Source organism: Pseudomonas sp. KH_024_B2, assembly GCF_057839965.1.
In genome coordinates this window covers 5757734-5813559 of sequence record NZ_CM174502.1, presented here as the reverse complement: position 1 = coordinate 5813559, position 55826 = coordinate 5757734, and the positions used below count along the sequence as shown (strand labels likewise).

At 60.1% G+C, this 55826-nt stretch carries 51 protein-coding genes and 2 pseudogenes (2 of these 53 running past the window's edge); 24 read left to right on the top strand and 29 right to left on the bottom strand.

All coding sequences use genetic code 11. The features are described from left to right. The 3 genes and pseudogenes from AC3I0A_RS27080 to AC3I0A_RS27070 all read left to right on the top strand — a co-directional run. Positions 1 to 79, top strand: the end of a protein-coding gene (locus AC3I0A_RS27080; RefSeq protein WP_489375555.1) for a LysR family transcriptional regulator. The gene continues 824 nt to the left of window position 1, outside the view; 79 of the gene's 903 nt are visible here — the last part of the coding sequence; its start codon lies off the left edge, out of view; the stop codon is at positions 77 to 79. Between the two features lie 130 nt (positions 80 to 209). Continuing rightward, on the top strand, positions 210 to 839 hold the full coding sequence (locus AC3I0A_RS27075; RefSeq protein WP_489375554.1) for a glutathione S-transferase family protein: 630 nt from the start codon (positions 210 to 212) through the stop codon (positions 837 to 839). A gap of 67 nt (positions 840 to 906) precedes the next feature. After that, a pseudogene (locus AC3I0A_RS27070) lies at positions 907 to 1857 on the top strand (pyridoxamine 5'-phosphate oxidase family protein); the annotation flags it as partial. 41 nt (positions 1858 to 1898) lie between these two features. Here AC3I0A_RS27070 and AC3I0A_RS27065 read toward each other — a convergent pair. Next, positions 1899 to 2528 (bottom strand): LysE family translocator, encoded by a 630-nt coding sequence (locus AC3I0A_RS27065; protein ID WP_489375553.1) that lies wholly within the window; start codon positions 2526 to 2528, stop codon positions 1899 to 1901. 144 nt (positions 2529 to 2672) lie between these two features. On the opposite strand from AC3I0A_RS27065, the gene AC3I0A_RS27060 reads away from it, so the two are divergent. Then, positions 2673 to 3146, top strand: coding sequence for an Lrp/AsnC family transcriptional regulator (locus AC3I0A_RS27060; RefSeq protein ID WP_489375552.1), 474 nt, complete (start codon positions 2673 to 2675; stop codon positions 3144 to 3146). 154 nt (positions 3147 to 3300) lie between these two features. Here the strand turns inward: AC3I0A_RS27060 and lpdA are convergent, their stop codons facing one another. The 7 genes from lpdA to AC3I0A_RS27025 form a co-directional block, all read right to left on the bottom strand. Continuing rightward, complete coding sequence (lpdA, locus tag AC3I0A_RS27055) at positions 3301 to 4701, bottom strand: dihydrolipoyl dehydrogenase (protein ID WP_489375551.1); 1401 nt, start codon at positions 4699 to 4701, stop codon at positions 3301 to 3303. 143 nt (positions 4702 to 4844) lie between these two features. Further along, positions 4845 to 5777 (bottom strand): phosphatidate cytidylyltransferase, encoded by a 933-nt coding sequence (locus tag AC3I0A_RS27050; protein WP_489375550.1) that lies wholly within the window; start codon positions 5775 to 5777, stop codon positions 4845 to 4847. Between the two features lies 1 nt (position 5778). After that, a complete protein-coding gene (locus tag AC3I0A_RS27045) occupies positions 5779 to 6399 on the bottom strand; it encodes a lysophospholipid acyltransferase family protein (RefSeq protein ID WP_489375549.1) in 621 nt (206 codons plus the stop codon). A gap of 9 nt (positions 6400 to 6408) precedes the next feature. Continuing rightward, complete coding sequence (locus tag AC3I0A_RS27040; protein ID WP_489375548.1) at positions 6409 to 6864, bottom strand: hypothetical protein; 456 nt, start codon at positions 6862 to 6864, stop codon at positions 6409 to 6411. Further along, positions 6854 to 8185 (bottom strand): phosphatase PAP2/dual specificity phosphatase family protein, encoded by a 1332-nt coding sequence (locus tag AC3I0A_RS27035; RefSeq protein ID WP_489378613.1) that lies wholly within the window; start codon positions 8183 to 8185, stop codon positions 6854 to 6856. Before AC3I0A_RS27035 ends, AC3I0A_RS27040 begins: the two co-directional genes overlap by 11 nt. Next, positions 8182 to 9942 (bottom strand): bifunctional alpha/beta hydrolase/class I SAM-dependent methyltransferase, encoded by a 1761-nt coding sequence (locus tag AC3I0A_RS27030; protein ID WP_489375547.1) that lies wholly within the window; start codon positions 9940 to 9942, stop codon positions 8182 to 8184. Before AC3I0A_RS27030 ends, AC3I0A_RS27035 begins: the two co-directional genes overlap by 4 nt. Positions 9943 to 9952: 10 nt before the next feature. Then, entirely contained in the window at positions 9953 to 10576 is a 624-nt protein-coding gene (locus AC3I0A_RS27025; RefSeq protein WP_489375546.1) for a CDP-alcohol phosphatidyltransferase family protein, read from the bottom strand. Positions 10577 to 10845: 269 nt separating this feature from the next. On the opposite strand from AC3I0A_RS27025, the gene hflK (AC3I0A_RS27020) reads away from it, so the two are divergent. The 5 genes from hflK (AC3I0A_RS27020) to cfaB all read left to right on the top strand — a co-directional run bounded on the left by hflK (AC3I0A_RS27020) (position 10846) and on the right by cfaB (position 18223). After that, entirely contained in the window at positions 10846 to 12810 is a 1965-nt protein-coding gene (gene hflK, locus AC3I0A_RS27020) for a protease modulator HflK (RefSeq protein WP_489375545.1), read from the top strand. After that, positions 12807 to 13838 (top strand): protease modulator HflC, encoded by a 1032-nt coding sequence (hflC, locus tag AC3I0A_RS27015; protein ID WP_489375544.1) that lies wholly within the window; start codon positions 12807 to 12809, stop codon positions 13836 to 13838. Before hflK (AC3I0A_RS27020) ends, hflC begins: the two co-directional genes overlap by 4 nt. Continuing rightward, entirely contained in the window at positions 13835 to 14893 is a 1059-nt protein-coding gene (gene hflK / locus AC3I0A_RS27010) for a protease modulator HflK (RefSeq protein WP_489375543.1), read from the top strand. The genes hflC and hflK (AC3I0A_RS27010) overlap by 4 nt, the downstream gene beginning before the upstream one ends. Further along, positions 14890 to 16809: a cation-translocating P-type ATPase gene (locus AC3I0A_RS27005; protein WP_489375542.1), complete on the top strand. Its 1920-nt coding sequence runs from the start codon at positions 14890 to 14892 to the stop codon at positions 16807 to 16809. The genes hflK (AC3I0A_RS27010) and AC3I0A_RS27005 overlap by 4 nt, the downstream gene beginning before the upstream one ends. 226 nt (positions 16810 to 17035) lie before the next feature. Beyond that, on the top strand, positions 17036 to 18223 hold the full coding sequence (gene cfaB, locus AC3I0A_RS27000) for a C17 cyclopropane fatty acid synthase CfaB (protein WP_489375541.1): 1188 nt from the start codon (positions 17036 to 17038) through the stop codon (positions 18221 to 18223). Here the strand turns inward: cfaB and cls are convergent. Next, on the bottom strand, positions 18220 to 19659 hold the full coding sequence (gene cls, locus AC3I0A_RS26995) for a cardiolipin synthase (protein WP_489375540.1): 1440 nt from the start codon (positions 19657 to 19659) through the stop codon (positions 18220 to 18222). The genes cfaB and cls overlap by 4 nt on opposite strands. Before the next feature lie 132 nt (positions 19660 to 19791). Between cls and AC3I0A_RS26990 the strand changes: the two genes are divergently transcribed. Further along, the gene (locus AC3I0A_RS26990) at positions 19792 to 20313 is read left to right on the top strand and encodes a DUF3617 domain-containing protein (RefSeq protein WP_489375539.1); all 522 of its coding nucleotides are present in this window, start codon (positions 19792 to 19794) and stop codon (positions 20311 to 20313) included. Positions 20314 to 20477: 164 nt separating this feature from the next. Here AC3I0A_RS26990 and AC3I0A_RS26985 read toward each other — a convergent pair whose 3' ends face one another. From AC3I0A_RS26985 to folE2, 5 genes are read right to left on the bottom strand one after another with little or no spacing between them, the layout of a single operon-like run. Next, positions 20478 to 21038 (bottom strand): gamma carbonic anhydrase family protein, encoded by a 561-nt coding sequence (locus AC3I0A_RS26985; RefSeq protein ID WP_489375538.1) that lies wholly within the window; start codon positions 21036 to 21038, stop codon positions 20478 to 20480. Beyond that, the gene (locus AC3I0A_RS26980; RefSeq protein WP_489375537.1) at positions 21035 to 21919 is read right to left on the bottom strand and encodes a metal ABC transporter substrate-binding protein; all 885 of its coding nucleotides are present in this window, start codon (positions 21917 to 21919) and stop codon (positions 21035 to 21037) included. Before AC3I0A_RS26980 ends, AC3I0A_RS26985 begins: the two co-directional genes overlap by 4 nt. A gap of 11 nt (positions 21920 to 21930) precedes the next feature. Continuing rightward, on the bottom strand, positions 21931 to 22797 hold the full coding sequence (locus AC3I0A_RS26975; protein ID WP_489375536.1) for a metal ABC transporter permease: 867 nt from the start codon (positions 22795 to 22797) through the stop codon (positions 21931 to 21933). Beyond that, positions 22797 to 23465, bottom strand: a complete 669-nt coding sequence (locus tag AC3I0A_RS26970; protein WP_489375535.1) for a metal ABC transporter ATP-binding protein — start codon at positions 23463 to 23465, stop codon at positions 22797 to 22799. The genes AC3I0A_RS26975 and AC3I0A_RS26970 overlap by 1 nt, the downstream gene beginning before the upstream one ends. Beyond that, on the bottom strand, positions 23462 to 24358 hold the full coding sequence (gene folE2, locus AC3I0A_RS26965; protein ID WP_489375534.1) for a GTP cyclohydrolase FolE2: 897 nt from the start codon (positions 24356 to 24358) through the stop codon (positions 23462 to 23464). Before folE2 ends, AC3I0A_RS26970 begins: the two co-directional genes overlap by 4 nt. A gap of 100 nt (positions 24359 to 24458) precedes the next feature. Between folE2 and zigA the strand changes: the two genes are divergently transcribed. Further along, on the top strand, positions 24459 to 25667 hold the full coding sequence (zigA, locus tag AC3I0A_RS26960; protein WP_489375533.1) for a zinc metallochaperone GTPase ZigA: 1209 nt from the start codon (positions 24459 to 24461) through the stop codon (positions 25665 to 25667). Next, positions 25667 to 26317: a DUF1826 domain-containing protein gene (locus AC3I0A_RS26955; protein ID WP_489375532.1), complete on the top strand. Its 651-nt coding sequence runs from the start codon at positions 25667 to 25669 to the stop codon at positions 26315 to 26317. The genes zigA and AC3I0A_RS26955 overlap by 1 nt, the downstream gene beginning before the upstream one ends. Positions 26318 to 26323: 6 nt before the next feature. Here AC3I0A_RS26955 and AC3I0A_RS26950 read toward each other — a convergent pair whose 3' ends face one another. Next, entirely contained in the window at positions 26324 to 26680 is a 357-nt protein-coding gene (locus tag AC3I0A_RS26950) for an NADH:ubiquinone oxidoreductase (RefSeq protein WP_489375531.1), read from the bottom strand. A gap of 28 nt (positions 26681 to 26708) precedes the next feature. Here AC3I0A_RS26950 and AC3I0A_RS26945 point away from each other — a divergent pair, with 28 nt between their 5' ends. After that, positions 26709 to 27680: a CobW family GTP-binding protein gene (locus AC3I0A_RS26945; protein ID WP_489375530.1), complete on the top strand. Its 972-nt coding sequence runs from the start codon at positions 26709 to 26711 to the stop codon at positions 27678 to 27680. A gap of 7 nt (positions 27681 to 27687) precedes the next feature. On the opposite strand, the gene AC3I0A_RS26940 is transcribed toward AC3I0A_RS26945, so the two are convergent. Next, positions 27688 to 28080 carry a DUF3301 domain-containing protein gene (locus tag AC3I0A_RS26940; RefSeq protein WP_489375529.1) on the bottom strand — a complete coding sequence of 131 codons (393 nt, stop codon included), beginning with the start codon at positions 28078 to 28080 and terminating at the stop codon, positions 27688 to 27690. 116 nt (positions 28081 to 28196) lie between these two features. On the opposite strand from AC3I0A_RS26940, the gene pdxY reads away from it, so the two are divergent. Then, complete coding sequence (gene pdxY, locus AC3I0A_RS26935) at positions 28197 to 29069, top strand: pyridoxal kinase PdxY (RefSeq protein ID WP_489375528.1); 873 nt, start codon at positions 28197 to 28199, stop codon at positions 29067 to 29069. A gap of 203 nt (positions 29070 to 29272) precedes the next feature. Here pdxY and AC3I0A_RS26930 read toward each other — a convergent pair whose 3' ends face one another. After that, the gene (locus tag AC3I0A_RS26930) at positions 29273 to 29755 is read right to left on the bottom strand and encodes an acyl-CoA thioesterase (RefSeq protein ID WP_489375527.1); all 483 of its coding nucleotides are present in this window, start codon (positions 29753 to 29755) and stop codon (positions 29273 to 29275) included. A 200-nt stretch (positions 29756 to 29955) separates the two neighbouring features. On the opposite strand from AC3I0A_RS26930, the gene AC3I0A_RS26925 reads away from it, so the two are divergent. Continuing rightward, complete coding sequence (locus AC3I0A_RS26925) at positions 29956 to 31719, top strand: cation:proton antiporter (protein ID WP_489375526.1); 1764 nt, start codon at positions 29956 to 29958, stop codon at positions 31717 to 31719. Between the two features lie 39 nt (positions 31720 to 31758). On the opposite strand, the gene AC3I0A_RS26920 is transcribed toward AC3I0A_RS26925, so the two are convergent. From AC3I0A_RS26920 to uvrD, 3 genes are all read right to left on the bottom strand, one after another. Then, positions 31759 to 32166 carry an SMI1/KNR4 family protein gene (locus tag AC3I0A_RS26920; protein ID WP_489375525.1) on the bottom strand — a complete coding sequence of 136 codons (408 nt, stop codon included), beginning with the start codon at positions 32164 to 32166 and terminating at the stop codon, positions 31759 to 31761. Positions 32167 to 32303: 137 nt separating this feature from the next. Continuing rightward, positions 32304 to 33185, bottom strand: coding sequence for a Tim44 domain-containing protein (locus AC3I0A_RS26915; protein WP_489375524.1), 882 nt, complete (start codon positions 33183 to 33185; stop codon positions 32304 to 32306). Positions 33186 to 33344: 159 nt separating this feature from the next. Continuing rightward, the gene (uvrD, locus tag AC3I0A_RS26910; RefSeq protein WP_489375523.1) at positions 33345 to 35528 is read right to left on the bottom strand and encodes a DNA helicase II; all 2184 of its coding nucleotides are present in this window, start codon (positions 35526 to 35528) and stop codon (positions 33345 to 33347) included. 263 nt (positions 35529 to 35791) lie between these two features. Here uvrD and AC3I0A_RS26905 point away from each other — a divergent pair, with 263 nt between their 5' ends. The 3 genes from AC3I0A_RS26905 (at position 35792) to AC3I0A_RS26895 (ending at position 40087) form a co-directional block, all read left to right on the top strand. Beyond that, positions 35792 to 38662 (top strand): putative bifunctional diguanylate cyclase/phosphodiesterase, encoded by a 2871-nt coding sequence (locus AC3I0A_RS26905; protein ID WP_489375522.1) that lies wholly within the window; start codon positions 35792 to 35794, stop codon positions 38660 to 38662. 144 nt (positions 38663 to 38806) lie between these two features. Further along, positions 38807 to 39673, top strand: a complete 867-nt coding sequence (hexR, locus tag AC3I0A_RS26900; RefSeq protein WP_489375521.1) for a transcriptional regulator HexR — start codon at positions 38807 to 38809, stop codon at positions 39671 to 39673. Positions 39674 to 39874: 201 nt separating this feature from the next. Continuing rightward, complete coding sequence (locus AC3I0A_RS26895) at positions 39875 to 40087, top strand: PA3496 family putative envelope integrity protein (protein WP_489375520.1); 213 nt, start codon at positions 39875 to 39877, stop codon at positions 40085 to 40087. Here AC3I0A_RS26895 and AC3I0A_RS26890 read toward each other — a convergent pair. Continuing rightward, the gene (locus AC3I0A_RS26890) at positions 40029 to 40991 is read right to left on the bottom strand and encodes a LysR family transcriptional regulator (protein ID WP_489375519.1); all 963 of its coding nucleotides are present in this window, start codon (positions 40989 to 40991) and stop codon (positions 40029 to 40031) included. The genes AC3I0A_RS26895 and AC3I0A_RS26890 overlap by 59 nt on opposite strands. 191 nt (positions 40992 to 41182) lie before the next feature. On the opposite strand from AC3I0A_RS26890, the gene AC3I0A_RS26885 reads away from it, so the two are divergent. The 4 genes and pseudogenes from AC3I0A_RS26885 to AC3I0A_RS26870 all read left to right on the top strand — a co-directional run bounded on the left by AC3I0A_RS26885 (position 41183) and on the right by AC3I0A_RS26870 (position 45654). Further along, positions 41183 to 42598 (top strand): acetyl-CoA carboxylase biotin carboxylase subunit, encoded by a 1416-nt coding sequence (locus AC3I0A_RS26885; protein ID WP_489375518.1) that lies wholly within the window; start codon positions 41183 to 41185, stop codon positions 42596 to 42598. A gap of 11 nt (positions 42599 to 42609) precedes the next feature. Beyond that, positions 42610 to 44418, top strand: a complete 1809-nt coding sequence (gene oadA / locus AC3I0A_RS26880; RefSeq protein WP_489375517.1) for a sodium-extruding oxaloacetate decarboxylase subunit alpha — start codon at positions 42610 to 42612, stop codon at positions 44416 to 44418. Positions 44419 to 44637: 219 nt separating this feature from the next. After that, a pseudogene (locus tag AC3I0A_RS26875) lies at positions 44638 to 45379 on the top strand (hypothetical protein). Beyond that, a complete protein-coding gene (locus AC3I0A_RS26870; protein ID WP_489375516.1) occupies positions 45376 to 45654 on the top strand; it encodes a helix-turn-helix domain-containing protein in 279 nt (92 codons plus the stop codon). Before AC3I0A_RS26875 ends, AC3I0A_RS26870 begins: the two are co-directional and overlap by 4 nt. Positions 45655 to 45742: 88 nt before the next feature. Here AC3I0A_RS26870 and AC3I0A_RS26865 read toward each other — a convergent pair whose 3' ends face one another. Further along, positions 45743 to 46579, bottom strand: a complete 837-nt coding sequence (locus tag AC3I0A_RS26865; protein ID WP_489375515.1) for an amino acid ABC transporter permease — start codon at positions 46577 to 46579, stop codon at positions 45743 to 45745. Further along, positions 46576 to 47397, bottom strand: coding sequence for an ABC transporter substrate-binding protein (locus AC3I0A_RS26860; protein WP_489375514.1), 822 nt, complete (start codon positions 47395 to 47397; stop codon positions 46576 to 46578). Before AC3I0A_RS26860 ends, AC3I0A_RS26865 begins: the two co-directional genes overlap by 4 nt. A gap of 113 nt (positions 47398 to 47510) precedes the next feature. On the opposite strand from AC3I0A_RS26860, the gene AC3I0A_RS26855 reads away from it, so the two are divergent. Continuing rightward, complete coding sequence (locus AC3I0A_RS26855) at positions 47511 to 48410, top strand: homocysteine S-methyltransferase family protein (protein ID WP_489375513.1); 900 nt, start codon at positions 47511 to 47513, stop codon at positions 48408 to 48410. Positions 48411 to 48532: 122 nt separating this feature from the next. On the opposite strand, the gene AC3I0A_RS26850 is transcribed toward AC3I0A_RS26855, so the two are convergent. Together AC3I0A_RS26850 and AC3I0A_RS26845 are read right to left on the bottom strand one after the other, a co-directional pair. Beyond that, positions 48533 to 49204: a GNAT family N-acetyltransferase gene (locus tag AC3I0A_RS26850; RefSeq protein WP_489375512.1), complete on the bottom strand. Its 672-nt coding sequence runs from the start codon at positions 49202 to 49204 to the stop codon at positions 48533 to 48535. A gap of 17 nt (positions 49205 to 49221) precedes the next feature. Further along, positions 49222 to 49668 (bottom strand): GNAT family N-acetyltransferase, encoded by a 447-nt coding sequence (locus AC3I0A_RS26845; RefSeq protein WP_489375511.1) that lies wholly within the window; start codon positions 49666 to 49668, stop codon positions 49222 to 49224. A 199-nt stretch (positions 49669 to 49867) separates the two neighbouring features. Between AC3I0A_RS26845 and pdxR the strand changes: the two genes are divergently transcribed. Further along, positions 49868 to 51415, top strand: a complete 1548-nt coding sequence (gene pdxR, locus AC3I0A_RS26840; protein WP_489375510.1) for a MocR-like pyridoxine biosynthesis transcription factor PdxR — start codon at positions 49868 to 49870, stop codon at positions 51413 to 51415. A 226-nt stretch (positions 51416 to 51641) separates the two neighbouring features. Here pdxR and AC3I0A_RS26835 read toward each other — a convergent pair whose 3' ends face one another. The 4 genes from AC3I0A_RS26835 to AC3I0A_RS26820 all read right to left on the bottom strand — a co-directional run. Next, positions 51642 to 52739: a polyamine ABC transporter substrate-binding protein gene (locus AC3I0A_RS26835; RefSeq protein WP_489375509.1), complete on the bottom strand. Its 1098-nt coding sequence runs from the start codon at positions 52737 to 52739 to the stop codon at positions 51642 to 51644. Between the two features lie 12 nt (positions 52740 to 52751). Next, positions 52752 to 53783, bottom strand: a complete 1032-nt coding sequence (locus tag AC3I0A_RS26830; RefSeq protein WP_489375508.1) for a histone deacetylase family protein — start codon at positions 53781 to 53783, stop codon at positions 52752 to 52754. A 334-nt stretch (positions 53784 to 54117) separates the two neighbouring features. Beyond that, the gene (locus AC3I0A_RS26825; protein ID WP_489375507.1) at positions 54118 to 55110 is read right to left on the bottom strand and encodes an AraC family transcriptional regulator; all 993 of its coding nucleotides are present in this window, start codon (positions 55108 to 55110) and stop codon (positions 54118 to 54120) included. Positions 55111 to 55284: 174 nt separating this feature from the next. Then, positions 55285 to 55826: the 3' portion of an asparaginase gene (locus tag AC3I0A_RS26820; RefSeq protein ID WP_489375506.1), read on the bottom strand. 463 nt of this gene lie beyond the right edge of the window; 542 of the gene's 1005 nt are visible here — the last part of the coding sequence; its start codon lies off the right edge, out of view; it ends in the stop codon at positions 55285 to 55287.

The following is a 55826-nucleotide window of genomic DNA, read 5'->3' as shown; positions in this document are numbered from 1 at the left end:
CAAGGCGCCGGCGCGGGTGCGCAGTTTTGTGGATTATGCAGTGAAGGCGCTTCGCGAACATCCGGCGTTGCAGGCCTGATGCTTTATTGCGTCAGCTGAAATAATGGATTGTGTTTTCTGGTTATTCTGTTGTTTTTGTCGAAAGTGGAAGATGGCTCCCATCGGCGCGGATCTCTCCTGAACTGCGCGATTGCCCCGCGGAGTCCACCATGTCCCAGCACGCCATCAAACTCTATAGTTTCCCGCGCTCCGGTCACGCCCACCGTGTCGAGCTGATGCTTTCGCTGCTCGAACTGCCCACCGAACTGGTGTTCGTCGATCTGCCCAAGGGCGCTCACAAGCAGGCGGATTTCCTCGCCCTGAATGCTTTTGGCCAGGTTCCGGTCATCGATGACCAAGGCGTGGTGCTGGCCGACTCCAATGCGATTCTGGTGTACCTGGCGCAGAAATATGGCAAAGGCCGCTGGCTGCCGACGGACCCGGTCGGTGCTGCCAAGGTTCAGCGCTGGCTGTCGGTCGCAGCTGGACAGATTGCCTCAGGGCCAGCCACGGCTCGGCTGATCACCGTGTTTGGCGCGCCGTATAACGCTGAAGAAGTGATCGCTCGTTCCCACAGCCTGCTCAAGGTGATCGATCAGGAACTGGCCCACACTGCTTATCTGGCGGGCGCTGATCCGACTATCGCTGATGTCGCCGCCTACAGCTATATCGCCCATGCGCCGGAAGGTAATGTGTCGCTGGCCGACTATGCCAATGTGCGGGCCTGGTTGGCGCGCATTGAAGCCTTGCGCGGTTTTATAGCGATGCCGCGTACAGTGGCCGGCTTGCAAACTGCTTGAGATGAATGATCCGGCCCAGCCTGGCTGGGCCTTCCATAATGTGCCCTTGGCGCAGGGGAGAACTGCGATGAACCCTCAATCACCCTGGCATGCCGGCGAGAAGCAGCTGCAGGCGCACGTCGGTGTCGCTGAACGCATGGAAGCGTTCGGGCCCAAGGTCATCCGCAATCACTTGCCTGATCAGCATCGGCAGTTCTATCAGCAATTGCCCTTCATGCTGTACGGCGCAGTAGATGCGGACGGTAGTCCCTGGGCCAGTATTCTTGAAGGTCCACCGGGTTTCGCCCACTCTCCCGAGCCTGTGCTGTTGCAGCTCGATAGCTTGCCAAAGCAGGACGACCCGGCTCAATTACAGGCCGACGCGGCCATCGGGTTGCTGGGTATCGAGTTGCACACCCGGCGGCGCAACCGGCTCAATGGTCGGGTCAGCCATATGGCCGATGATGGTTTCACCGTCACTGTGGAACAGTCTTTCGGTAATTGCCCTCAGTACATACAACTGCGCCAGTTCGAATCGGTGCCTGTCGCGGATCCGTCGATGGCTGTGGTGCAGCGTTCGAGTCAACTGGATGACGCGGCGAGCGCAATGATTCGTGGGGCCGACACCTTCTTTGTTGCCAGCTACGTTGACGTTGAAAACCAACGCTCGGTGGATGTCTCCCATAGGGGCGGGCAGAGCGGTTTCGTTCAGGTCGAGGGTAATTGCCTGACCATTCCCGATTTCGCCGGCAACCGGCACTTCAATACCTTGGGCAACCTGTTGCTCAATCCGCGCGCCGGCTTGCTGTTCATCGATTTCACTTCGGGGGATTTGCTGCACATCAGTGGACGCACCGAAATTATCCTCGAAGGGCCGCAGGTCAACGCGTTTCAGGGCGCCGAGCGGCTCTGGAGGCTGTATGTGGAGCAGCTGGTACGCCGGCCTGCTGCGCTGGGTTTGCGCTGGCGGTTCGAGGGTTACTCGCCCAACAGCGAGAAGACGGGCACTTGGGAGCAGGCCACTGCACGTCTGCAAGACTAGGCGTTGGGTAGCAGTTGGCGGCCAACGTCATGCGTGGGTCAGGCCTGTTGAACAAAGGTCAGCCTCAAGGCGAAGCCGATCAACAGGCTACCGAACAACCATTGCTGTACCCGCTGCGCCGAGGGGCTGCGCTCAAGCCATCGTCCGAGCCCGGCCCCGATCAGCGCGTAACAGCTATCGAACAACAAACCGACGATCACCAGCACCATGCCCAGTGTGGCGAACTGCGCCATCACCGGACCTGCGTGCGGATCGATGAACTGTGGCAGCAACACCGAGCAGAACAGCAAGGCCTTGGGGTTGAGCAGGTTGGTCAGCAACCCGCGCTGGATCGCTTCACGCCACAGCAAGATCGCGGTGGGCGTATTGGCGGTATTCAGGCTCGGCAGCATGTTGGAGCGCAGGCACTGAATGCCCAGCCACAACAGGTAGGCGGCGCCGGCCAGGCGTACCACCTCGAAGGTCCAGGGTGCGGCCTTGAACAGGGTCGCCAGGCCCAGCGCCGCCAAGGCCACATGACAACCCCGAGCAATCGCCAGCCCCACAGCCGTGGCCAGCGCCGCGGCTTTGCCCTGACGCGCGCCGGTTTGCAGCAGCAGAATCATGTCCGGGCCCGGCAGCAGATACACCACCGCCAGGGCCAAAAAAAACATCCAGAGTTCTGCCACTTTGCCACCCCATTCGTTATCGATTCGGTGATCAAAGTCTATGCCCGAAGGGCAGGGCAGGTGCTTGCGTAGTCAGCCACCAAAGCGGATAGACTTGGCATAATCTGCTAATCCATGAATAAAAACAGTCGGGAACTGCCAAGCATGAAACTGGACGCCTACGACCGCCGAATTCTCGCGGCGCTGCAACGGGACGGTCGCCTGAGCAACGTGCAACTGGCCGATGAAATCGGTCTTTCGGCTTCGCCCTGCTTGCGTCGGGTTCGATTACTGGAAGAGGCCGGGGTGATTCGCGGCTATCAGGCCAACCTTGACCGCGACGAGGTGGGTCTGGGTTTGACGGTGTTTGTCGGGGTCAAGGTCGAGCGGCATAACGATGCCGAAGCCGAAGCCTTTCGTCAGGCTGTGACGGCGTTGCCCGAGGTGATTTCGGCGTTTCTGGTGTCGGGCGAATCGGATTTTCTACTGCAAGTGGTGGTGCCGGATTTACGCGGCTATGAACGCTTCCTCACCGGCAGCCTGCTCAAGCTGCCGGGTGTCAGCGATATTCGCAGCAACTTCGCGATCCACACCGTGAAAACGCCAGGGCCGTTGCCGTTGGGGCATTTGCCGGATTGATTCACCCACTGCCCCGACAGATCGTTCCCACGCTCTGCGTGGGAATGCCTCACTGGACGCTCTGCGTCCGCTTCGGCAGTGACGCGGAGCGTCACGGGCTGCGTTCCCACGCAGGAGCGTGGGAACGATCTCACAATTGATCATCAGCGCCACCCTATATCTGCGTCGCCATCCCCTCCACATTCATCGCCGCCTGGCGCAACGCCTCAGAGCGGGTCGGATGCGGATGGCAGGTCAGGGCGATGTCTTCGGCCGAGGCGGAAAACTCCATGGCCACGCAGTATTCGCCAATCATTTCACTGACGCTCGGGCCCACCAGATGCACGCCCAGCACCTCGTCGGTATTCTCGTCCGCCAGCACTTTGGCGAAGCCTTCGGTCTCGTGGTTGATCTTGGCCCGGCTGTTGGCGGTGAAGGGGAATTTGCCGACCTTGTAGGCACGGCCTTCAGCCTTGAGCTGCTCTTCGGTCTTGCCGACGCTGGCCAGCTCCGGTTTGGTGTAGATCACGTTGGGGATCAGCTCGTAATTGACCTCACCGGCCTTGCCAACGATCAGCTCGATGCAGACCATGGCTTCGTCTTCGGCCTTGTGGGCGAGCATTGGCCCGGACGTGACGTCACCGATCACCCAAACGCCTTGCGCTTCGGTGCGGTGGCCCTTGTTGCTCAGCATGCCGCGTTTGTCGGTGGTGAGGCCGACGTTTTCCAGGCCCAGCCCGTGGGTGTAGGGCCTACGCCCAATGGCCACCAGCACATAGTCCGCTTCCAGCAACTCGGCAGCGCCGCCCGCCGCCGGTTCGACGCTTAGCTGGACACCGGTGGCCGAGGTGGTGGCGCTGGTGACTTTCGAGCTCAATTTGAAACTGATGCCTTGCTTGCTCAGTGAGCGTTGCAAGGTTTTACCGGCCTCGTCGTCCACGCCCGGGCAGATGCGATCAAGGTATTCGACTACTGTCACCTGCGCGCCCAGACGCCGCCAGACCGAACCCAATTCGAGGCCGATCACGCCAGCGCCGATCACCACCAGATGCTTGGGCACTTCTGTCAGCGACAGCGCGCCGGTGGAGTCGAGAATGCGTTGGTTGTCGATTTCCACACCCGGCAATGGCGTGGGTTCGGAGCCGGTGGCGATGATGATGTTTCTGGTCAGGAGCTCGGTTTTGCCGCCCTGGCTGTCGGTCACGGTGACCTTGCCCGGGCCGTCGATATGGCCCCAGCCCTTGACCCAGTGGACTTTGTTTTTGCGAAAGAGAAATTCGATGCCCTTGGTCAGTCCGGCGACGCTTTCGTTTTTCTGTTTCATCATCTGCGCGAGGTTGAGGGTGGGTTTGACCTCGATCCCCAGGTTGGCGAACTCGTTCCCCATGGCCGCGTCGTAGAGTTCCGAGGCGTGCAGCAACGCCTTGGAGGGCATGCAGCCGACATTCAGGCAGGTCCCGCCGAGGGTGGCGCGGCCTTCGACACACACGGCTCTCAAGCCCGACTGGCCCGCGCGGATGGCGGCGTTATAACCACCGGGGCCACCACCCAGAACCACGACGTCGTAGATATTCATGGTGTTCTCCTGCAGAGGAAGGGAACGTTTAACGGTAGATCGAGTAAAATATTATGATAATAATATTGATCATCCAAGTGCCAGGAGTCAAGGTGTAGCGGTCGTGCGCCATACGACTGATTACACAGGAATACTACGCAGGCTCATGTCCACCAGTAGCGTACGAGATGGAAGAAGATCGGCGCAGCGAAGCACACCGAGTCCAGTCGATCGAGCATGCCGCCATGGCCTTCGATCATATGCCCCCAGTCTTTCACGCCGCGGTCGCGCTTGATCGCCGACATGACGATGCCGCCGGCAAAACCCAGCAGGTTGATCAACAACGCAATGAGGAATGACTGCCATGGGTTGAACGGGGTGATCCACCACAGCGCGGCACCGATCAGCGAGGCCAGCACAACGCCACCGACAAAACCTTCGACGGTTTTCGATGGTGAGAGATTCGGGGCGATCTTGTGTTTGCCCAAGAGCTTGCCGCAGACGTACTGCAACACGTCCGACAGCTGCACCACGATCACCAGATAGGCGATCAGCAGCAGGTTGCGGCCTTCGTAGTCGGCGATATCGAGGGTCAGCAGCGCCGGCACGAACGACACGCAGAACACCGCGATCATCAGACCCCATTGGACTTTCGAGGCGCGTTCGAGGAAGTGCGTAGTGTCACCTCCCAGCGAGGCAAGGATCGGCAGCAGCAGGAACACGTAGACCGGGATGAAGATCGAGAACAGCCCGTACCAGTCGAAGTAGATCAGCAGGTACTGCAGGGGCAGGGCAAGGTAGAACGCCGCCACCAACGCCGGGTAGTCGCTGCGACGGGTGGGCGTCAGGGTTAAAAACTCCCGCAGGGCATAGAAGGACACCGCGTAGAACAGCAGGATCACTGCGCTGGTACCGAGCCAGAAGGCGATACCGATGACCACCACCATCACCCACCAGGCGTTGATCCGCGCATTGAGGTTATCGATCACCGGGTTTGGCGTGCCGCGAGTCCGCAGCTTGAGGATGAAACCGATCAGCGAGGCCAGCAGCAGAATCGCGCCGATGGCGCTGAACAACATCAGGGGTTGCCTATCCATCTCAGGAGTGCTCCGGGGCCAGGGCCAGCAGTGCGTCGCGGCTGCGTTCAAGGAAGTGCACTTTGCTCTCGCTCTCTTCGAGCTTTAGCGGTATCCCAAAGCTGGTTGTGCATAACAAGGGTAGAGGCAGGACGCGACCTTTGGGCATGACGCGGTTGAGATTGGCGATCCATACCGGGATCAGCTCGACCTGTGGATAACTTTTTGCCAGGTGATAGATCCCGCTCTTGAAGGGCAGCAGACCCTCTTCAAGATTGCGCGTGCCCTCCGGGAAAATGATCAGCGAGTCGCCGTTCTCCAGAGCGTCAAGCATAGGCTGCAAGGGGTTATCCACAGGCTCTTTGCGTTCGCGGTCAATCAGTACGCCGTTGAACACCCGATTGATGATGTAGCGGCGCAACGGGCGTTTTTGCCAGTAATCCGCACCCGCCACTGGCCGCGTGACCTTGCGCAATGCCGGCGGCAACGAAGCCCAGAGCAGCACGAAATCGCCATGGCTGCTGTGGTTGGCGAAGTAGATGCGCTGTACCGCCTGCGGCGCGCAACCGAGCCACAGGCTGCGAGCCCCGGTGACCGTGCGGGCAGCAGAGGTGATGAGCATGGCGACCACGGGTTCGAACATGAGGATTCCTTATCCAGTGAAGGGCAGCCAAGGGCTGGCGAGGATGACTGCGAGCGGCGCCAGTACTTGCACGGCCAGCAGCTGCACTTGCCGACGCAGCAGCTTCAGCGCCCCGCGGCTGCGCTCGGCCCAGCTCCTGGCGGGTCGATCGGCTTTTTGCAGGCTCAGGCTCTGCAACACCCGGTCCATGGCTTCAGTGCATTGCGTCAGTTGCTCGGTTTCGTTGGCCATCCGCTGAAACAGGTCGGCGTCGAAGGCCACTCGCAGCGCCCAGTACTTTTGCAGCAGCCCGAGCAGCACCATCCACGCACTGAGGATCAGACAGAGCGGGCTGATGGTGGCCAGCAACAGTTGCACCAGACCGAACAACAGGCCCAGCAGGGTTATGCCTGTGGATAACTGATCCAGCGCACGACCCCGGCGCAACAGGCTGGCGACGACTTCCAGGGAAAGGTCAGTGGCCATTGACGATCCTCATGTGCTCCAGTGCCTGGCGATGGGCCAGGTGCAGTACGATCCGTGGCCGACTCCGTTGAATCTGCATCAGAGCCGCCTCGACGTTGGCGGCGCGACCGCTGTACAGCAGCCAGGCGGCGACGGCCGTGGCACTGCGTGAATAACCCAGTGCACAGCACACCAGCAACGGCCCGTGCTGACGCAGGCGCTCAATGCTGCGCGCGGCTTCCAGGCATTGCTCGGCGGTGGGGGCGACAAGGTCGAGCACGGGCAGCGCGTGATAGGCCAGGCCCGGTGCGGGCAACGACAATTCGGCACACAGATCGAGCACCGCGCGGAATTGGCTGTGTTTCAGGTCCGGTGAACCCGGGATTCGCCCTAGCCAGACGTTATCCACAACCTGATCCGGCTGTGGATGATTTTTTGTCCACAGCCGCGAGTTGATCCACGCGGCCGCCAGATACGGCGCCAGCATGCAACGGACGGCTGGGCTCAACCGGCCATCGGCGCCCTTCTGGAAGCCGGCGGCGTCGAACAGCGCGTAATTCAACGCCACCATCAACAAGGCCACGGTCGGCCAGAGCAACCACAGCCACCAGCCGCCAAATGCGAAGGCTGGAATGCCCAGCCCCACGGCGCCCAGGGTATAACGCAGCGCCAGTTGCCGGCGTTTACGATCAGTTGCCAGGCGTGCGGTCTGCAGTGGCCCGGGTCGATCCAGTGGCCACAACCAGACGCACAGCCATCCGGCCAGAGCGCCTGTGGGTAAGTCGATAAAGTGGTGTTGATAAGTGCTGAGCACGGAAATCCCGATCAGCGCGAACCAGCCATGCACCAACCAGCGCCAGGCACCCTGTACATGCCGCTGGTAGCAGACCCAGAGCACCACAAGCAGGGCGATGTGCAGAGAAGGCGCTTGATTGAAGGGTTTGTCGAAGCCCGCCAGCACGTCGAACATCCAACCGAACACTCCATCCATTTCCGGGCGCTGGAAAGTGAAGCGCAACGGCCAGAGCAGGAAGCAGCTGACGGCGATCGCCTGGGCCGTGAGCAGGCGCAAGGCATGGCGTTTGAGCTCTTCGCGGCTGGTCGGTAACAGCAGCGACAGGCCATACAGCATGTCGATCGACCAGTAGGGCACGATGGTCCAGGCGACGAACGGAATATGAGTCTCCCAGCCAAAGACCAGGCTACCGACGTCATCCCGCTGAGCGCTGACCCAGGTGGCAAAGCCGTAGGTGCCGAAAAACAACGGCGCCAGCAGCAGCAACCAGAGCACCGCCGGCTTCAGCAGGCCTGGCTCGCGCAGGGGCGTTACGGCGCTGGTCATCGTGGCAGCCGTTGCGCCAGCGACACGCTGAAGATGCCCCATTCATCGATCCGTTGGGTGATCTTGCGAAACCCCGCCGCTTCGACCAACTGATCCATTTCCGCCTGACTGCGGCGGCGCATGATCCAGGCCTGACCCTCGCGGTGGCTGGTCAGGGCGCGAGCGATAAGCTCCAGTTGCGGGTGCCACGGCTGGCCGGTGTAGACCAGATAGCCGCCGGGCTCCACGGCTGCGGCCAGCCCTGCCAGCGAACCGCTGACCAGTTGATTGTCAGCGAACAGCTCGTAAAGGCCAGAGACCACGGCCAGGCTCGGTTTTGGCTGCAGTGCTGCAAGATCGGCCTGGTCGAAGGCATCGCCTTTGACGAAGCGGGCAACCTCGCTCAAGCCTTTCTCGGCAATCAGCGCGCTGCCTTCGCGCACGTTGATGTCGCTGTAGTCGCGCAGCAGGATCGATTCGGGCAACGGACTGACACCCTCCAAGGCTTCGAGAATGTAACGTCCGTGGCCGGCGGCGATGTCGACGATGCGTACTTCGCGGTGCTGCTCACGGAGCTGTTCCATTGCCAGGCGCAACAGTTCCTCCAGGTGAATTTTACGCTGGCGAATGCCGCGCCAGCCGATGGAGTTCAGGTAGTTCTGATCGATCATCCGGCCCATGGCTGTTTGCCCGGTCGGGCGGTTGCGGTAGACATAATCCAGGGTGCTGCCGGAGTCGAAACCGCTGACGAAGCCAAGTTTGACCCCGGCCGACAGTCGACTGCCCAGGCCCATGCTGGCGCGAGTCATGCGCCAGTACAGGTCACGCAGCGAGTTGCGTGGCAAGGGTGCCGCCAGCGCTTCCGATTCGGCGCAGGTCAGGCCGAGGCGATCGGCGTCGAGCAGGGAAGGGCGATGTGCCGGGCGCTTGAAGTTCTGCAGGATAAAACGCCTGGCGCTGCTCAGCGCCGGAGCGCGGTCCCGTTCGCCGAGGGTGTCGTGAAAGAACCCCGGAAGAATATGTTTTTCCTTCTGCAAACTGCCGAGGCGGTCGAAGAATTGTTCCTGGGGTTTGCGCTGCACCACGAAGTCGGAGCCGGAGATCAGCAGCTGGGTGGGCACCTGGATCGCCTGAGCATCGGCAACCACACGGTCCGCCGCTTCATACAGCCCGAGCAACACGTTCACCGAAATCGCTTTGGTGATCAGCGGATCGCTGTCGTAGGAAGCCACCCGTTGGCGGTCGTGGCTGAGCAGGCGCGCCTTGACGTAACTGTTGACGAAGAAATTGCCGCGAAACTTGCGCATCAGGGCCAGGCCCGTTCTGGCGAAGGGCACGTAGAGTTTCACCTTGAACGCCGGAGATGCGAGCACCAGTGCCCGGATACGCGGTGCGTAGTCGTGGACCCAGGTGGCTGCGATTACCGCGCCGACGCTCTGGGCGATCACCGCCATGTTCTCCTGGTCAATCGGGTAGCTCGCGCTCAGGTGGTCGCAGAAGGTCTGCACGTCGCGCACGCTGGTGGCAAAACTTGGGCTGTCGCCACGGGCACCGGGGGATTGACCATGACCGCGAGCGTCCCAGGCGAAGAAATCGAATTCGGGCAGGTCCAGCTCATCCACCAGATGGGCGATCCGTCCGGAGTGCTCATGGCCGCGGTGAAACAGTACAACGGCCTTGCGCGGCTCATCGGCAGGCAAGGTGCTGGCAGGCCAGTGGCGGTAGAACAGCTGTACCCCGTCGTGGGTGCTGAAGGTATGATCCCGGGCTTCGCGCATACTGATTTCCTTATACTGATGGGGCGTTGTTAAGGGCTTCTTTCAAGCCCTGACGGACCCGATTGACCAGGGTGTACAGCAGCAATGCAGCGACCACCAGCAGCAGACCGTTGATCCAGCCTGCCGCGAGCCAGCCCAAGGCGATCCCGGTCGCCAGCACACCGAGCACCAACGCCCGATCGCTTTTACCCATCGGACCGTCGTAGCGTCGCGAAGCGCCGACCATTGGCCCGAGCACTCCCGTGTATTCACTGAACAGCGCCAGTAACGTCACCAGCAACACGATCAGCAGATTCACTTCAGGGATCAACGCAAACGGCAGGATCAGTGCGCTGTCGGCAATGATGTCGCATAGCTCATTGAGGTAGGCGCCCAAGGGCGATTGCTGGCCAAATTCGCGAGCCAGCATGCCGTCGATGGCGTTCAGCGCCATGCGCAGAATCATCCACACTGGAATCAGGGCGAACACCCAGAGATGTTCGGCGAAACTGGCCACCGCGACACCCACCAGAACGGAGATCAGTCCCGCCAACAGGGTGATTTGATTGGCAGTGGTGCCGTTATCGAACAGGCGCTGAACCAGGGGCCGCAGCAGGTTCTGAAAGGCCGGTTTCAACTGGTAGATGGAAGGCATGCAGACAATTCCTTTGTCGAGGGTGAAGGTCAGGGGCGTGGCGCTGAAGCTCGCGTTCTGTCGCCCTGAACGTCTGGCGCTGAGAGTAGCTGGTGGCGGGGGTACTTGTCCTGTGACCAGCCAGTCAAAAGCGGTAAATGGTGAGCGCAGAGTCTTCGGGATGTGCGTTGAACGAAAATTTCACTACTATCGTTACATCATAACGAAACATGCACTTGCGCCGGCCTGGGAGTTATCTACAGGCCAAGGTTTAGCAAAGACGGGGTGGTATGCAAGTCGATCTGGACGCAGATGGGGCAGAGATAGAAGGACTGCCGCGTTTTCAACAAGCGGTATTTCACGCCCGGCGGTTGAAGCGAGTCGGCATCGGCCTGGCGGGTTTGGCGGCGGTGGGGCTGGTGTTGGCGTTTTTTGTCGGGCTTTTCGCCCCGCAATCGCTGTGGCCTGCACTGTTGGTCAACCAGGCCGCAGCCTTGTTGGTCGTAGTGGCCGGGTTGCAATCGGCCTGGTGGGTGACGTTGTGGCGAGGGCGGGCACTGGGCTCTACGGTAGTGCTACCCGCAGAGCCAGTCGCGGATCTCCCCGTTGAAGCACTCGGCTGGTACGAACGGCTGTTGGAGCGTATCAGCGACGGCTGGCTACGGCTGCTGGCGCAGATTGGCGCAGCGACTCTCTGGCTGTGTGGTTGGTCGCTGTTGGTGCTGCTGAGCATCGAGCAGGTCTGGAACCTGTCGTTGCCCGGCGCGGCATTGGGGCTGTCGGCCAGTGTTGGGGCGGCGCTTTCGTTATTGCTGGCCTTCGGCTTGCTGGTGTTCGAACGCCAGTTGGCTCAGGAAAACCCCGCCGAATGGCCTGAAGCCGCGCAGCTTGGACAGTTGATCCGGGTTGCGATCATCTGCCTGGTGCTGAGCGCGTTCTGCCTGTTGTTTTCCAGTGAAACGTCGGTATGGCCTGCGCGCCTCGCGGTATTAATCGGCCTGCTGCCGGGGTTGGTAGCGGCCGAATTGCTGCTACGCGCCTTGTTATCGCTGTTCAGCCCGCGCCGTGAACAGCTTGAACCACGGCTGCTGGCGCAGAGCTTTGTCGCCGACATGTTGCGTTGGCCGCCGCAGCCCTTGCTGGCGTTGCAGCACGAATTGCACAACCGCTTCGGCATCGATCTCCGGCAGATCTGGGCTTTCACTTACATGCGCCGGGCCTTCCTGCCGGTGCTGTTGGTGGTGTTGGCAGTCGGCTGGCTGCTGACCGGGATTCACGAAATTGCGCTGCAAGGGCGGGGCATTTACGAGCGTTTCGGCAAGCCGGTCGAGGTCTTCGGGCCCGGACTGCATGCCGGATTGCCCTGGCCTGTGGGCCGCGTATTGAGCGTCGAGAACGGTGTGGTGCATGAGTTGGCAACCAGCGTCGGTGAGGCAACCATCGCAACACTGCCGGAGCCTGCAGAAGGCCCTGCGCCGTTGATTGCCAATCGGCTATGGGATGCCAGCCATGTGAACGACAAGTCCCAGGTCATTGCCAGCGGCAACGCTGACAAGCAGAGCTTTCAGATCGTCAACATGGACGTGCGTTTTGTCTATCGCATCGGCCTGACCGATCAGGCGGCGCTGGCGGCAACCTATAACAGCGCGGATGTCCCGACGCTGATTCGTAGCACCGCCAGCCGGATTCTGGTTCACGATTTCGCCTCGCGAACGCTCGATGGTTTGCTGGGGGAAGATCGCACCAACCTTGCCGACGACATCGGTCGTGCGGTGCAGGCGGACTTGCAGAAACTCGACAGCGGCGTGGAAATTCTTGCGACGGTCGTCGAAGCGATCCACCCGCCGGCCGGTGCAGCCAACGCTTACCACGGCGTGCAAGCTGCGCAGATCGGCGCCCAGGCATTGATCTCCCGTGAGCGCGGGGCGGCCAGCGAGCAGACCCACCAGGCGCAATTGCAGGCGAGTGTCGCTCGCGATCAAGCGCTGGCCACTGCCCATGAAGTCAAAGCCGCCGCCCAGGCCGCGGACCTGCGTTTTGCCGCCGAACAAAAGGCTTTTGCTTCGGCCGGCCAGGCCTTTGTGCTGGAGCAATATTTCAGCCAGCTGACGCTGGGCCTGGCCAACGCCAAGCTGCTTCTTCTCGATCACCGTCTGGGCGGCAACAGCGCGCCGACCATCGATCTACGCACTTTCACGCTACCGGCTGACCCTGCGGCGCCGCGTAAAACCGTTCAGCCAGGAGCCGTCCAATGAGCCAGTCTCATTCCCACGATCAACATGATCATCAAGGCCACGGCGGACATCAGCACAGCCACCACCATCATCACCACGGTGACCCTCGGGAAGCCGGGCCGTTTCCATGGCGGCGCATGGCCTGGGCGACACTGCTGGTGTTGTTTGCCATTGCAGCGGCGAGCCTGGTGCAAGTGCGTTCCGGCGAAGCCACGGTGATCACCCGCTTCGGCAACCCGTCGCGGGTGCTGCTGGAGCCCGGTCTCGGCCGGCGCTGGCCGGCACCGTTCGAAGCGGCGATCCCGGTGGATCTGCGGCTGCGCACCACCTCCAGTGGTTTGCAGGATGTCGGTACGCGCGATGGTTTGCGGATCATTATTCAGGCCTATGTGGCGTGGCAGGTGCAGGGCGATCCGGACAACGTGCAGCGCTTCATGCGCGCAGTGCAGAATCAGCCGGACGAAGCGGCGCGGCAGATTCGCACCTTTGTCGGCTCGGCGCTGGAAACCACGGCCAGTAGTTTTGACCTGGCCAATCTGGTGAACACCGATGCCAATCAGGTCCATATCGCCGACTTTGAAGCGCAACTGCGCAAGCAGATCGACCAGCAGTTGTTGACCACCTACGGCGTGCGTGTGCTGCAAGTCGGCATCGAGCGCTTGACCTTGCCGTCGGTGACACTGACCGCCACCGTCGACCGTATGCGTGCCGAGCGTGAAACCATCGCCACCGAACGCACCGCCATCGGTAAACGCGAGGCGGCGCAGATTCGTTCCGCCGCCGAGCGTGATGCGCGAATTGTGCAAGCCGATGCCACGGTGAAAGCTGCTGATATCGAAGCCCAATCCCGAGTCGAAGCCGCGCAGATTTACGGCCGCGCCTACGCGGGTTCGCCGCAGCTGTATAACTTGCTGCGTTCGCTGGACACCTTGGGCACGGTGGTCACTCCGGGCACCAAGTTGATCTTGCGTACCGATGCGGCGCCATTTCGGGTGTTGATTGATGGGCCGCCGTCAGGCCTTGGCGCCAAGGCCGAGTCGCAGCCATGAGTAACGTTCCACGTGGAACAAATGAAGTCAGCAGCCCTTGGATCCAGGCTGGCCGTTTGACCTTTCTCGCGTTGTACGCGGTGACGGTATTGGCAGCAGTGGTTTGGGCTTTTTCCAATGTGCGGCAGATCGATCCGCAGAATCGTGCGGTGGTGTTGCACTTCGGCGCCTTGGATCGCATTCAAAATGCCGGCTTATTGTTGGCCTGGCCGCGGCCGTTCGAGCAGGTGGTTTTATTGCCGGCAGCAGACCGGGTAATCGAACGCCGGGTGGAAAACCTGTTGCGTTCCGATGCCGCGCTACAGGGCGATCGAGTGGCGAGTTTCGCCACGCCGCTGAGTGATGCCTTGGCCGGTTCCGGTTACCTGCTGACTGGCGATGCCGGCGTAGTGCAACTGGATGTGCGGGTTTTCTACAAAGTCACCGAGCCCTATGCGTTCGTACTGCAAGGCGAGCATGTACTGCCTGCGCTGGATCGTCTGGTGACCCGCAGTGCGTTAGCGCTGACCGCCGCGCGAGACCTGGACACCATTTTGGTGGCGCGCCCGGAATTGATCGGCGCGGATAACCAGGCCGCCGAGCGTCGCGAACGGCTGCGCGGGGATCTGGTGCAGGGCATCAATCAACGCTTGGCCGAACTGACTGCGACCGGGCAGGGGCTGGGGATCGAAGTGGCGCGAGTCGACGTGCAGTCCAGTCTGCCAGGGCCAGCAGTGAATGCTTTCAATGCGGTACTGACCGCCAGCCAACAGGCCGACAAAGCCGTGGCGAATGCTCGAACCGACGCCGAAAAACTCACCCAGACCGCTACCCAGCAATCCGACCGAGCCCTGCAAGTCGCCTATGCACAAGCCAGCGAACGCCTGGCCAAAGCCTCGGCCGACACCGCGACTGTACAGAGCCTGGCCTTGGCGCAGCGCAAGGGCGCTGACCCGGAAATGCTGCTGCGCATCTACCGCGAGCGTCTGCCGAAGATCCTCGGTCAGGCCGGGTCGGTGACCACGGTCGATCCCAAAGACGATTCCCGCCTGATTATTCAGGGAGCCGAACAATGACTGCCCACTCTGCTGCCGCACAACCCGCGGCGAGCATGCTGACCTCCACCGAACAACGCAGCGCTGCGCGTCAACTGACCCTGGCCATGCTCGCACTGGGCTTGCTGGTACTGGGTTTGGTCTGGCGTTGGTTGGCGCCAGAGCAAAATGGCGTCAGCCAGTTGTTGCTGGGTTTTGCCTCATTGCTGGTGGCCGTGCCGGTGATGCGTTCGGCCTGGTACAGCCTGCGTTACCCAAGCCTGCACGGCATCACCGATCAGTTGATCGCACTGGCAATGATGGGCGCTTGGGCCACCGGCGATCTGCTGACTGCGGCCTTGCTGCCGATCATCATGATCTTTGGCCACGTGTTGGAGGAGCGCAGCGTGATCGGCTCCCAGGAAGCCATTCATGCCTTGGGCAAGTTGACGCGCAGCCATGCACGGCGAGTGCAGGCCGACGGCACGATTGTCGAAGTGGACAACAGCACGCTCAAAACCGGAGACCAGGTGGAGGTGCGGGCCGGAGATCGGGTACCGGCCGATGGCCTGGTGCTTTCCGGGCAAGCCAGCCTCGACACCGCACCGATCACCGGCGAGTCGCTACCGCTGGAGGCGAGTGTCGGCATGCTGGTGTTCGGTGGGGCGATCAACCTCGATGGCTTGTTGCGGATTGAAGTCACCCGCACCGGCACTGAATCGACCTTGGGAAAGGTCATCGCGCTGATGCAAAGCGCCGAGCGCTCGAAGCCGCCGATCACTCGTTTGCTCGAACGTTATGCCGGCAGCTACATGGTGCTGGTCTTGCTGCTGGCGGCCGTCACCTGGTTTATCAGCAACGATGCGCAGGCGATGTTGGCGGTATTGGTGGCGGCCTGTCCTTGTGCCTTGGTGTTGTCGGCACCGGCGACGGCGATTGCCGGGATCGCTGTCGCGGCGCGCCACGGGATTTTGATTCGCAGCTCGGCGTTCCTTGAGGAGCTGGCGGACCTGACCTCACTGGTGGTGGACAAGACCGGCACCCTGACCTTTGGCACTCTGCGTTTGCAATCGATCGACAGCCCGATCGAGGATCGCAGCCCATTGCTGAAATTGGCCGCCAGCCTCGGCTCCGCCAGCAGCCATCCGGTTAGTCGTGCATTGGCCGGGCTGGTGACGCAGGAGCATTTTCTGGTGTTGTCGGATATCCGCGAGCGCCAGGGGTTGGGTGTCGTGGCGCAAACGGAGCAGGGCGAGGCGGCGCTCGGTCGTCCGGAGTTGTTCGGCCAATTGGGCATTGCGACCTCCGTCGTGCCCGAGCATGACGGGCCCATCGCCGGGCTGGCGTTGAACGGAGAGTTTCTCGGTTGGCTATTGTTGGCGGACAGCGTCAAACCCGAGGCTCGCCACGCACTGAGCGAACTGCGTGAGCTGGGTCTGGGACGGCAATTGCTGCTCACCGGTGATCGGCAAAGCGTGGCTCACAGCCTGGCCCATGAAGTCGGGATCAGCGATGTCGAAGCTCAGGCCTTGCCCGAAGACAAGCTCAACCGGGTTCTACAAGAAATCGACAGTGGCTTTCGGCCGATGGTGGTGGGCGACGGGATCAACGATTCGCTGGCACTCAAGGCCGGCGTGGTCGGCGTCGCCATGGGCGCGGGAGGGGCGGATATCGCTCTGGCTTCGGCGGACATCGTGCTGATTGGCAGCGATTTGCGGCGCTTGGGCACCTGCGTGCGCTTGAGTCGCCAGTGTCGGCAAACGTTGCAGGTCAACGTGATCATCGGCTTGGGCTGGACCCTGGCGATCGTCGCCTTTGCCGCATTCGGTTGGCTCGGGGCGGCGGGGGCAATGATTGCCGCGGTGCTGCATAACCTCAGCACCTTGCTGGTACTGGGCAACGCCGGCCGTTTACTGCGCTTTCAGGAGCCATTGCTCAAGCTCAAAGACGATCTCTGATCTGACGCGCGGATCCGTCATGATCGACCGCTGGAACTGTGCGGCGAGTTGATAGTCATCTGTGAAGAGGCTGCATCAATACAAACTGTAACCTGGCTGAAACACTTGGTTTAGGGCGGTTTGATCAGTCTCACGGATATGGAGAAAGGCTATGAGGTCGATAGCCTGCTAATTTTCATGGATGGTCTACCCTCAAGTCAGACGTCTGAAATCAGGGGGCTTCTCCATGCTCGCGCACCTTCCTCCGGCCTTACAGAATCTGCAGCTACCGTTACGCCTCAGACTCTGGGATGGCCATGAGTTTAATCTGGGCCCAGCGCCCAGCGTCACTATTGTGGTCAAGGACCCACAATTGGTTTCTCAATTCACCCATCCCAGCCTGGTTTTGCTGGGGGCCGCGTTCGTGGAAGGAAAGCTGGAACTCGAAGGCTCGATCAACGACGTCATTAAAGTCTGCGATGAGTGGAGCCAGGCTCTGCTGGATGAGAGCGATGACAACCAGCCTCTGCGCGTCATGCACGATAAAGCCACCGATGCAGCGGCTATTTCCTACCATTACGACTTGTCCAATGCCTTCTATCAGCTTTGGCTCGATAGCGACATGGCGTATTCCTGCGCCTATTTCGAGACCGGCAGCGAGAGCCTCGAGCAAGCCCAGCAGGCCAAGTTTCGCCATCTGTGCCGCAAGCTGCGTCTGCAACCTGGCGAATATCTGCTGGATGTCGGTTGCGGCTGGGGCGGGCTGGCACGTTACGCCGCGCGTGAGTTCGGGGCGAAAGTGTTCGGCATCACCCTGAGCAAGGAGCAGTTAGCGCTGGCGCGGGAGCGGGTAGCGGCCGAGGGCCTGGAGGATCAGGTCGAACTGCAGTTGCTCGATTACCGCGACCTGCCGCAGGACGGTCGTTTCGACAAGGTGGTGAGTGTCGGCATGTTCGAGCATGTCGGCCATGAGAACCTGGCGCAGTACTGTAAGACCCTGTTCGGCGCGGTGCGCGAGGGCGGTCTGGTGATGAACCACGGTATTACTGCCAGGCACATTGACGGTCGACCCGTCGGGCGCGGTGCTGGTGAGTTTATCGAACGCTACGTGTTTCCCAATGGCGAGCTGCCGCACCTGTCGATGATCTCGGCCGAGATCAGCGAGGCGGGCCTGGAAATAGTCGACGTCGAAAGCCTGCGCCTGCATTACGCGCGCACCCTGGACCACTGGAGCGAGCGCCTGGAGGACAATCTGGAAGCCGCCGCCAAGCTGGTGCCGGAGCACGTGCTACGCATCTGGCGACTCTATCTGGCGGGCTGCGCTTATGCGTTTGCCAGGGGCTGGATCAATCTGCACCAGATCCTCGCGGTCAAGGCTCATGCCGACGGTAGCCATGATCTGCCGTGGACGCGCGACGATATCTACAACCCTTAAAGGATCGGCGATATAAGCCGGGCGACCCGCATGCCAAGTTGTTGCAGGCGGCGGGTCTCCCGGCTTTCTCCTTTGGCGATCTCGTGAGCCTGGTCGAAGTCATCGTTGAGCATGGATTGCACCTCGGCGGCGAATGGGTTGTCGACGATCAGTAGCATCACTTCGAAGTTGAGCCGGAACGAACGGTTGTCCAGATTCGCGCTGCCGATGGCGCTGATTTCGCTGTCGATCAGCACCACTTTCTGATGCAGGAAGCCGGGCTCATAACGGAACATCCGCACCCCGGCCCGCACCGCTTCGAACGCAAAGAGACTGGACGCGGCGTAAACGATGCGGTGATCCGCCCGCGACGGCAGCAGGATCCGCACATCCACACCGCGCAACACCGCCAGGCGCAGCGCGGCGAAAACCGCTTCGTCGGGAATGAAATACGGGCTGGTGATCCATACCCGTTCAGTTGCGGCATGGATGGCTTCAACGAAAAACAGCGAGCAGGTTTCGTAGGGGTCTGCCGGACCGCTGGCCAGCAATTGGCAGAGCACGCCCTCGTCCGGGTAGGTGTCGGGCAGGATCAGTGGCGGCAGCTGTCGTGAAGCCCAGAACCAGTCTTCAGCGAACGACTCCTGCATGCAGGCCACCACCGGGCCGCTGACTTCGACATGGGTGTCGCGCCAAGGCGCCAGTGGCGGTTTCTTGCCCATGTACTCGTCGCCGACGTTGAGCCCGCCGACGAACCCCAGCAGACCGTCAACCACCACAATTTTGCGGTGATTACGAAAATTGACCTGGAAGCGATTGAGCCAGCCGCTGCGGGTGGCGAAGGCTTTGACCTGCACGCCGGCCTCGCGCAGCGGCTGCACGAAGCCATGGGGCAAGGAGTGGCTGCCGATGCGGTCGTAGAGCACGTAAATGGCTACGCCTTCGGCGGCTTTCTCCATTAGCAGGGCCTGCAAGCGACGACCGAGATGGTCGTCATGGATGATGAAAAACTGGATCAATACGGCTTGGCGGGCGCTACGGATGGCGTCGAAAATCGCCGCAAAAGTGGCTTCGCCATCGATCAGCAAACGCACCCGATTATTCGCCAGGCACGGCATGCGTCCCAGTTTTGGCATGGCTCGCAGCGAGGCGTAGGCGCTGGAGGCGCGGGCGGCCAGCGCTTCCTCGACCCAGGGGCGCCAGTTCAGGTCGGCGATGGCTTTGCGCATTTCCTCGTTGGCCTGGCGTCTTGCCTCGATGTAAGCGTCGAAGGTACTGCGGCCAAAGACCAGGTAAGGGATAAGGGTCAGATAAGGAATGAACGACAGTGACATGGCCCAGGCGATTGCACCTTGGGCAGTCCTGACGGTGAACACGGCATGGATGGCGGCGATCATGCCCAGCAAGTGAATAGTGGCGATCAGATAACCGAAAACATGCGGGCCAAAGTAATCCATGGGGGCAGCCTTGCTCCTGAAGACTTAATGCTTAACAGACCATGTTCCACGGCGAATGTCGCTATTTAATTCGCCATGCAACCCAAGTCGATTTTTGACGTCTAACGGCCACTATTCTCTAGGAGTTACTCGATGAACGTTCGTCTGCTGGGTTTGGCCATGGCTGTCGGCTTGTCGCTTCCTGTGGCCGCTCAGGCGCAGATGTTGCAGCCAGGGTTGTGGGAATTAACTTCAAGCAATATGAAAGTCGATGACCAGAATCTGCCGGATCTGCAGTTGATCCTCGGTCAGTTGCAGAACCAGATTACCCCTGAGCAACGCGCGCAGCTGGAGAAGCAGGGCATCACCATGGGCGGCAAAGGTATTCGAGCTTGTCTGACTCAGGCCCAAGTGCAGTCCGACAACATTCCGCTGACGGATCCGCAATCGGGCTGCAAGCAGGAAATCACCGAGCGCACCGGCAATCAGTGGAAATTTCGCTTCAGCTGCCCGAAAGCGCAGGGCACCGGTGTCGCCACTTTCCTCAGTGATCGAGAGTTCACGACCAAGGTCAACGGCACCTTCAATGCCACCGGCATCCAGCAGAAGGGCAGCCTGGATACCCGCGCAGTGTGGATGGGGCAGGATTGCGGAACCGTTAAACCAAGAGCCTGAAAGCTTAGCGGGCAAGCCACGCTCCCACAGGAGTACTCGATTCCATGTGGGAGCGGGCTTGCCCGCGAAGACGCCAGAGCAGGCACCGCAAAAATCACTGGAATACCATCGGCCACGGAGGCCCGCGATTCGGTGTAAAAACTGCCTTTGTCCGGCGCGCCGTTTCAAAACTCGTTCTGCAGGGCCTTGTAGCCGCGCACCAGATCGACGTTGGTCCGCGCCACGTCTTCGGAAAACTCCGAAGCACTGACACTGACGGGCGGGAACTGAGAGAGGTCGGTCTTGGGTCCGATGCGAGTGGTGGACGGCACGTAGAAGTCTTCGGGCAAGTCCCGACCATCGACCACTGAGTTATGCCGCACTACGCAGCCGTCGCCCACCGCACAGTTGAACAACACGCTGTTGAAGCCGATGAACACCCGGTTGCCGACTGTGCACGGGCCGTGAACGATGGAGCGGTGGGCGATTGAACTGAACTCACCGATAGTCACCGCCGCGCCGGATTTGGAGTGGATGACCACCCCGTCCTGGATGTTCGAATTGGCACCGATGGTGATCGGCTCCATCTCGCCTGAGTCGTCCACTTCGTCGGCACGAATCACCGCGTAGGGGCCGACGAAGACGTTCTCGCCAATCACCACCTTGCCGCAGATGATCGCGGTTTTATCCACATAAGCGGACTCGGCGATCACTGGCAGATCGCCTGACGGGTTCTTGCGGATCATGGTTTGCTCAAGGCGTTGTACAGGGTATTGAGGTTGTACTGGTATAGCCCGATGAAGGTGCTCGCCGGGCCTTCGGCGGCGAGGGCGTCGGAGTACAAGGTGCCGCCGATATGCGCGCCGCTTTCTTCGGCGATTTGCTTGAGCAGGCGCGCGTCTTTGATATTTTCCATGAACACCGCCTTGACCTTGGCCTGGCGGATCTGGGTGATCAGCGCCGCGACTTCGGCGGCCGAAGGCTCGCGCTCGGTGGACAGACCTTGAGGCGCCATGAAGTCAATGCCGTAGGCCTGACCGAGATAACCGAAAGCATCATGGGAAGTGACGATCTTGCGATTGCCTGGCGGCAGCGAACCGAGCCTGGTTTTGGCTTCGGCCAGCAGGCGGTAAATCTGCTTCAGACAGGTCTGGCTGTTGCGTTCGTAGTCGGCTTTATTCGCTGGATCAGTCGCGATCAGCGCCTTGGTGATGTTGCTCACATAGAGTTCGATGTTCGCCAGATTGTGCCAGGCGTGCGGGTCGGGAATGGTCTCGCTGTCTTCATCCAGGGTCCGCGGGATGACGCCACGGCTGGCGGTGATTACAGGGGTTTTGGTCTCGGTACTGGTGACCAGACGATCCAGCCATGGCTCGAAGCCCAGGCCGTTCTTGATGATCAGCCGGGCCTTGAGCAGCGCTTTGGCGTCGTCCGGGGTTGGCTCGTAGGTGTGAGCGTCGGCGTCCGGACCGACCATGTTGGTGATCTGGATATGCTCGCCGCCAACCTGATGGGTCAGGTCGGCGAGAATGCTGAAGCTGGTGACCACCTGAAGTTTCTCTACCGCCGAGGCTGTCGATAGCGACAGCGGCAGCAGCAGACTGAACAGCATGAGTAGAGCGCGCATCGGGAAACACCTCATTGGGATGTGAGCAAAGGCGGGCGGCGCAGCAAGCCGTGAACCGGCCCGAACACCACGGACAGCAAGTACAAACCCCCAGCCACCAGCACGATGGTCGGGCCGCTGGGTAGCGAGTAGTAGAACGACAGCAACAGACCGAGCCACACCGAGAGGCAGCCGAGCACGGCGGCGATGACCATCAACACTGGCAAGCGTCGACTCCAGAAACGCGAAGCCGCCGCGGGCAACATCATCAAACCGACCACCATCAGCGCGCCGATGGCCTGAAAACCGATCACCAGATTCAGCACTACCAGGGTCAGAAACAGTCCGTGAGCCAACGGGCCGAGACGGCTCACGGTTTGCAGGAACAGCGGGTCGAGTGTGTCCAGCAGCAGTGGCCGATAGATCAGCACCATAGCAATCAGGCTGAAACCCGAAACCCAAAGCATGCCGGTCAGAGTCGGTCCATCGACGGCGAGTGCCGAGCCGAATAGCAGGTGCAGGAGGTCCAGACGTTTGCCGGCGATGCCGAGAATCAATACACCGCAGGCCAGCGAAATTGGGTAGATCGCCGCGAGGCTGGCGTCTTCCCTCAAGCCGGTACGGCGGGTGATCCACGCGGCGAGACCGGCCATGCTCAGGCCGGCGCCGAGGCCGCCAATGGTCAGCGCCGGCAGACTCAAACCGGCGAACCAGAAGCCCAGGGCCGCGCCCGGTAAGATCCCGTGGGCCACCGCATCGCCGATCAGGCTCATGCGCCGCAGAATCAAAAACACCCCGAGCGGGGCGGTGCTGCAGGCCAATACCAGACCGCCAAGCAAGGCTCGACGCATGAATACGAACTCGTGGAACGGTTGCCAAAGTGCAACGGCGGCGACCATCACGCCACCTGCGTCAGAGGTTGTTGCTGGATCAGTTCGACACTTGGCGCGAGCACGCAGCCGCTGCTTTTGATCAGCAGCGCTTGAGGAATGTGTTGGCGCACGGCGGCCAGGTCATGGCAGACGACGAGCAGCGTCCGGCCTTCGGCATGCCAGGCGTGGATATGTTTCCAGAGCAGTGCCTGGCCGAGTTCGTCGAGTGCAGCGTGGGGTTCGTCGAGCAACAACACCGGCGCTTCGGCCAGGCTCAAACGGGCGAGCAGGGCGCGTTGTAATTCTCCGCCGGACAAGGCCATCAGTGGGCGATGTTCCAGTCCAGTCAAACACCAGTCTTCCAACACGACCTTCAGGCGATGGCTGCGGACTTGCGGAGTTTGCTTGTTGCCCCAGAAACCAGCGGCGACCAGCTCTTGCAGACTGATAGGGAACTGTCGGTCCAGATGCTGCTGTTGCGGTAAGAAAGACAGGCTGCCGCGTCGTGGAACATCCAGTTCGACGTTGCCGGCCAGCGGTCTCTGCAACCCTGCGATGACTTTCAACAGGCTGCTTTTGCCCGAACCGTTGGCGCCAATGACTGCGGTCAGGCTGCCGCTTGCCAGTTCGAAGTTAACGGCGGGAGTGAGAGGCTGACCGGGCGCCCCCCAGCGTAACGCCTGACAACGGATCATGCGGCCTCCCAGTTCCAGCGACTTTCGGCCACAGCATCGTGGGCGTGCAGGCTTTCGGCGTGGACGACTCGCAGGTGGAAGGCGTTGATCCCCGGGGATCTTTTCAAGGCCAGATTCAAGCGTCGGGCAGCGTCTTCACAGAACATCAAATTCTGACCATTGGCCAGGGCGAAGGCTTGTTCGTCTGCGCGTTTCACCGCGGTTTGAACGGCGGTGCCGAGGGCTGCTTCGGCGTCGTTGATCACGGCGATCAGCGGCAGGTCTTCCAGATAGTCGTCCAGACGTAGCTGCAATTGCGCGCTGCTGCGCTGGCTATGAGGCGTCGCAACGATGCCTTTTGAAGATCCGAGCCAAGCCAGGATGTCGGCATGCTGCAATGCTTTGTTGGCAAAGTCATCGACAAATTGCTGCTGAATCAGCTGCCTCGAAAGCGCAGCTGAGCATGGACAGGTTGAGGAATAAGTAACCTCGATTTTTAGTTCCACGTGGAACATTGCATTTTTCAGACGCGCTTCGATGCTCACTGGATAAGTTTTCCAACCTGCTAACGGGCTGACCAATGCGGGCCGTTTGAGCAGCAAATCGGTGTGGATTCGCAAGTAGGCGCTGCTCGACAAACCGTCATGGCTATCGAGGAAGCGCTGCAAAACCTGACGTAAAAGCAACGGAGTGAGGTTCTTCTGCTCAAGCATTTCCAGCGCCAGATACAGACGCGACATATGAATGCCACGCGCCTCGCCATCATCGAGGCTGACGCCGGCATCCGCTTTTGCGCTGATTCGCTGACCATCGAACAACACCGGTAGAGCAATGCCGCACATGCCCACCCATTCGAGTGGCAAGGCTTGGCGTGAGGCCTGCGCGGCAATATCCGGCAGAGTCAGCGCGTTCATAAGCAGGTCCATCGTCGGAGATAAAAACATATGTTATGTTATAACGGTATAATTGACGATGCCTTTTTCAATCTCCCTCAGCCACTGATGAGACACCCTGATGCCTAACCGCCTTCCCGTTACCGTGCTGTCCGGTTTTCTCGGCGCCGGTAAAAGCACGCTGCTCAATTACGTTCTGCGCAACCGCGACAACCTGCGGGTGGCGGTGATCGTCAACGATATGAGCGAGATCAACATTGATGGCAGTGAGGTTCAGCGCGATGTCACGTTGAATCGTGCCGAAGAAAAACTCGTTGAAATGAGCAACGGCTGCATTTGCTGCACTTTGCGTGAAGACTTGCTGGATGAGGTCAGCAAGCTCGCCAAGGACGGTCGTTTCGATTATCTGCTGATCGAATCCACGGGCATTTCCGAGCCCTTGCCGGTGGCGGAAACCTTCACCTTTCGCGATGAAGAGGGCCAGAGCCTGGCGGACATTGCCCGGCTCGACACTCTGGTCACGGTGGTCGATGGCATGAACTTCCTGATCGACTATCAGGCCGCCGAAAGCCTTGCGTCCCGCGGCGAAACCCTGGGTGAGGACGACGAGCGCTCGATCACCGACCTGCTGATCGAGCAGATCGAATTCGCCGACGTGATTCTGATCAGCAAAATCGATTTGATCAGCAGCAGCGACCGTCAGGAGCTGATCGCCATTCTCGAACGGCTCAACTCCCAGGCAGAAATCATCCCCATGGTCATGGGCGAAGTGCCGCTGAAGAAGATCCTCAATACCGGGCGCTTCGACTTTGAACGCGCCGCTCAGGCGCCGGGCTGGTTGCAGGAATTGCGCGGTGAGCATGTCCCGGAAACCGAGGAGTATGGCATTGCCTCGACGGCTTACCGGGCGCGGCGGCCCTTCCATCCGCAGCGCTTTTTCAGCTTCATCGACCGCCCGTGGGTGAATGGCAAGCTGCTGCGTTCCAAGGGCTTTTTCTGGCTGGCCAGCAAGCATCAGGACGCCGGTAGCTGGTCCCAGGCTGGCGGTTTGATGCGTCACGGCTTTGCCGGGCGCTGGTGGCGTTTCGTGCCAAAACCGCAGTGGCCGCAGGATCAGGAAAGCGTCTCGGCGATCATGGAAAACTGGATGAAAGCCACTGGGGACTGCCGTCAGGAACTGGTGTTTATCGGTCAGAACATTGACTTCACCCAGCTCACCGCCGAGCTCGATAACTGCCTGCTGACCGATGACGAAATGGCCCTGGGTGTGGAAGGCTGGCAGTTGATGATCGACCCGTTCGGGCCATGGCATGAAGAGGTGGCGGCCTGATGCTCGCGCCCAGTCTGACGCTGCGTCCGATCATTCGTCAGGTCCGGGGTGAGACACCAGAAGCGCTCACCCGGATTCTGGAAGACGGCGTGAATATGGCCGTCTGGCAACGGCAGCTACCGGCCCATATCGCCGACTTCGGCACTCTGTTGCTGTCTCTCGGCGAGCCGCTGGCTGAATCACTGTCACTGGAGCTAGAGAGTGAGGATGCACAGCCAAATCTGCACGGCCTGGCCTCAGGTTTCAGCGATCTGGAAGGCTACGAAGGCTTCATCGCTGACGTCTCCTGGCTGGTCAGCGCCTTCGCCTGTCTGTTGGGTGCCAAGCGCATCGGTTTGCGCCTGCGGGTGCTGGACAAGGCTATGTGCCCACGTTTCCACGTCGATCATGTACCGGTGAGATTGATCACTACGTATGCCGGCATTGGCAGTCAATGGCTACGGGAAGGGGTGATGGATCGTCGGCAACTGGGCAAAGCCGACGCCGAGCCCCGGGACGACTCGCAGATTCAGCAAGTAACCTGCGGTGAAGTCGCCTTGCTCAAGGGCGAGAAATGGCACGGCAACGAAGGCTTCGGCCTGATCCATCGCTCGCCGCAACCGGCGCCGGGTGAACGCCGCCTGATCCTCACCCTCGACTGGTTGAGCTAGGCGTACTCAAGGTTTCAGCCATTTGCCCTGGCTTTGGCTTTCGCAGAACGGCTGCAAATACGCCGCATCAGTGGCCACGCCGTAATAGTGAATATCCTGCCGGTAAGGCATATTGGCCACTTGGGCGTTGCTGCAAACGCCGAAGGCGCCGGCGGGGCATTGCTCGGTGAACGTTACGTCGACTTTCTGACCGGGCAGGTTCGGCTGGCAGAAGCCGTCGTGGAACAGTTTTTCCGGGATATTGCGGTTTTGCTGGCAGACTTTGACGTCCAGCCGTTCCGCCTGACTGTGGACCACGCAGGCTTGGGCCAGCGCCTCGCCCGAGCCGAGCGCCAACAGCAGTGGTAGCCAAATCGCCCGCATCATCTACCTCCTTAGAAAATCACCGAATATGCTGCAGAACATTCCCACCCACGTCATTGCCGGGCCGCTTGGTGCCGGCAAGACCAGCCTGATCAAGCACCTGCTGGCGCAGCGGCCGGCCCATGAGCGCTGGGCAGTGCTGATCAATGAGTTCGGTCAGATCGGCCTGGATGCCGCGTTGCTGACTCAGGACGCCGATGGTATCGCACTGGGTGAAGTCGCCGGCGGCTGTTTGTGTTGCGTGAATGGGGCGCCGTTTCAGGTCGGGCTTGGACGTTTGTTGCGCAAGGCGCGACCGGACCGGCTGTTTATCGAACCCTCAGGGTTGGGGCATCCGGCGCAGTTGCTCAAGCAATTGGGTGATGCGCCGTGGCACGGTGTATTGGCCGTTCAGCCGTGCGTGCTGGTGCTCGATGCCCAGGCGCTGGCCGCCGGGAAACCGTTGCCACCAGCGCAGCAGGAGGCGCTGACCAGTGCCGGTCTGTTGCTGCTGAACAAGGACGAGCAGCTCAGCGACACGGATCGCCAGCGGATCATCAAGCAACTACCGGATTGCCCGGTGTACTGGACGCAGCAAGCCGCTTTGCCACTGACCGAATTACCCGGAGCACAGTCTCAGGCGAATGCGGGTGTGGATAACTTCCGCGTGCCTAAAGGTTTGGCGCAGATGCCGGCGATCTGGACTGATCCGACGCAGCCGATTTGCCTGAGCCAGCAACAGGAGGGCGGCTGGAGCATTGGCTGGCGTTGGCATCCGAGTCAGCGATTTGATGCGCCCCGGGTTCTGCAATGGCTTGAAAGCCTTGACTGGCGGCGGGCGAAGTTGGTTATCCACAGCGCCGACGGCTGGGTTTCTGCCAATGCAGTGGATAACTCGGGTCTGCACTGGCAGCCTAGCGAGTGGCGACGTGATTCACGTATCGAACTGATTTTCAGCAAGCCGCAGAACGCGGCCGCGCTGCAAAACGTCTTGGCTGGGTGCCGTGTAGTTCAGGTTTGACGCGCGCTCAATTGCGCCACTTGTTATGTTCCTGGCGCCACTGGTTCAGTTCGATCACATCGGCACTTGGCGTCGGAGTCTTGACCTCGAACGGGTAGGGCGCCAGCTCGATTTGTGCGCTGTGGGCGCCGAACTGGGTGATGGTGCCCGAGTGGCGCGTCTCGCCGGTCACGGTGAATTCGAAGTTATAGATGCGGGCCAGGCGCCGTCGGCCATTGGCGTCCTTGACGAAACCAATCCGCTTCAACGCCACGTTGCCGTCCAGCAGCTCGATGTCGAGCTTGGCGCAATGCTGCTTGACCCTTTCCAGTGCCCGCTCGCGCAAGCCGTGGTTGTGCCATAGCCAAGCGGCGCCGGTCGCCAGCAGCATCAGCACGAAGATATTTCCCAGGGTCAGCATCAACGAACACTCCAACAAAGTAGTGTCAGCTTAACTGTGTCTTCGGTCTGTCGTACAGGCTGCGTTTCGTCGCATACTGCGCGGCTCGAATTTCAATCGGTTTACGGAAATCCCGCATGAAACGTACACCCCATTTGCTCGCCATCCAGTCTCATGTGGTCTTCGGCCATGCCGGCAACAGCGCTGCGGTTTTTCCGATGCAGCGGGTCGGGGTGAATGTCTGGCCGCTCAATACCGTGCAGTTCTCCAACCATACCCAGTATGGGCAGTGGGCGGGTGAGGTGTTGGCACCGCATCAGATTCCGGAGCTGATCGAGGGGATTGCCGCCATCGGCGAGTTGGGTAACTGCGATGCAGTGCTGTCTGGCTACCTCGGTAGCGCGGCGCAGGGAAGAGCGATCCTTACGGGTGTGGCGCGGATCAAGGCGATCAATCCCAAGGCTTTGTACCTCTGCGACCCGGTGATGGGGCATCCGGAAAAGGGTTGCAGCGTGCCGGCTGAAGTCAGTGATTTCCTGCTGGAAGAGGCGGCGGCGATGGCTGACTTCATGTGCCCGAATCAGCTCGAACTGGACAGTTTTTCGGGGCGCAAGCCGCAGTCGCTGTTCGATTGCCTGGCCATGGCTCGGGCGCTGCTTGCCCGCGGCCCGAAGGCGGTGCTGGTCAAGCACCTGGATTATCCCGGCAAGCTGCCGGATGGCTTCGAGATGTTGCTGGTGACCGCTGAGGGCAGTTGGCATCTGCGTCGGCCGCTGCTGGCTTTCCCGCGTCAGCCGGTGGGCGTCGGCGACCTGACGGCCGGCCTGTTTCTGGCCCGCGTGCTACTGGGAGATAGTCTGCTGGCGGCCTTCGAGTTCACCGCCGCGGCGGTGCATGAAGTGCTGCTGGAAACCCAGGCCTGCGCCAGCTATGAGCTGGAATTGGTGCGCGCTCAGGACCGGATCGCCCACCCGCGAGTGCGGTTTGAGGCGACGGCGATCAGCCTTTAAGCCGAGTCAAGCAAGTCCCAGCCCGGCGATAAAACCTTGTGGCGAGGGAGCTTGCTCCCGCTGGGCCGCGAAGCGGGCCCAAAACCTGTAACCGAGATTTATCAGGCAAACCGCATCAGCCGGATTACGACGGCTTCGCCGCCGAGCGGGAGCAAGCTCCCTCGCCACAGGTCAGGCGCTCGGCTTCTTTTCCCTGACTGACCTCAGGCATCCGCCTTGATTTCCTGATACCGCTTTTCCAGTTCCTGGCGAATCTGCCGGCGTTGCTTGGCCTGGATAAACCGGCGTTTGTCTTCGCTGTTCTGCGGTTGCAGCTGCGGCACGACGGTGGGTTTGCGCTGGTCGTCGACCGCGACCATGGTGAAAAAGCAGCTATTGGTGTGGCGCACCGAGCGCTCACGGATATTCTCCGTCACCACCTTGATCCCCACCTCCATCGAGGTGTTGCCGGTGTAGTTGACCGACGCGAGAAAGGTCACCAGTTCGCCGACATGGATCGGCTCGCGGAAGATCACCTGATCCACCGACAGGGTGACCACGTAGCGTCCGGCATAGCGGCTGGCGCAGGCGTAGGCGACTTCGTCGAGATACTTGAGCAGGGTACCGCCGTGGACATTGCCAGAGAAATTGGCCATGTCGGGGGTCATCAATACCGTCATCGACAGCTGGGCGTTTCCGGGTTCCATAGCACACTCACGGTTCTAGGCAGGGATTGCGGGAGCACCTCTGCGGGCGCTTGGTCATTTTTTCAAAACCATCGTTAACGGGACGCTGCGCTCGTGGCGACCGTCACGCCCGAATCGATCTGTTTCCATATATTGCACTGCCTTTCTGCCGGAAGTCTCGGTGTTACCCTTCAAAAGCACGCCTCAAGGAGCCCCACGCCATGCACGCCATCAGTTTTATTCAGGATCTGGCAGTGATCATGTTGATCGCAGGTGTGGTGACCATTCTCTTTCACCGGCTCAAACAGCCGGTGGTGCTCGGTTACATCGTCGCCGGTTTCATCATCGGCCCGCACACCCCGCCATTCAGCCTGATCCACGACGAAGACACGATCAAGACGCTCGCCGAACTTGGGGTGATCCTGCTGATGTTCTGTCTGGGCCTGGAATTCAGCTTGCGCAAGTTGTTCAGGGTCGGCGCCACGGCCTTTATCGCCGCGTTCCTCGAAATCGTGCTGATGATCTGGATCGGCTACGAAATCGGTCGCTGGTTCGACTGGAACACCATGGACTCGCTGTTCCTCGGCGCAATTCTGGCGATCTCCTCGACCACCATCATCGTCAAGGCCCTTAATGACCTGAAGATGAAGAACCAGCGCTTTGCGCAGCTGATCTTCGGCGTGTTGATCGTTGAGGACATTCTCGGGATTGGCATCATCGCGCTGTTATCGAGTATCGCGGTCAGTGGCACCGTCAGTTCTGGTGAGGTGTTTTCCACGGTCGGCAAGCTCTCGCTGTTCATGATCGTCGCCCTGGTGGTCGGCATTCTGCTGGTGCCGCGATTACTGGCTTATGTGGCCAGGTTCGAAAGCAACGAAATGCTGCTGATCACTGTGCTGGGCTTGTGCTTCGGTTTCTGTCTGCTGGTGGTCAAGCTGGAATACAGCATGGTGCTGGGCGCATTCCTGATTGGCGCAATCATGGCCGAGTCCCGGCAATTACTGAAAATAGAACGTCTGATCGAGCCGGTTCGCGACATGTTCAGCGCCATCTTCTTTGTCGCCATTGGTCTGATGATCGACCCGCAGATCCTGCTGCAATACGCCTGGCCGATCGCGGTGATCACCGTCGCCGTGGTGTTGGGCAAGATGATGTCCTGCGGGCTGGGCGCCTTTATCGCCGGCAATGATGGACGTACCTCACTTCGGGTCGGCATGGGCCTTTCGCAGATCGGCGAATTCTCTTTCATCATCGCTTCCTTGGGCATGACCTTGCAGGTCACCAGCAACTTCCTTTATCCGGTGGCGGTAGCCGTATCGGTGATTACCACCTTGCTGACCCCTTACCTGATCCGGGCAGCCGACCCGTTGTCGCTGAAGCTGGCGGCAGTGATGCCGCAGCGTCTGGCTCGCGTGCTGGGGATGTACGGTGAATGGCTGCGCAGCATCCAGCCGCAGGGTGAAGGTGCGCTGCTGGCGAAAATGATTCGGCGGATCCTGTTACAGGTGGGGGTCAATCTGGCGCTGGTAATGGCGATCTTTTTGTCCGGCGGTTTTTTTGCCGAGCGCCTTGGTGGTTATCTTCAAGGCTGGATCAGCGACCCCGGTTGGCAGAAGGCCCTGATCTGGGGTGGCGCGCTGCTGTTGTCGTTGCCGTTTTTGATCGCCGCGTATCGCAAGCTCAAGGCACTGTCGATGATGCTGGCGGAGATGGGCGTGAAAGCGGAAATGGCCGGGCGCCATACCCAGCGAGTGCGACGGGTGATCGCAGAGGTGATACCGATCTTGTCGTTGCTGGTGATCTTCCTGCTGCTGGCGGCATTGTCGTCAAGCATTTTGCCGACCATCGAACTGTTGATCCTGATTGCTGTCGTTGCGGCAGTTGTCGCGGCGCTGCTGTGGCGCTGGTTTATCCGCGTGCATACGCGGATGCAGATTGCCCTGCTGGAAACCCTGGATAACCACAACAACTCTGTCGAACATTGAGGCCCGCTCCAGGCTGGCGCTGGAAGCGGGCTCGCGGTATCAGCTTTCCAGCCAGACGTCCCGCGCCCAGTGCCACACCGATTCCCAGGTTTCTTCCGTCACCAGTTCTTCTTCGGCCGACCACAACACTACGGTGCCGTCTTCCTCGACGCAGTAGTAATCGTCACCGCTCTGGCAGATCGGAATCAACTCCCGGGGAACACCGGCATCCCAGGCGTTGGCCGCAACTTCAGGCAGATAGGTATGGGACTGTGGATCGGTAACGGTTACCGGCTCCAGGCTGCCATACACGACATCGCTGACGGTCAGCAGGAATTCCTTGAAGACAAAGGGAATGTCGATGAACAGCTGTTCTTCGATCTCCACCAGTAGATCTTCATCTGGCAGTTCCAGCGGGACCGGCACAGGTTCATTTTTTTCACGCAGTTCTTCAATGACTTCTTCCACGACCTCAATCCTCTTGCTCAATGGCGCGGTTTGTATGGGGCGGTTTATACAGTAGCTCGCTATAAGTGCAACTGTGAAATAGAAAACCCCGGACAAGTCCGGGGTTTTTGTTACAGCGTACTTGGCGCGAGGGTGGATCAGCCGTTCTGGCGGATACCTGCAACCAGCCATGGCTGATTGTCGCCCTGCGGACGTTCCATGTTCCAGCTTTCGTTGAAGACTTCGCCCTGGTCGAAACGCGAGGATTTCGACACGCCGCTGAAGGTCAGGGTAGCGACGGTCTTGTCGGAACGATCGTCCACACCGTCCAGCTGTACATTGAGGTTATCAATGTAGGTGGACTGGAAACCTTCACCCAGGTCGGCACGTTCCTTTTTCAGGAACTCCAGCAGCTGCGGCGTCACGAACTCGGCGATCTTGTCCATTTCGTTGGCGTCCCAGTGCTGTTGCAGGGACTGGAAGTGGTTGCGCGCCGCTTCAACGAAACGCTCTTCGTTGAACCAGGCCGGAGCATTGATTACCGGACGGACGGCGGCAGGTGCTGCCGATCCACCGAAGATCGAACCCGAAGCCGGTTTTTGCTCGAACACTTCACGCTGCATCGGTGCGTGGCCAGCTGGAGCCATGTGCTCCTGTTGCTTGCGACGACGAGCGGCAATGAAGCGGAAGGCCAGGAAGGCGATGACCGCCATGATCAGGATGTCGAAGATCTGCATGCCCTGGAAGCCGTCGCCCATGAACATGGAGGCCAGCAGACCGCCGGCAGCGATACCGGCCAGAGGGCCGAGCCAGCGCGAAGCACCGCCAGCCTTGGCGGCAGCGCCTGCGACACCGGCAGCCCCTGCGGTTGCGGCTGCAGAGCCAGCGCCCGAGGCCGGGGCCGGGGCCATCTGGCTAGTCTGGTGGGTCGGCGCAGCGCCTGCGCTTTTGCCGCCACCAAAGCGCTTGGCGGCGTTGGCGTCGAGGCTCATCGTCAGGCCGATGCACAACGCCATGGCGATGCTAAGAAAACGTTTCATAAAGGGAATTCCCATTTGTGGATGGCACGCGCGCCATGTTGCACAGATGAAGTGTTGCTGGCTAGCGGCAGAGTGTTTCGAGCTTTTGCTTGGGCAGCAAAACCCCTTCAGGTTTGTCTGTAATAATGGTGGATGAGTTTTGTGGGAATAGCCGTCCTATCAGACGGCTTCCAGCTTGGCATAGCCCAGCATCAGCCACTTGCTGCCTTCGCTGAAGTTCACCTGCACCCGAGCCTGAGCTCCAGCGCCTTCGAAGTTGAGGATCACCCCGTCGCCGAATACCGAATGCCGCACCTGCTGACCAAGGCTGAACGCGGTTTCCGGGATCTCGGTGCCGCTGAACATACTGCTCGAGCTTTGCTTCTGGCCGCCGCCGAACGGTCGGCTGACGCTGTTGGACAGCCGCACTTCCTGGATCAGGCCTTTCGGTACTTCGCGTACGAAACGTGAAACCTTGTTGTAGGTCTCACTGCCGTACAGGCGACGGGTTTCAGCGTAGGTCATCACCAGATTCTGCATCGCCCGGGTGATGCCCACGTAGGCCAGACGGCGTTCCTCTTCCAGGCGGCCGGGTTCCTCCAGGCTCATCTTGTGCGGGAACAGGCCTTCTTCCATGCCCACCAGGAACACATAGGGGAATTCCAGGCCTTTGGCGCTGTGCAGCGTCATCAGCTGGATGCTGTCTTCGCGCTCGTCGGCCTGAGTGTCGCCGGCTTCCAGCGACGCATGGCCAAGGAAAGCCGCCAGTGGCGACAGGTCGGCATCTTCTTCGGCGTTTTCGAAGTTGCGCGCGGCGCTGACCAGTTCCTCAAGGTTTTCTACCCGAGCCTGGCCTTTTTCGCCTTTTTCCGCCTCGTGATAGGCGATCAACCCGGACTGCTCGATGACTGTCTGGGTCATCAGGTGCAGTGGCATGTCCACGGTTTTCGCCGCGAGGTTCTCGATCAGTTCGACGAACACCCCAAGGGCGCCAGCCGCACGACCGGTCAGGCCTTTGTTGGCCACTAACAAGCGCATCGCTTCCCACATCGACACATCGCTGTGGCGGGCGTGCTCGCGGATCGCTTCGACGGTTTTTTCGCCGATGCCACGGGCCGGGATGTTGATCACCCGCTCCAGTGCCGCATCGTTGCCGCGACCTTCGAGCAAGCGCAGATAGGCCATGGCGTTCTTGATTTCGGCGCGCTCGAAGAAGCGCTGGCCGCCATAGATCCGGTAAGGGATGCGTTCGCGCAGCAAGGCTTCTTCAAGTACCCGGGATTGGGCGTTGGAGCGATACAAAATGGCGATATCGCTACGAGCCAGACCGGTTTTCAAGGCGCTTTCGATGGTTTCCACCACGTAGCGCGCTTCATCGTGCTCGTTGAAGGCCGCGTACAGATTGATCGCTTCGCCTTCACCGCCGTCGGTCCACAGCTCTTTGCCCAGACGCCCGGTGTTGTTGGCGATCAAGGCGTTGGCGGCCTTGAGGATCCCGGCGGTGGAGCGGTAGTTCTGTTCCAGACGAATGGTTTCGGCGTCCGGGAAGTCTTCGGAATATTGGTAAATGTTCTCGATTTTCGCGCCGCGCCAGCCATAGATCGACTGGTCGTCATCGCCGACCACCATCAGGCTGTCGCCGCCCTTGGCCAGCAGACGCAACCAGGCGTACTGCACGGCGTTGGTGTCCTGGAATTCGTCCACCAGCACATGGCGGAAGCGCTTTTGATAGTGCGCCAGCAAACCCGGGTGGTCGCGCCACAGATCGAGGGCGCGCAGCAGCAACTCGGAGAAGTCGATCACGCCGGCGCGCAGGCAGGCGGCCTCGTAGGCCTCATAGATGCTGCGCATGGTGGCCAGGAACAGATCGCCGCTGGCCTGAATATGTTGCGGGCGCAGACCTTCGTCTTTCTGCCCATTGATGAACCACTGTGCCTGCCGGGCCGGCCAGCGTTGCTCGTCCAGGCCCAGTTCACGGATCACCCGCTTGACCAGTCGTTGCTGGTCATCGCTGTCGAGGATCTGGAAGGTCTGGCTGAGCCCGGCTTCCTGCCAGTGCGCCCGCAACAGGCGGTGCGCCAGGCCGTGGAAGGTACCGACCCACATACCGGCCGGGCTGATGTTCATCAACTGCTCGATGCGATGACGCATCTCGGCAGCGGCCTTGTTGGTGAAGGTCACCGACAGGATCGAGTGTGACGAGGCCTGCTCGACCTGGATCAACCAGGCGATACGGTGCACCAGCACACGGGTTTTACCGGAACCAGCACCGGCCAGGACCAACTGACGACCCACGGAGGCAGCTACGGCCTGGCGTTGGGCATCGTTGAGGGAGTTCAGCAGAAGGGAGAGATCATCGCGCATTGGAGCATTCTAGGGTGCCGGGGCACACCGGGCAAACCGAGCTTTGGTTTAACCGATAAAAAGAAGCGCCGGGGACGACCGGTCAGTCATTCTCTGCAGGCATTGGCGGGGTTAGCTCGAGTGGTCTGGAGAGGGGGGCCGGCATCCTTCGTTTTGCTGTTTTTATGATCTGGAGCAGTTTGGTCCGGGCAGTTGCTTGTGTATGCTCCTGCGACGTTTCAGGCTCAATCCAGCTTCCCATAATAAGAACAAGAATATTGCCTATGACTCTCAGCACTAACCTGTCGGGCCCCTCTGTGGAGCCTCAGGTTATACGCAAGCACTACGCCATGGAAATGGCGGTCGAACGCACGCGTCTGCTTTATCAAGGCTCGCTGCTGCCCACGTTGTTCATGTTACTCAATGGTCTGGTCTGCGCCTGGTTGCTCTGGAGCCCGCAGCGCTATTGGCTGGTCAGCATCTGGCTGGTCTGGCTGCTGACACTGGTCGCGTTGCGAGTGATTCAGGTCGCGGCGTTCGATTCCGCCATACCGGATCGCCAGGCACAGCCGATCTGGCAACGAATGTTCTTGCTCGGTTCGGCCGTGAGCGGCTTGACCCTGGCGGGCGCCGGCATTGCCCTGGTGCCGACCGACAGTTTCCTGCAGCAGGCCTGGGTCTTCGGCCTGATCGGTGCGGCGACGCTATCGGCCAGCGTCGCCTATGCGGTCAGTCTGCCGGCCTTCCTGTCCTTTACCTTGCCCTGCCTGTTGCCGGCGATCGGCTATTTGTTCTGGGGCGCTGATGAACAGCAGCAAGGCTGGGGCTGGCTGGGGCTGATTCTGCTCGGCTCCTTGAGCGTCGTCGCCTGGCAGGTCAATCGGTTGATTCAGCGCGGTTTGCTCAGACGCTTCCAGAATCAGGCGTTGATCGAGCATTTGCAGCAGGCGCAAAGCCGCAGCGAACAGCTCAATCGGGAACTGGCTCGGGAAATCGAGCAGCGCCGAAGTGCCGAAGAACAATTGCGTGAGGCTCAGGTTGGCCTCGAAGGTCGCGTGGCGCAACGCAGTCTGGAGCTGGATGTGGCGAACCAGGCCTTGAGCAAAAGCGAAGCGCGTCTGGGCCTGGCACTGAAAGCCAGTGAACTGGGGCTGTGGGACTGGAATCTGCAAACCGACGAGGTCCATCACACGCAGCTCAAGGAGTTGTTTGGCCTGGAGCCAGGTGACGTGACCGCAATGCTCAGCCACCTCAAGCCGCGTTTGCATCCGCAGGATCTGCCGCTGCTCAAGCGCGCGCTGGTCGAGCACTTGAAGGGCCGCACCGAGGACTACCTGATCGAGTACCGCGTGCGCCATGGCGACGGCCATTGGGTGTGGATCGAGGACCGTGGGCGAGCAGTGGAGCGTGCGCAAAACGGTCGGGTGATCCGTATGGTCGGCACCCGACGTGACATCAGCACCAACAAAGCGCTGGAAGAACAGAGTCGGCTGGCAGCCACAGTGTTCGAAGCCGCCAGCGAAGGCATCGTGATCTTCGATCCGAATTACGCGTTGATCGCGGTCAACCAGGCGTTCAGTCGAGTGACCGGTTACCAGATCGAAGACTTGCTCGGGCGCAACGTCGTCGAACTACCCTGCAGCCGTGATGCGCGCCGGCATTACTCGGTGATCCATCAAGCGCTGGAGCAATACGGCAGCTGGCAGGGTGAGCTGGTCGAGGCGCGCAAGAATGGCGAGCTTTATCCGCAATGGCTACAGCTCAGCGTCGTGCGCGATATTCGGGGAAATGTGAGTCACATTGTTGGCTTCTTCGCCGATCTCTCCGCCCGGCGCGAATCCGAAGAACGCATGCGCTATTTGACCCATTACGACGAGCTCACCGGGCTGGCCAATCGCTCGTTATTCCGCGAGCGGCTGAACGAGGCCCATCAGCGCGTGCGTCAGGGCGGCCGTAGTCTGGCGCTGCTGCACATCAATCTGGATCGCTTCAAGTTGCTCAATGACAGCCTCGGTCATGAAGTTGCCGACCAGTTGTTGCAGAAAATGGCGCGTCGACTGGTCAATGCGCTGCCGGAGGCGGACACCATTGCGCGTTTATCTGCTGATGAGTTTGCGGTGCTGTTCGACGCCTATGGCAACCTGTCCAGTCTGGCGCGAGTGGCGACCCGGTTGGCGACCAAGCTGCGATTGCCGCTGACGGTGGAAGGGCATGAGTTGGTGGTCAGTGCCTCGATGGGCATCAGCATGTTGCCGGACAACGCGCGGGAAATTTCGGCGCTGGTCAGTCAGTCGAATATGGCCATGCAACACGCCAAGCACCTGGGCGGCAACAACTTCCAGTTCTACACCGAGAGCCTGCAGGCCAGCACTCTGGAACGTCTGCAGCTCGAGAACCAATTGCGCAAGGCTATCGAAGAACGGCAGCTGAAAGTGTTCTACCAACCAAAGCTGTGTCTGGCCACGGGGCGCTTGAATGCCGCCGAAGCGTTGGTGCGTTGGGATCACCCGAGCATGGGCCGGGTCCCGCCGAGCGACTTTATCGGGCTCGCCGAGGAAACCGGTCTGATCGGTGCAATCGGCGAGTTCGTGCTGCGTCAGGCCTGCTGGCAAGCCTGCGAATGGCAACGCCAGGGGCTGGAACCGATCCGGGTCTCGGTTAATCTGTCGGTGCATCAATTGCGCCAAGGCAAACTGGTTAGCCTGGTTCGCCAGGTGCTCGAGGAAACCGGTCTGGCGCCGCACTACCTTGAGCTGGAACTGACCGAAAGCCAGCTGCTGGACAGCGTCGAGCACATCATCGCGACCTTCCAGCAACTGCGTGATCTGGGAGTGAAACTGGCAATCGACGATTTCGGCACCGGCTATTCGTCGTTGAGCTACCTCAAGCGCATTCCGGTGGACTACGTGAAAATCGATCAGGCGTTTATTCGCGGTCTGGCCGAGGGTAGTGCAGACGCGGCGATCACCCGGGCAATCATCGCCATGGCCCATGGGCTGTCCCTCAAAGTGGTGGCTGAAGGGGTCGAGCGTGCGGAGCAGCTGGAGTTTCTCAAAGTCGAACAGTGCGATGAGGTGCAGGGTTATCTCATCAGTCGGCCCGTGGAAGCTGACGGTTTGGCTGAGTTGTTACGAGCAGACGCCGGCTCTTCGTAGTGGCTACATAGAGCGCACCCGGCCAAAATAGGGGGCAACAAGGCGATTCAGTTACGTATTGAGCAGGCAAAAAGCCAATTCTTGTAGTATAACTACAAGCGCGCTACATCCTTGGCGCCTGCCAATAACAATGAGTCCAGTCCTTTGAATCTGTTGCAGCACATCGCCCAGTCACGCCATCTGTTACGCAAGTCGGAGCTCAAGGTCGCCGATCATGTGCTGCTTGACCCTGCGGCTGTGATGCACAGTTCCATGGCTGATCTTGCCCACAGCGTTGGCATCAGCGAGCCGACCATCGTGCGCTTCTGTCGCGCCATCGGTTGCTCGGGTTTCCAGGATTTGAAGCTGAAACTGGCGCAAAGTCTGGCGGCGGGCGCGAGCTTCGGGCAGTTCGCAATCCATGAAGACGACTCGGTTGCCGACTACAGCCTGAAAATTTTCGACACCACCCTGCACACGCTGATGGAGGTGCGCGAGAGGCTCGATCCGGTAGCCTTGCAGCGTGCGGTCACCGCCATGTCTCAGGCCCAGCGCGTCGAGTTCTACGGTTTTGGTGCGTCTGGCGCGGTGGCGGCGGATGCTCAGCACAAGTTCTTCCGCTTGCTGCTGACCGCGGCGGCCTATTCCGACCCGCACATGCAGGCGATGTCGGCAGTAACGCTGAAACCTTCCGACGTGGCGATCTGTATTTCCCAGTCCGGGCGCTCCAAAGATTTGCTGATCACCGCCAATCTGGTCCGCGAAAGCGGCGCGACGCTGATCACCTTGTGCCCGAGCCAGACGCCGCTGGCCGAGCTCTCGACCGTCAATCTGGCGATCGACGTGCATGAAGACACCGAAATCTACACGCCGCTGACCTCGCGTATCGCTCACCTTGTGGTGATCGATGTGTTGGCGATGGGCGTGGCCATGGCCCGCGGCCCGAGCCTGGTCAACCACCTCAAAAGCGTCAAGCGCAGCCTGCGCAGCTTGCGGCTGTCGCCCAAGTCGGTGAAAGCGCTGGATGATTGATTTCGCTTCGCTCATTCGCGGGCAAGCCCGCTCCCACAGGAAGTATGCGATCACCTTGTGGGAGCGGGCTTGCCCGCGAAGGCGTCCTCACTGTCGCCATCGTCATTCGGCAATTTTCACATTCCTGTAACCCCCACGCAGCCAAATCGTCATCCCCGGCGTTCATCGTGTAACTCCCGTACTCGTCTTGGGAGACTCGAAATGGCCCAGTCCTACGAAGAACGCAACAGCGCTGTCAAAACCCGCCGTCAGCAGGAAGATCAGCGCCGCATGGAATTCCGTCGCGCGATCGAGCACCGTTGTGAGCAGCGTCAGTTGCTCGCCGAGATTGGCGACTTTCCTGATTCGCCGGAGCTCAATTACTGGCAGGCGGCGCCGGCAATTTCCCGTCGAAACGCTCAACCAGCGCGCTGATCTGCAGTCGTTCGCTGCGGATAAACCCCAGGAACGCATGCGCCACCGGCGACAGGCGCTTGGCTTTGGCTTGCACCACGCACCAGCTGCGGTACAGCGGCAGTTCCTCCACTGGCAACTCCTTGAGGGCGCCGGTGGCCAACTCAAGGTTCAGGGCGTGGCGCGTCAGCAGCGCTACGCCCAGACCTGCCACCACGCACTCGCGCTGGGCTTCCGCCGAAGCAACCTCCAGGGTTTGCGTGAAGTGCACGCGCTTCTCCTTGAAATACTCCTCGCACGCCAATCGTGTGCCCGAGCCTTGCTCGCGCAACAGCAGCGTATAGGGCTCGAGATCCTGCAAACGCAGCGGCCCCATATGACACAGCGGGTGATCTGGTGGTGCCACGGCGATGATCGGGTTGTTGAGGAACGGCAGAAACTCCAGGCCCATGTCCTGCGGCACCATGGACATGATCACCAGGTCATCGCGGTTGTCCGACAGGCGCCGAATGGCCTGCGCCCGGTTGATCACCGTCAGCTGCAGATTGACCTCCGGGTGCTGGCGCTTGAACGCGGCGAACAGGTGCGGTACGAAGTACTTGGCGCTGGATTCCACCGCCAGTTTCAGTTGCCCCTGCAGCGAACCCTGCATGTCCGAGAGCTGCATATCGAGGTTTTCCAGGCGTCCGAAAATATCCCGGCTGGCCCGCTGCAAGGCTTCGGCGGCTTCGGTCATGTAGAGTTTTTTGCCGACATAATCGAACAATGGCTGCCCAATCAGCTCTTCCAGCTGACGAATTTGCAGGCTGACGGCTGGCTGCGTGAGAGACATTTCCTCAGCCGCGCGGCTGTAGGACCGTAAATCGCAGACTTCATTGAAAATCTGAAGTTGGCGTAATGTCATACGCATCAAAGACTTACGCATTATGTGAGCACTCCCGGCGCAAGCTGTTCAGTCAACTATAAGTCTTTACTTATGAGCGACCCAATTATTATTGATTTTTGTTAATCCCTTGAGGGGGCTAGTGTGGTGCTGCGACTGGCTTGAAACATTTGGTCACTCGTCGACCTGGTCTAGTGGGTCGTTGGTGCAATCGGCTCAAGGGAACCTCAAAAGTGATAAAAAAGATCCTGATCGCCAACCGTGGTGAGATTGCCGTACGAATCGTGCGTGCCTGCGCCGAGATGGGCATTCGCTCGGTCGCGATCTATTCTGACGCCGATCGCCATGCCCTGCATGTGAAACGCGCGGATGAGGCCCACAGCGTTGGCGCCGAACCATTGGCCGGCTACCTGAACCCACGCAAGCTGGTGAACCTGGCGGTGGAAACCGGTTGCGACGCACTGCACCCCGGCTATGGCTTCCTTTCGGAAAACGCCGAGCTGGCGGAAATCTGCGCTGAGCGCGGTATCAAATTCATTGGCCCATCGGCAGAAGTGATTCGCCGCATGGGCGACAAGACCGAAGCGCGCCGCAGCATGATCAAGGCCGGCGTGCCGGTGACCCCGGGCACTGAAGGCAACGTCGCGGACATCGCTGAAGCGCTGGTCGAAGGCGACCGCATCGGTTACCCGGTGATGCTCAAAGCCACTTCCGGTGGTGGCGGCCGTGGTATTCGCCGCTGCAACAGCCGTGAAGAACTGGAACAAGCTTTCCCACGGGTGATTTCCGAAGCGACCAAGGCTTTTGGCTCGGCGGAAGTCTTCCTGGAAAAATGCATCGTCAATCCCAAGCATATCGAAGCGCAGATCCTCGGCGACAGCTTTGGCAACGTGGTGCATCTGTTCGAACGCGATTGCTCGATCCAGCGCCGCAACCAGAAACTGATCGAGATCGCCCCGAGCCCGCAACTGACCCCTGAACAGCGTGCCTACATCGGCGACCTGTCAGTGCGCGCAGCCAAGGCCGTGGGCTACGAGAACGCCGGTACTGTGGAGTTCCTGCTCGCCGAAGGCGAGGTGTACTTCATGGAGATGAACACCCGCGTTCAGGTGGAACACACCATCACCGAAGAAATCACCGGTATCGACATCGTTCGCGAGCAGATCCGCATCGCTTCCGGTCTGCCGCTTTCGGTGAAACAGGAAGATATCCAGCATCGCGGTTTCGCGCTGCAATTCCGGATCAACGCCGAAGACCCGAAAAACAACTTCCTGCCGAGCTTCGGCAAGATCACCCGTTACTACGCACCCGGCGGCCCCGGCGTGCGTACCGACACGGCGATCTATACCGGTTACACCATTCCGCCGTACTACGATTCCATGTGCCTGAAACTGGTGGTCTGGGCCCTGACCTGGGAAGAAGCGATGGACCGTGGCTTGCGCGCCCTCGACGACATGCGTTTGCAAGGGGTCAAGACCACCGCCGCCTACTACCAGGAAATCCTGCGTAACCCGGAATTTCGTAGCGGCCAGTTCAACACCAGCTTCGTTGAAAGCCACCCTGAACTGACCAACTACTCGATCAAGCGCAAACCCGAAGAGCTGGCCCTGGCCATCGCCGCCGCCATCGCCGCCCACGCAGGCCTGTGAGGAATAGAACAATGAGCAAGCAAATCCACGTTACCGACACAATCCTGCGCGACGCCCACCAATCGCTGCTCGCGACCCGCATGCGCACCGAAGACATGCTGCCGATCTGCGACAAGCTCGACAAAGTCGGCTACTGGTCGCTGGAAATGTGGGGCGGCGCGACCTTCGACGCCTGCGTACGTTTTCTGAAAGAAGACCCGTGGGAGCGCCTGCGCAAACTGCGTGCGGCCTTGCCTAACACCCGCCTGCAAATGCTCCTGCGCGGCCAGAACCTGCTGGGCTACCGCCACTACAGCGATGACGTGGTGCGGGCTTTTGTTGCCAAGGCTGCGGTCAACGGCATCGACGTGTTCCGCATCTTCGATGCCATGAACGACGTGCGTAACCTGCGTGTGGCCATCGAAGCGGTGAAAGCTGCCGGCAAACACGCCCAGGGCACCATCGCCTACACCACCAGCCCGGTGCATACCATCGAGGCATTTGTGGCTCAGGCCAAGCAAATGGAAGCCATGGGTTGCGACTCTGTTGCGATCAAGGACATGGCCGGTCTGCTGACCCCATACGCCACTGGCGAGCTGGTCAAGGCACTGAAAAGCGAGCAATCGCTGCCCGTGTTCATCCACTCCCATGACACGGCTGGTCTGGCTGCGATGTGCCAGCTCAAGGCCATCGAGAACGGCGCCGACCATATCGACACCGCTATCTCCAGCTTCGCCTGGGGTACTAGCCACCCAGGCACCGAGTCGATGGTCGCCGCGCTCAAGGGCAGCGAATTCGACACTGGGCTGAACCTGGAGCTGTTGCAGGAAATCGGTCTGTACTTCTACGCCGTGCGTAAGAAATATCACCAGTTCGAAAGCGAATTCACCGCTGTTGATACCCGTGTGCAAGTCAACCAGGTACCGGGCGGGATGATTTCCAACCTGGCCAACCAGTTGAAAGAGCAGGGCGCGCTGAACCGCATGAGCGAAGTGCTGGCGGAGATCCCGCGGGTCCGTGAAGACCTCGGCTTCCCGCCGCTAGTGACCCCGACTTCGCAGATCGTCGGTACTCAGGCGTTCTTCAACGTACTGGCCGGCGAGCGCTACAAAACCATCACCAACGAAGTGAAGCTCTACCTGCAAGGCGGCTATGGCAAGGCGCCGGGTACGGTGAACGAGAAACTGCGTCGCCAGGCCATCGGTAGCGAAGACGTGATCGACGTGCGTCCGGCCGATTTGTTGAAGCCGGAAATGACCAAACTGCGCGGCGACATCGGCGCGCTGGCCAGGTCCGAAGAAGACGTGCTGACCTACGCCATGTTCCCGGACATCGGCCGCAAATTCCTCGAAGAACGTGAAGCCGGCACCCTGACTCCGGAAGTGCTGCTGCCGATCCCGGAAGCTGGCGGTGTGACTTCAGCGGGTGGCGAAGGCGTGCCGACCGAGTTCGTCATCGACGTCCATGGCGAAACCTACCGCGTCGACATCACCGGTGTCGGCGTCAAGTCGGAAGGCAAGCGTCACTTCTACCTGTCCATCGACGGCATGCCGGAAGAAGTGGTGTTCGAACCGCTCAACGAGTTCGTCGGCGGTGGCAGCAGCAAGCGCAAGCAAGCTTCCGCGCCGGGCCACGTCAGCACCACCATGCCAGGCAACATCGTCGATGTGCTGGTCAAGGAAGGCGACATGGTCAAAGCCGGCCAGGCCGTGCTGATCACCGAAGCGATGAAGATGGAAACCGAAGTCCAATCGGCCATCGCCGGCAAGGTCACCGCCATCCACGTGGCCAAGGGCGACCGGGTCAACCCGGGCGAAATCCTGATCGAGATCGAGGGCTGATCTACAGCCTTTGACTGAAACGCTTTAAACCTCGGGGGGGCATGTGCTCCCCTTTTTTTTGATCATCAATCTGCAATTTATTGCGTGTATTACCCTGTGTTAACGATGTAAATGCATTTTATTGCGTTTTTAGGGTGAGCGAATTGAACGGATCTGCACTATATTGCAAGCAAAGAGTCATTTAGCGTTCCATAAATGCATTAAATTGCAGGTTTGCTCATGTATACCCTGACACTCCAGATCTACATAGCCGGAAATTGGCTAGACGCCATGACCCTGGTATTCGCCGAGCCACAAAAAGGCTTCGAAGGCCCATGTCGATTCGCTTACAAGCAGGATTACATCAGCGGCAATTTCGACTACATCCAATCACCCTTTACCAAAGCAGTCAGTGCCAGATTGCCGCTGGATTGGGACAGTGTGTCGTTGAAAAAAGCACCCGCCTTCCTGCACGACATCGCGCCCGCCGGGGCCGCCAAGCGCTTCCTGATGGCGCGCCTTGGTCAGGAAAAGCCTGAAGAGGTGAGTACCGACCTGTTTTTGCTGGGACGAAGCACCCCGGCACCGATCGGCAACCTGCGCATCAAGGAGTCGTTCGAGGCACTGGATAACCGGTCACCGCTGGGCTTTCGTCGGGAAGAAGTGATTGCCCGCGATAGCACCTTTCTGGAGTACGCCTATGGCACCGATGGTGATGGACGAGGAAGGTGTTACACGTACCACCAAATGGCCGAAAGACCTGGAAGTGGCTGGTGAGATTGATTGGTTCGGTGTGTGTGATGCGTTGGTGGAGATCATTCATCCTGCGGACGCACTCGAACGTCTTCGACAAGATGCCGACCGTTTGCTGGCGTTGCCGGACATTCTGGCGGCCAGCGGCTTGCCCGACGTCACCATGAACCACCCGAGTATCGCTTTGAAAAACCTTCAGCAGCGCTTGAAAAACTGGGGGCTGAAATGACGCTTTCCATTGACGCTCGCGCTCTGCTGATCGAGAGCATTCAGCAAGGACTGGCTGAAGGTACTCTGGAAATCGGCGAGGCCGTCCGCCGTTTGCGGGTGGAGGTTACCGGCCTACATCAAAGCCAGTTTGCCCGCATGTGCAAGATTTCGGTGCGCACGCTGGTGCATATCGAGCATGGGGAAGGTAACCAAACCCTCAAGTCGCTGAATGCGGTGTTCCGGCCGTTCGGGTTGCAGATGGGGGTGGTAAGGGTTCGCAGGAACATCAGTTGAGCGCAGGAACGATCAAAATCCGGAGAGTGGCGCCCCCTCGCCACAGGTTCTGCGCTCGGCGCTTCCCAATTACAGCTCAACCGGTCATCTAGCTTCGCTGCTGATACGCCTTCCCGTAATGCCGCTCCATACGTGCCTGAATCAACTCCAGACCAATCGACATCAGCCAGTAGATGATCGCCGCCGTGCTCAGCATTTCGATGTAGCGGTAGCTGGAGCGGCCGTAGGATTGGGCGAGGAACATCACTTCCCAGACGCCCATCACCGAGATCAGTGACGAGTCTTTGAGCATCGAGATGAACTGGTTGGTGGTGGGCGGGATGATGGTGCGCATGGCTTGCGGCAGGGTGACCCGCCAGAAGATCACTATTTCGCGCATGCCCAGCGCGAGGGAAGCTTCGCGCTGGCCGTGGGGGACGCCGAGGATGCCGGCGCGGAAGATCTCGCTCAAATACGCGCCGTAATTCAGCGACAACGCGATGATCCCGGCGGCAATGGCGCCGGGAACAATGCCCAACTGCGGCAGGCCGAGGTAGATCAGCAGGATCTGAATCAGCAGTGGTGTGCCGCGAAAAAATGATGCGTAGAAACTCGCAATGCCGAACGCCACGGCGCTCTTCGACAACCGTGCCAGGGCGGTGATGAAACCCAGCAGCGACGAGACGAGGATCGAGCACAGGCACAAAAACAGCGTCAGCGCCGCGCCTTGCAAGAAGCCGTTGGGCGCGAGGTGCAGGCCAACCAGGTTCGGCAGCTTGTCGAGGATGATCGAGAACTTCAGGTCGAAGCTCAGGAAGAAACTCGCGAACAAGCCGAGCATCGCCGCCCAGGTCAGGTACAGGCGCGTGCGAAAGCCAAAGACGCGTTTGAGCAACGACTCAGCCGCCGGTTGTGGCGGCCGAGGCGGTAGGGGGAGGGAAGTCATTGGCTGATGTCGGCGCCGATCCATTTTTGCGACAGCCGGCTCAGGGTGCCGTCCTGTTTCAGTTGGGCGAAGACTTCACGCACTTTGCTGTTCCACTGCGCATCGCCTTTTTCGATGGCCACCGAATTGGGCTCCGAGTACAGCGGCTCGCCGGCAAGCTTGAAGCGCTTGTCTTCGGTCAGGCGTGGTTGCGCGGTTACCAGATTGGTGAGGACTGCATCCAGCCGAACCCCGGCGCCCAGACCCAGGTCCTGGAAGGCGACGTTGTCAGTGTCGTACGGGGCGATCTGCACGTCCTCGAACGGGTACTGCAATTGGGTGTCTTCGGCGCCTTCGATCACCAGGTTTTTGTTTAGGTAGCTCTCATAGCTGGACGCGCTGGTGAGGCCGACTTTTTTGCCGCTCAGGTCTTTGGCGTTGTGGATGCGATCGTCCTTGGCATTGACCACAATCACTGCCGGCGAGGCGTAGTACTCCACCGGGAAGTCGAAGACTTCGGCGCGGGCCTTGCTCGGGGTCATGGAGCAGATGCAGATGTCATAGCGACCGCTCCAGCGGCCAGCGGCGATCACGTCCCAGGACGGGGTTTCGAGGCGCAGTTTGACGCCGAGCTTGTCTGCCACGGCTTTGGCCACGTCGACGTCGAAACCGTCGAGTTGGTTCTGATCGTTGAGGAATGAGAACGGTGGATAGCTTTCCATCAGCACGCCCACCAGCTCTTTCTTTTGCTCGATGCGATCCAGTGTGGCACCGGCAAAGGTTTGGGAAGAGGCAGCCAGAATCGTCAGGCCCAAGGCCAGCAGCGGTTGAAGTTTCATGGGCGGTTCCTGACTAAAAAAGAGGTTGTTATTAACTGAATGGTGCGTATTTAATAGTTATAAGAACGACTCTGGTAGTGAGTTATTTTCATAAGCATATGAGTAAAAAGCATATGAGCGCAGGCAACACGATAATTCTGGATGGCGGTATGGGGCGCGAACTGCAACGCCGGGGCGCGCCGTTCAGGCAGCCGGAGTGGTCGGCACTGGCTTTGAGCGAAGCTCCGCAAGCGGTGGAGGCGGTGCACACGGCTTATATCGAAAGTGGTGCCAACGTCATTACCACCAATAGTTATGCTGTGGTGCCGTTTCATATCGGTGAAGAGCGCTTCGCGGCTGAAGGTCAGGCGCTCGCCGCATTGGCGGGTGAGCTTGCACGGCGTGCAGCCGATGCTGCTAAACAGCCGGTGCTGGTGGCAGGTTCTTTGCCGCCGCTGTTCGGTTCTTATCGTCCGGATCTGTTCGACGCGGTACGGGTGTCTGAGGTTCTGACACCGCTGGTGACCGGCCTGACTCCGCACGTGGACGTATGGCTGGCGGAAACCCAGAGTTCTATCGTCGAGGCGCGAGCGATCCACGCCGGGCTGCCGAAGGATGGCAAGCCATTCTGGTTGTCGTTCACGTTGAAGGATGAAGACACCGATGAAGTGCCGCGTTTGCGCTCTGGTGAGCCGGTTAGCGAGGCCGCAGCTGTCGCTGCAGCGTTAGGCGTCGAAACGTTGCTGTTCAATTGCAGCCAGCCGGAAGTGATCGGCGCCGCGATCGATGCGGCCCGGGAAGCCTTCGAGCGCTTGGGTGTGAAGATTCACATCGGCGCGTACGCCAATGCCTTCCCGCCGCAGCCGAAAGAGGCCACGGCCAACGACGGTCTGGACCCGTTGCGTGAAGACCTTGACCCGCCGGGTTACCTGCAATGGGCGGCTGATTGGCAGAAACGCGGCGCCAGCCATTTGGGCGGCTGCTGCGGGATTGGGCCGGAGCATATTGCAGTGTTGGCGCAGAGGTTGGGTTAACCCCATTCGCGGGCAAGCCCGCTCCCACAAGGTCCGTGTTGGAACCACAAATGTGTGGGCAACGAATATCCTGTGGGAGCGGGCTTGCCCGCGAAGACGGCCTGTCAGGCACCAAAAATGGTTTATCCCCGACACTCCACCAGCGTCTTCAGCTGCCCCGAATCCGTCTGGTTTTCATCGGACAGCCACCGTTTGAACCCCGCCCCAATCGCCGGCCACTCCGAATCCAGAATCGAGTACCACGCCGTGTCACGGTTCTGACCCTTGACCACCATGTGCTGGCGGAACACCCCTTCAAAACTGAAGCCCAGGCGCTCAGCCGCGTACTTGGAGCGGGCATTGGCGTTGTTGCACTTCCACTCCAGGCGACGGTAACCCAGTGCAAAAGACTCTTTGGCCAGCAAATAAACCGCTTCGGTACTTTTCGGCGATCGCTGCATTGGCGCGCCGAAGGTGACGTGGCCGATTTCGATCCGGCCCTGGGCCGGTACGATCGACATCAGGCTGAGCATGCCCTGGACGTCACCGCTGTCGCGATCGATCACGCAGAAGAAATACGGGTCGCTGTTGGCCGCGTGGTTGTTTAGCCAGTCATTGAAGGCGCTACGTTCGGTAAAAGGGCCGTAAGGCAGATAGTCCCAGAGTTTCGGGTCGGCATTTGGCCCTTCAAGGGCCAGCCACAGACCATCGGCGTGGCGTGCCGGGTCGAGCTTTTCCAGGCGAATGAAACGCCCTTCGATGAGGTTCACCGAAGGCGCCGGAACGCCTTTCCAGTCGGCGAGTGAAGTCGACATGCTGTTCTCCTTGAATCTTAAAGGCCTTTACGAAACTGGATAAAACCGGGCCGTTCGGCGATGCGCTCGTAGAGTTGGATGGCCGTGGCATTGGTTTCGTGGGTCAGCCAATGGACTTTGGCGCAACCGTCGGCGCGGGCGGTGGCGTAGACGAATTCGATCAGCTGCCGACCAACACCGGTGCCACGTGTTTGCGGCACTACCAGCAAGTCTTGCAGGTAGCAGGAGTTCTCGATACTCCAGTTGGAGCGGTGATAGATGAAGTGCACCATGCCCACGGCTTTATCACCCTCCCAAGCGAGGGCGGCGTGGGTCGGCTCGCTCGGGTCGAGAAAACGCTGCCAGGTGCTTTGGCTGACGCTGTCGGGCAACTCGGTGTTGTAGAAGCGCAAGTAGGTTTGCCACAACGGCAGCCAGGCGTCGTGATCGTCAGCGGTGACTCGGCGGATATCAATCTGACTCATGGTCGTTCCTTATGCCGCTCGGCTTTGCTCGGGTAAAACGACTGCTGGTGCAGTTGCAGTACGTCTTCTTCGGCGAATGCGCTGGGTGTGTGCCTGGAAATTTTCCTTGGCGAATGGAAGCATCCTAGGCAGGCTATTGGTCTGTTGTAAGAGCCATTAATGACCAATTTCGTAGGTCCATTGCCAAAGGTTCATTGCGATGAGCAATCCGCCGCTGTCCTTGTCGTTCAACCCTGCGGGTATTGAACTCGACCGCCGTCAGGGTTTGAGCCGTCAGCTCTATCAGGCGTTGCGGGTGCGAGTGCTTGACGGTCGCCTGGCCAGTGGCACGCGTTTGCCGGCCAGCCGGGATCTGGCGGCGGCCTTGTCGATTTCCCGCAACAGCGTCGTTCGTGCCTACGATCAGCTGTATGCCGAAGGGTTTATCGAAGGTCGCGTGGGGGACGGTACTTATGTGGCGCAACTGCCTGAAACTGCGCTGCCGGTGAAAAAACTATCCACAAAAGTATCCACAGGGTTTTCAACAGGCTTACCCACAGGGTTATCCACAAATCGGCTGGATTTACCTGTGATTTCATCCAGTAAAGTTATCCACAGTGGGGCGCTTAGGCGGGTCGAGCAACACCATCTGGCCCGGCCATCCAGTGGTCCGCCGCGAGCTTTTCGGGTCGGAATACCGGCATTCGATCTGTTCCCGTTCGAAGTCTGGGCCAAGCTGAATGCGGCTTTCTGGCGAAAACCGGATTTACAGCAACTGTGCTACGGCGCTCCCGAAGGCGATGCGCGCTTGCGCGGTTTGATTGCGGCGTATTTGCGCAGCTCCCGAGGCATGCAGTGCAGCGCTGAACAAATAGTGATCACCAGTGGCGCGCAGCAGGGGATTAGCCTTTGTGCACAGCTGCTGGTGGAGCCCGGTGATGGGGTGGCTGTGGAAAACCCCGGCTATCGCGCGGCCGGTCATGCATTCGCGGTGGCCGGGGCACGTTTGCAGGGTGTGGCGGTGGATAACGAAGGGATTGATTGCGCTGCATTGGCGGGTTTGAGCGACTGTCGATTGGCTTATGTCACGCCATCCCACCAGTACCCGACCGGGGTGATCATGAGCCTGGCGCGGCGTCTGGAATTGCTGGCCTGGGCTGAGCGCACCCAGGGCTGGATCGTCGAGGACGACTACGACGGCGAATACCGTTACAGCGGTGCGCCGCTGGCGCCCTTGGCTGCGCTGGATCGGCAGGGGCGGGTGCTGTATGTCGGGACTTTCGGCAAGGTTGCATTTCCAGCGCTAAGGCTGGGCTATCTGGTATTGCCGATGGGGTTGGTAGACGCCTTCTCCCAGCGTCGGGCAGTGGACATGCGGCATTCGGAGGTCAGCACTCAGGCGGTGATGGCCGAGTTCATGGCAGCCGGGCATTTTCAGCGGCATATTCGTCGTATGCGCCGCGCGGCGTTGAGTCGACGCAATGCATTGTTGGCCGGTTGGCCTGTGGATATCCCGGGTGTTGGCAGTTTGCCCAGTGTGGCGGCGGGTTTGCATCTGACCGTGCGCGTGGACAGCGTGGCCCGTGAACGTGAGCTGATCGAACAAGCCGCGAGTGTCGATGTGGAGATCAATGGCTTGAGCAGTTACTGGCTGCCGGACTCGAGTTCCCCGGATAACGAGCGCGCGGGATTGGTCCTCGGTTTTGCGGCGGTACCGGAAGTGGCGATTGAAGCTGCGTTGATGCGACTCCGGGGTGTATGGAATTGAAAGACCCGCACGACGGCGGGCCTTCGGATTCGCTCAGTGAACACCGGTCAGTTAAGGCGACACTGGACCTGTGGCGAGGGAGCTTGCTCCCGCTGGAGCGCGCAGCGGTCCTAAAATCAGTCACCGCGGGTCTTCAGATAGAACGCGGGCGCCGATTTTACGACTGCTGCGCAGCCGAGCGGGAGCAAGCTCCCTCGCCACAGTTTTTGTCCGGCAATCATCCGGTTCAGGTCCCGGACTTTATCTTGGTCCAGGCCCGGGTTCTTGCCCGTTCCGCATCACGCGGCAAGGGTTGCAGGGTGTAAAGCGTGGTCATCGCCGTTTCGGTCGGGTACAGGTTGGGGTTGTTGCGGATCGCCGGGTCGACCAGTTCGGTGGCGTCCTTGTTCGGGTTCGGGTAGCCGACGAAGTCGCTGATCGGCGCGATCACTTTCGGTTGCAACAGGTAGTTGATGAAGGTGTAGGCGTCCTCCGGATTTTTCGCGCCTTTAGGGATCGACAGCATGTCGAACCAGATCGGTGCGCCTTCTTTAGGCAGGCGCATATCGACGATCACCCCGTTCTTGGCTTCCTTGGCGCGGTTGGCGGCCTGGGAGAAGCTGCCGGAATAACCGACCGCGACGCAGATGTCACCGTTGGCGATATCGGCCATATATTTGGACGAGTGGAAGTAGGTGACGTACGGACGGATCTTCATCAGCAGCGCTTCAGCCTTGGCATAGTCCGCAGGGTTGGTGCTGTTGGGCGGCAGGCCGAGGTGTTGCAGGGCCAGTGGCAGAATCTCCGACGGCGAGTCGAGCAGGGCGACGCCGCACTGCTTGAGCTTGCTGATGTTCTCTTCTTTGAAAATCAGGTCCCAACTGTCCACCGGCGCGTTGTCGCCCAGTGCGGCTTTGACTTTGTCCGGGTTGAAGCCGATCAGGATGGTGCCGTACATGTAGGGCACGGCGTACTTGTTGCCAGGGTCGTTGGCTTCGATCAGCTTCATCAGCTTGGGATCGAGGTGGTTCCAGTTCGGCAGCTTGCTGCGGTCCAGCGGCTGGAACACCCCGGCTTCGATCTGCTTGGCCAGGAACACGTTGGACGGCACTACCACGTCATACCCGGAGTTGCCGGTGAGCAACTTGGCTTCCAGCGCTTCGTTGGTGTCGAAGATGTCGTAGATCAGTTTGACACCGGTGGAGGCCTTGAAGTCTTCGAGGGTTTTCGGGGTGATGTAGTCGAACCAGTTGTAAACCCGCAAGGTGCGGTCTTCAGCGTGCACGGCGCCGCTGAGCAGCGTGGCACAGAGGGCTGGAGCGATAAAACGCTTGAGACTGTTCATTGTTCTAATTCCTCATTGGGCGCTTTGAAAACCTTCGAGAACGTTCACGGCATTGATGCCGATTTCCTCTACCGCGTAACCGCCTTCCATCACGAACAGCGTCGGCTTGCCAAGACGCGCGATGCGCTCGCCCATGAGCAGGTAATCGGGACTGTCGAGCTTGAATTGGGAGATCGGGTCGTCCTTGAAGGTGTCGACCCCGAGGGAAACCACCACGACATCGGCGCCGTAGCGTTCGATCTCCTTGCAGGCCAGTTCCAGGGCGGCGCTCCAGCGGTTCCAATCGCTGCCGGCGGCCAGAGGGTAGTTGAAGTTGAAACCTTCACCAGCGCCTTCGCCGAGTTCGTCTTCGTAACCGAGGAAGAACGGAAACTCGGCTTCCGGGTGACCGTGGATCGAGGCGAACAGCACGTCGCTGCGCTCGTAGAAAATCGATTGGGTGCCGTTGCCGTGGTGATAGTCGACGTCGAGGATCGCGACTTTTTTATGGCCCTGATCGAGGAACGCCTGAGCGGCGATGGCGGCGTTATTCAGGTAGCAATAACCACCCATCAAATCGCTGGCGGCGTGGTGTCCCGGTGGTCGGCACAGGGCGAAGGCACTGCGGGCGCCGCGTTGGATAACGGCCTGAGCGGTGAGCGCGACTTGCGCTGCGCTGTACGCCGCTTGCCAGGTGCCGGCGGTGATTGGCGCACCGCCGTCAAAGCTGTAATAGCCCAACTGGCCATGCAGACTTTTCGGGATCACTCCGCGCAAGGTGCGGGCCGGCCAGGTGTAGGGCAGCAAGTCGCCCTCGCGACCGAACTCGGTCCAGCGCTGCCAGGCGCCGTTGAAGAAATCCAGATAATCGCGGCTGTGGATGCGTTCAATCGGTCCGAGCCCGAAGTCCTGCGGCGCTTGCACCGGGCCCAGATTGCGGTATTGAACCCGCTGCAAAACGTGATCGGCACGTGAGGGCATTTCGAAGCAGGGCATCAGTTGCCCGTCCATCAGCTCACAACGGCCGTGGTGCAGGTGGTGATCGTCCGAGTAGATCGTCAGCATTTCTTATTCTCCGCAGGCTGATTCGGTTGAACACAGTCTTGCGGCGCAGGGTGTTTGAGAGAACGGTAGGAGCGGCCAAAAGGGGATCGATATGGCCAAAGTATTTGTCCGTAAATCGCCCCTGAATAATGCGACGGTGCGCCAGTTCAGAGCATGAATGCTGAGCCTGTGGGAGCGAGGCTTGCCCGCGATGCTTTTGGCGTTCTTGAGGATGCCTTCGCGAGCAAGCTCGCTCCCACATTTTATCTGCGGTGAACACAGCCTTTGTGTACGACGGTAATCCAATGTGGGAGCGAGCCTGCTCGCGATAGCGATATTCCAGACAATGCATTACTCAAGGCCTGAACTGGCTCGGTGCCACGCCACTCCAGCGCACGAAGGCATGACGGAAACTGGCGGTTTCGCTGAAACCCAGGGCTTCGGCGATCTGGTAGATCGGTAGCTGATCTTCGCAAAGCATTTGCTTGGCCCGCTCGAAACGCAGCTCGTCGAGCAGTTCCTGATAGCTGCAACCAAGGTCCTTGAGGTGCCGCCGCAGGGTGCGCGCCGAACAGTTCATTTGCTCGGCCAAACCCTCAAGCCCCGGAGCGGCGTTGAGTTGCGCGGCGAGTAGTTTGCGGATTCGCCCGAGCCAGGCCTGACGTCCGGTGAACTCGATGTTCTGCTTGCGGCAGCGCTCGGCCATGGCTTGATGGGTGATGGCGTCGGCCAGCGGTAGCGGCTGGTCGAGCCAGCGTTTGTCGAAGGCGAAGGCATTGGCTGTGGCATCGAACTGCAAGGGGCAGTCGAAGCGCTCGGTGTAGCGGGTCTGGTAGTCCGGCGCGGGATATTCGAAACGGGCGCCGAGCAATGGCAGCGGGTGACCGAGAAGGTCGTCACAGGTGACTTTCATCGAGACCAGGCAGAACTCGGTGTTGAACGCCGTTAGCGCCGGGTTTTCCCGATAGTCGCAGGCCGTGAGCCAGATGCGCTCGCCATCCTCCTCAAGGCTCAACTCGAAAAGTGTTCCCAACAGCGCCGGATAGCGCAGCGCCAGACGCAAAGCGTCACCTAAGGTGGCACTGGTGAGCAGGGCGTAGCCGAGCATGCCGTAGGAGGAAACGTGCATGCGCCGGCCCAGTTCCAGGCCGATATCACGTTTGAGAGCGACCGCGTTGGCGCAGACCTGCATTTCCTGGTTGGTGGTGATTCGCGTGTCCGCCCGGCTCAAATCGGCCGCGCTGATGCCACTTCCGGCCAGTAGTGCTTCGCTGGACAGGCCTTCAGCCTTGAAGGTGCTGAGCACCAATGAGACCGCATTGAGGGTGGTGAGGTGGGAGTGAAGCATGCTCGGTTCCAGCGTGGGGGTTGCTGGAATCGAGCAAGTTGTGTGCCGTCGCTTTTGTGGGAGCGGGCTTGCCCGCGAAACAGACGCCGCGGTTTGTCTGATTCACCGCGTTATCGTTCATCGCGGGCAAGCCCGCTCCCACAGGTATTGCGCCGCCCTTGTAGCCGCGTTGAATCAGCTCAACTCCCCACAAAGATCCAGCTCAACCAACCGCCGAATCTCCGCCGTTTCCAGTCCCGCTCCCAGTAACGCATGCAACTTGCCGTACGCTGCCTCGCGAGTCATGCCACCACCCGACAACACGCCAACGCCGAGCAATCGACTGCCGGCTTCGTAGACGTCCAGCACCACCCCGCCTTCATGGCATTGAGTGATCGCTACCACCACTATGCCCTTGTCCTGCGCCCGTTGCAGACTGGCGAGGAACTCGGGGTTGTCGCTTGGCCCGGTACCGCTGCCGAAACACTCGAGCACCAGTCCTTGAATACCGCTATTGAGCAGGCCATCCAGCTGTTCAGCACCAATACCCGGGAACAGCGGCAGCACGCCGACTTTGGCCAGTTGCTTGCTCTGATGATATTCCAGCTGAGCGGGAACTGACGGCGCCTTGGCCACTCCACCGTTACGTTGCAGCCTGGCAAACGGATGACGACCAAAGCTGCGGACTTTCGCGCAACGGGTCGGGTCCAGCAGTTCGCCGTGGAAGTACAAATGCA

Excerpts from the sequence above, each read along its gene's own strand:
- cfaB (WP_489375541.1), top strand. The coding sequence starts at position 17,036 with ATGCTCGCGCACCTTCCTCCGGCCTTACAGAATCTGCAGCTACCGTTA.
- AC3I0A_RS26915 (WP_489375524.1), bottom strand. The coding sequence starts at position 33,185 with ATGAAACGTTTTCTTAGCATCGCCATGGCGTTGTGCATCGGCCTGACG.
- AC3I0A_RS26950 (WP_489375531.1), bottom strand. The coding sequence starts at position 26,680 with ATGCGGGCGATTTGGCTACCACTGCTGTTGGCGCTCGGCTCGGGCGAG.
- AC3I0A_RS27030 (WP_489375547.1), bottom strand. The coding sequence starts at position 9,942 with ATGCGCGAAGCCCGGGATCATACCTTCAGCACCCACGACGGGGTACAG.
- AC3I0A_RS26970 (WP_489375535.1), bottom strand. The coding sequence starts at position 23,465 with ATGATCCGTTGTCAGGCGTTACGCTGGGGGGCGCCCGGTCAGCCTCTC.
- pdxR (WP_489375510.1), top strand. The coding sequence starts at position 49,868 with ATGAGCAATCCGCCGCTGTCCTTGTCGTTCAACCCTGCGGGTATTGAA.
- AC3I0A_RS26905 (WP_489375522.1), top strand. The coding sequence starts at position 35,792 with ATGACTCTCAGCACTAACCTGTCGGGCCCCTCTGTGGAGCCTCAGGTT.
- uvrD (WP_489375523.1), bottom strand. The coding sequence starts at position 35,528 with ATGCGCGATGATCTCTCCCTTCTGCTGAACTCCCTCAACGATGCCCAA.
- lpdA (WP_489375551.1), bottom strand. The coding sequence starts at position 4,701 with ATGAATATCTACGACGTCGTGGTTCTGGGTGGTGGCCCCGGTGGTTAT.
- hflK (WP_489375545.1), top strand. The coding sequence starts at position 10,846 with ATGCAAGTCGATCTGGACGCAGATGGGGCAGAGATAGAAGGACTGCCG.
- oadA (WP_489375517.1), top strand. The coding sequence starts at position 42,610 with ATGAGCAAGCAAATCCACGTTACCGACACAATCCTGCGCGACGCCCAC.
- hflK (WP_489375543.1), top strand. The coding sequence starts at position 13,835 with ATGAGTAACGTTCCACGTGGAACAAATGAAGTCAGCAGCCCTTGGATC.
- AC3I0A_RS27025 (WP_489375546.1), bottom strand. The coding sequence starts at position 10,576 with ATGCCTTCCATCTACCAGTTGAAACCGGCCTTTCAGAACCTGCTGCGG.
- AC3I0A_RS27050 (WP_489375550.1), bottom strand. The coding sequence starts at position 5,777 with ATGGATAGGCAACCCCTGATGTTGTTCAGCGCCATCGGCGCGATTCTG.
- AC3I0A_RS26890 (WP_489375519.1), bottom strand. The coding sequence starts at position 40,991 with ATGCGTAAGTCTTTGATGCGTATGACATTACGCCAACTTCAGATTTTC.
- AC3I0A_RS26985 (WP_489375538.1), bottom strand. The coding sequence starts at position 21,038 with ATGATCCGCAAGAACCCGTCAGGCGATCTGCCAGTGATCGCCGAGTCC.
- hflC (WP_489375544.1), top strand. The coding sequence starts at position 12,807 with ATGAGCCAGTCTCATTCCCACGATCAACATGATCATCAAGGCCACGGC.
- AC3I0A_RS26975 (WP_489375536.1), bottom strand. The coding sequence starts at position 22,797 with ATGGTCGCCGCCGTTGCACTTTGGCAACCGTTCCACGAGTTCGTATTC.
- AC3I0A_RS26860 (WP_489375514.1), bottom strand. The coding sequence starts at position 47,397 with ATGAAACTTCAACCGCTGCTGGCCTTGGGCCTGACGATTCTGGCTGCC.
- AC3I0A_RS26945 (WP_489375530.1), top strand. The coding sequence starts at position 26,709 with ATGCTGCAGAACATTCCCACCCACGTCATTGCCGGGCCGCTTGGTGCC.
- AC3I0A_RS26980 (WP_489375537.1), bottom strand. The coding sequence starts at position 21,919 with ATGCGCGCTCTACTCATGCTGTTCAGTCTGCTGCTGCCGCTGTCGCTA.
- AC3I0A_RS26830 (WP_489375508.1), bottom strand. The coding sequence starts at position 53,783 with ATGCTGACGATCTACTCGGACGATCACCACCTGCACCACGGCCGTTGT.
- cls (WP_489375540.1), bottom strand. The coding sequence starts at position 19,659 with ATGGATTACTTTGGCCCGCATGTTTTCGGTTATCTGATCGCCACTATT.
- AC3I0A_RS26925 (WP_489375526.1), top strand. The coding sequence starts at position 29,956 with ATGCACGCCATCAGTTTTATTCAGGATCTGGCAGTGATCATGTTGATC.
- AC3I0A_RS26990 (WP_489375539.1), top strand. The coding sequence starts at position 19,792 with ATGAACGTTCGTCTGCTGGGTTTGGCCATGGCTGTCGGCTTGTCGCTT.
- AC3I0A_RS27060 (WP_489375552.1), top strand. The coding sequence starts at position 2,673 with ATGAAACTGGACGCCTACGACCGCCGAATTCTCGCGGCGCTGCAACGG.
- AC3I0A_RS27005 (WP_489375542.1), top strand. The coding sequence starts at position 14,890 with ATGACTGCCCACTCTGCTGCCGCACAACCCGCGGCGAGCATGCTGACC.
- AC3I0A_RS26835 (WP_489375509.1), bottom strand. The coding sequence starts at position 52,739 with ATGAACAGTCTCAAGCGTTTTATCGCTCCAGCCCTCTGTGCCACGCTG.
- AC3I0A_RS26855 (WP_489375513.1), top strand. The coding sequence starts at position 47,511 with ATGAGCGCAGGCAACACGATAATTCTGGATGGCGGTATGGGGCGCGAA.
- AC3I0A_RS26870 (WP_489375516.1), top strand. The coding sequence starts at position 45,376 with ATGACGCTTTCCATTGACGCTCGCGCTCTGCTGATCGAGAGCATTCAG.
- zigA (WP_489375533.1), top strand. The coding sequence starts at position 24,459 with ATGCCTAACCGCCTTCCCGTTACCGTGCTGTCCGGTTTTCTCGGCGCC.
- AC3I0A_RS26955 (WP_489375532.1), top strand. The coding sequence starts at position 25,667 with ATGCTCGCGCCCAGTCTGACGCTGCGTCCGATCATTCGTCAGGTCCGG.
- AC3I0A_RS27035 (WP_489378613.1), bottom strand. The coding sequence starts at position 8,185 with ATGACCAGCGCCGTAACGCCCCTGCGCGAGCCAGGCCTGCTGAAGCCG.
- AC3I0A_RS26865 (WP_489375515.1), bottom strand. The coding sequence starts at position 46,579 with ATGACTTCCCTCCCCCTACCGCCTCGGCCGCCACAACCGGCGGCTGAG.
- AC3I0A_RS27075 (WP_489375554.1), top strand. The coding sequence starts at position 210 with ATGTCCCAGCACGCCATCAAACTCTATAGTTTCCCGCGCTCCGGTCAC.
- AC3I0A_RS26895 (WP_489375520.1), top strand. The coding sequence starts at position 39,875 with ATGGCCCAGTCCTACGAAGAACGCAACAGCGCTGTCAAAACCCGCCGT.
- AC3I0A_RS27040 (WP_489375548.1), bottom strand. The coding sequence starts at position 6,864 with ATGGCCACTGACCTTTCCCTGGAAGTCGTCGCCAGCCTGTTGCGCCGG.
- AC3I0A_RS26930 (WP_489375527.1), bottom strand. The coding sequence starts at position 29,755 with ATGGAACCCGGAAACGCCCAGCTGTCGATGACGGTATTGATGACCCCC.
- folE2 (WP_489375534.1), bottom strand. The coding sequence starts at position 24,358 with ATGAACGCGCTGACTCTGCCGGATATTGCCGCGCAGGCCTCACGCCAA.
- AC3I0A_RS26845 (WP_489375511.1), bottom strand. The coding sequence starts at position 49,668 with ATGAGTCAGATTGATATCCGCCGAGTCACCGCTGACGATCACGACGCC.
- AC3I0A_RS26850 (WP_489375512.1), bottom strand. The coding sequence starts at position 49,204 with ATGTCGACTTCACTCGCCGACTGGAAAGGCGTTCCGGCGCCTTCGGTG.
- pdxY (WP_489375528.1), top strand. The coding sequence starts at position 28,197 with ATGAAACGTACACCCCATTTGCTCGCCATCCAGTCTCATGTGGTCTTC.
- AC3I0A_RS26825 (WP_489375507.1), bottom strand. The coding sequence starts at position 55,110 with ATGCTTCACTCCCACCTCACCACCCTCAATGCGGTCTCATTGGTGCTC.
- AC3I0A_RS27045 (WP_489375549.1), bottom strand. The coding sequence starts at position 6,399 with ATGTTCGAACCCGTGGTCGCCATGCTCATCACCTCTGCTGCCCGCACG.
- AC3I0A_RS26940 (WP_489375529.1), bottom strand. The coding sequence starts at position 28,080 with ATGCTGACCCTGGGAAATATCTTCGTGCTGATGCTGCTGGCGACCGGC.